The following is a 57,671-nucleotide window of genomic DNA, read 5'->3' as shown; positions in this document are numbered from 1 at the left end:
CCCAAAGGCAAAGATCACCGCGTTGGTGTGCAGCGGTCGCAGACGGCCATAACTGAGCCACTGGATGCCGAAGTTCAGTTCGGGCCAGGTGAGCTGGGCGGCGATGATGACGCCGACCAGCATACCGACCACGCCCCAGAGTATGGTGGCTAGCGAGAAAGCCCGCAGTACCCCGTACTCGTACACGGGCTGCCCCGCGTGTTGCTGATTTGCCATGAAAGGCTCCTTTTTATTGGTCTTACGCTAATTACAATTATCCGGGCTTAATGTTTGTCGCTGTCTTGATCGCCATCAATCTGCGGCAATATGTCGCGCCCCTCGGTCTCGTCTTCGAGTATCCGGTTGCCTTCCCGCTCCAGGTTGTCGAGCTGGCCGCTATGGATCGCCCAGCCGAACAGGCCAACGATCAGCAAGACCAGCAAGACCGACAGGGGAATCAGGAGATACAGACTTTCCATTCGGGCGGTTACTCAGTTGAAGCAGGTGAACGGCCAAGACGCAATGTGTTCAACACTACGACCAGCGAACTCAGGGCCATGCCGATACCCGCCAGCCAGGGCGGCAAGAGGCCGACCACCGCGAGCGGCACGCTGGCCAGGTTGTAGAGCAGGGCCCAGGCAAAGTTCTGGCGGATGATGGTCAGCGTGCGCCCTGCCAGTGCTTTCGCAACCACGATATCGCGCAGCCGGCCTGACAGCAGCACCGCATCGGCATGATTGCGAGCGAGATCCGCGCCCTGCCCCATCGCAAAGCTCACGTCCGCCTGCGCCAGTATGGGCGCGTCGTTAATGCCATCGCCCACCACCAGCACACGCCGGCCAGCGCCTTGCAGGGCCGCCAGATGCGCCAGCTTGGCTTCGGGGCTGGCGCCGCCGATCGCCTCATCCAGCTTCAAGGTAGCTGCCATCGCGCCGACACGTGCGGGTTCATCACCCGATAGCAACGCGGTGCGCAAACCGTCCGCCTGCAAGGCCGCCAATGCGGCCGGGGCATCCGCGCGCAGGGACTCGCTGATCTGCGCCCGCCAACGTACCTCCCCCACCGGGCCAAAAGCCAATCGGGCACGACCTGCAGCCAAGCCAGTCCCGGCATTGGCCACCCACTCGGGCCGGCCTAGCCGCCAGCGGCTGCCATCAACGCTGAGCGCCTCAAGCCCCAAGCCGGGGAACTCACGCACCTCACGCCAGCCGTCTTGCGTCGCCGGCAAAGCAGCCGCCTGCACCACGGCACGCGATACCGGATGCAGCGAATGGGCAGCCAGACTGCCTGCCTGCGCCAGCAAGGTCTGGCCCGCCGGCGTATCCGGGGCGGGCTCCGGCTGCTGCAGCTGCAAACCGGCTTCGGTGAGCGTGCCCGTCTTATCAAAGACCACGGTATCAATGCCGGCCAATGCCTCCAGTGCATCCAGTCGATGCAGCAACACACCGCGCCGGGCCAGATTGCCAGCAGCGGCCAGCAAGGCCGTCGGCGCCGCCAGGGACAGCGCGCAGGGGCAGGTCACGATCAGCACTGCCACCGCCACCGGCAAGGCCTTGGCCGGATCGATGAAGTACCAGCCCAGTGCCGCCAGCGCCGCGAGTGCCAGTACCGCCCACAGGAACGGGCCGGCAATGCGGTCGGCCATGCGCACCAGTGCCGGCCGCTGCGTCAGCGCGCTGCGCATCAGCCGCACAATGGCGTGGTAACGGGTCTGTTCGCCGGTCCGGTGCACGGTCATCAGCACCGGTGCGAGCAGGTTCAGGCTGCCGGCAATCAGCTCGCTGCCGGGCAACTTGCCAATGGCACGTGACTCGCCGGTCAGCAGGCTTTCATCGGCGGCGGTTTCACCCTCCAGCAGCACGCCATCGGCTGGAAAGGCCTGGCCCAGCGGCACACGTACCGTATCGCCCGCGAGTAATTGCGACGGTGCCACGCGCTCGAAGCGCCCCTCTGCCCCCCGTCGCTCGACCTGCTCGGGCAAGCGCTGGCTCGCTTGCTCGAGCGACTCGGCCACGCGGTGACGCGCGCGCATTTCGAGAAAGCGGCTGCCCAGCAGGAAGGCGACAAACATCGCCAGTGAATCGAAATACACCTCATGGCCAAACGGTCCGCTGGGGTCCAGTGCGGCACCGGTGCTGGCGATAAAGGTGACAATGATCCCGACCGTAACCGGTACATCCATGCCGATGGTGCGCTGCCGCAACTGACGCCAGGCCGCCTTGAAGAAAGGCCCGGCCGAGAACAGCACAACAGGCAGACACAGCACCCATTCGCCCCAGATCAGCAACTGGTAAAGATCGGCGCTCATTTCGCCGGGTTCGGCCACATAGCGCGGCGTCGCCAGCATCATGATCTGCATCATCAGGAAGCCGGCGACAAACCAGCGCCAGATGGCCTGTCTGCGCTCTTGCTGGCGCAGCGTACGAGCGGGTGCGGCGTGATCCGGCACAGCCCGATAGCCAGCGCGTGCTATCGCCGCCTGGAGCTGCGCCGTGCTGGCTGCAGCCGGCGACCAGCGCACGCTCAGGCGCTCACTCGCTGCCTGTACAGTGGCCTCGCGCACACCAGGCACACTGTTGGCCGCGCGTTCGATCAAGCCGGCGCAGGCAGCGCAGTACATGCCACTGATCAGGAACTGGGAGGTGACCGTACCGTCATCTTCCGACACCGAGCAGGCCGTCAGTTCCGGCAGTTCAGCGAGGTCAGGCGCCGCTTCAGTCATGGCGTTCGGGGAGATCACAGGCAGGAGCGTGGCAGCAGGCATGGCGCGCATTGTCGCCCGGGCTGACCCGGCACCGGCTGATCCACATCAAGTGGGGCAATACAGGCAGTCCGATCATGCCGCATCCGTACCGCGTGCGACCGGGCGGGCTGGATCGCTGCACCATTCGCTCCACGAACCGGGATAGAGCCTGGCACCCTGCAGGCCGGCCACCTCCAGTGCCAGCAGATTATGGCAAGCCGTCACCCCCGAGCCACATTGCTGGACCGACTCTGCCGGGCTGGCATCTGCCAGCAGCTGTAACCATTCTTCACGTAATTGTGCAGCAGGCTTGAAGCAGCCATCCGGCCCAAGGTTAGCCTGAAAAAAACGGTTGCGCGCACCGGGTATGTGCCCGGCCACCGGGTCCAGTGTCTCCCCTTCACCGGCAAAGCGGCCCGGTGCGCGCGCATCGACGACCACAAACGACGGATCGGCCAGATTTGCCAGTATGGTCTGGGCATCCACGGTCCAGCCCGCTTGCACCTTGGGCGCAAAGTGGACGGCGACTGGATCGGGATCGCGGGTCTCCAGCGCACCGCCGGCAGCCAGCCATGCTGCGACACCGCCATCGAGCACGCTCACCTTCTCATGGCCCAGCCACCGCAACAGCCACCATAATCGGGCAGCATACATGCCACCGTGCGCGTCATAGGCCACCACCTGTGTCTGGCGACGAATGCCCGTCTTGCCCAGCGTGGCCGCCAGAGTCAGCGGGTCCGGCAAGGGATGCCGCCCATTCAGGCCCGTCTTCGGGCCAGACAGATGCTCGTCCAGATGCAGAAACCGGGCACCGGGCAAATGACCCTCGGCATAGGCGCGACGGCCTGCGTCGGTATCAGTCAGATCGTGGCGACAATCCACCAGGACGAGATCGGGTGCGCCAATGCACAGCATCAGCGCGGAAGCAGAAATCAGCGAAGTCATGGACACAGCCGGGGAAGCTCTGGCCGCAAGTATAGAGTGCTGGCAAAGGCCGCTTTTTATATTGCGGCGCAACTAGGCCAAAACAGATCGCTGGCTACGCCCCGGCAAGGTTGCCAGCAACACGCCGGCAAGCGAAATCGCAAATGCCAGCCACTGCAGACGGGTGATCGGCTCGCCCAGCACCAGCACACCCACCAGCGCGGTCGATACCGGGAGCATCACCATGAACACGCCGGCCTGGCTGGCAGGCACCCCCTTGAGACCCGTCATCCACAGCCATACAGTCCACACACTGGCCGCCAGCGCATAGAAAATGAACAGCAACCAGATGCCCGCGCTCACCGCAGCAAAATCGAACTGCAGCGCGTAATACACACCCAGTGGCGTCATCAGTACAAAGCCCCAGAGGTTGATCAAGGCAGTAATCCGCCGCGGCCCCAGTGAACCGGTCAGCTTTTTGCCGATGATGGCGTAAGCCGCCTCGCACAATACCGCGCCAAAAACCAGCAGGTTGCCCAGCCAAGCCTGTGGATGTGCAGCCTCCGCGCCGGCATGCGTGGGCTTGGCGAGCCCCAGCAGCGCTATCCCCACCGCCGCACAGGCAATTGCCGCCCAGATGCGCAAGCCGATGCGCTCGCGCAGGATGAACCAGCTCATCAAGGCCACCACCGCCGGAATGGCTGCCATGATCACGCCGGCCGACACCGCCGTGGTCATGCTCACCCCGAACAGCATGCACACCGTAAAGAGGAAGTTGCCGAAGAACGATTCCAGAAACACCAGCCCCTTGGTCCGCGCACTCATCGGTGCCTCATCGACCGGCTTTTTCAACCAGTGCAGAATCGCCAAGCCACCCGCGCCAAAGCGCAGCCAGCCCAGCAGAAAGACCGGGAAGATCAGCGTGAGCGGTTTGGAGAGGGCGACATAGCTGCCAACGAGCGACATGCTCAAAGCTAGGCACGCATAGGCAAGCGGTCTTGCGATCATGCCCTGACCAGCAAACACACCGCCTGCGCCTCAATGCTCTCGCCCTGCCCCACCGGGCCGAGCTTTTCATAGGTCTTGGCCTTCACATTGACGCAGCTTGGCTCGATGCCGAGGTCGTCAGCAATATGCGCCACCATGGCCGGGATGTGCGGGGCCATCTTGGGGGCTTGCACCAAGATGGAAGCATCGACATTGCCCACACGCCAACCGGCTGCCGCCACACGGCGCACGGCTTCGCGCAGCAGCGCGCGGCTGTCGGCGCCTTTGAACTCGGGATCGGTATCGGGAAAGTGGCGGCCGATGTCGCCAAGGCCGGCGGCGCCAAGGATGGCGTCGGTGAGCGCGTGCAGAAGTGCGTCGGCGTCGGAATGGCCCAGCAAGCCTTTGTCGTGCGGGATATGTACCCCGCCGAGTATCAGCGGGCGGCCTTCGACGAGGCGGTGTACGTCCCAGCCTTGGCCGATACGGATAGGCAGATTGCTCATGCGGCGAGCTCCTGACGCGATTGAAGAAACAGCGCAGCCAGTGCGAGGTCTTCGGGGTAGGTCACTTTGATATTGCGCTCGTTGCCGGGCACCAGCCGCGGTGCGTGACCGAGGCGTTCGACGGCACTGGCTTCGTCGGTAATCGCGTCGCTGGCCGCTTGTGCGAGCGCGTCCGACAACAAGCCGTGGCGGAACATCTGCGGGGTTTGTGCGCGCCAGAGGGCGTCGCGGTTGACCGTGGCGGCGATGCGTTCACCGCTGGCAGCACGCTTGAGCGTATCGGCCACCGGCAAGGCGAGGATGCCGCCCACGGTGTCGTCGCGCAGCGTGGCGATCATGCGGCTCACATCGGGCGCGGCCAGACAGGGGCGTGCGGCGTCGTGTACCAGTACCCAGTCGCTGCGGCTGACTTGATCGGCGATGGCAGCGAGGCCGTTGCGGACGCTTTCGGCACGGCTAGCGCCACCGCAGCGGACTACCGTGAGTTTGGCTGCCACCGCCGGGTTGGGCGTGTAGGCATCGAACCACTCATCCTGCGGCGACAGCACCAGTACCAGACGGTCGATCTCTGGCACTGCCGCCAGCGCGGCCAGTGTGTGCATCAGCAAGGGCTGACCCAGCAAGGGCAGGTATTGCTTGGGGGTGGTGGAGCCCATTCGGCTGCCGGCACCGGCAGCGGGCAGCAGTGCAATGAAGCGGCTCATGCGGCCACTTCCTTGGGTTCCAAGGTGCGCCAGAGGCTGGTGCCCTTGACGGCTTTATCCAGCCCGTCCAGATACGCAGCATGCTCGGCCAGTTCGGCCTCGCTGGGGGCGAGGATTTTCAGCGGGCCACGCGCGCGGCGCGCGGCGGCGTGGGTATGCGCGGCATCCTGCTCGGCTGCGGAGGCAAAATCGATCAGCAGGCTGTCCTGCCCGCGCGTCATGGTCAGGTAGACCTCGGCGAGCAGTTCGCAGTCGATCAGCGCGCCGTGCAGGGTACGGCCGCTACGGTCGATTTCGAAGCGGTCACACAGTGCATCCAGGCTGTTGCGCTTGCCGGGGAACAGCTCCTTGGCATCCTTGAGCGTATCGATGATGCCGGTGACGTAATCGGTGATCTTGCCGCGCCCGAGCTTGCCCAGTTCCATATTGAGGAAGGCCACGTCGAACGGCGCATTGTGGATGATCAGCTCGCTGCCGCGCACGAAATCGAGGAACTCATCGACGATATCGGCGAACTTGGGTTTGTCGGCCAGGAAATCGGTGGTCAGCCCGTGCACATTGAGCGCGCCCTCTTCCGAATCACGCTCGGGGTTGATGTAGCGGTGCAGGTGCGCGTCGGGCGGCGAGAGCTTGCGGTTCACCATCTCGACCGCGGCGATTTCGAGGATGCGGTTGCCATCCTCGACGCGCAGGCCGGTGGTTTCGGTATCCAGAATGATTTGGCGCATGGCAGGACTCGGTGATGGGCTCAGGCTGCGTCGTCCAGACTGTCCAGCTCGGGGTTCGGATCGTAATGATAAAGCAGCAGATAGTCTTCCCAGCCCTCTTCACCCGTGCACATGGCCATGGAGCTGGCGCGCATGCGGTCGCCAAAAGCATTAGCGGGATAGAAAGCCGCCTGCAGGATCGGCCAGACCTTGGCGGCGTGATCGGTTTCGAACATCAGGTTGACCCAGGGGCCTTCATCATCACCGGTCTCCATCGCAAAGCTGGTAATCAGCGGCTTGTGCACCTTGAGGCTATCGCACACCGCCATGAGCTCGGCTTCGTCGTAATCGCTGGTGCGATCGGGCTGGATCTGGATGCACAGGGTGGTCATGTCGGGCTCTCCGGGCTGACTTGGGTAGCTAGGGTCTTGGGTACGGGGTGGCGGCGGAAGTGCCACCAGGCAATCAACAGTGCCAGCCCCTGCAGGGCCGCACAGGTATAGAAGGTGGCGCCCATGCGCCAGTCACCCGCCGGCAGGTGGCTGACACGGGCCAGAATGGCGGTGCCGATCAACGGGCCGAAAATGATGGCCAAGCCCTGGATGGCATTGAGCGAACCCTGGGTCAGCCCCTGCTCACGCGGATCGACCGCCTTGGATACGATCGCCTGCATGGCCGGGCCGGCGGCAAACGAGAACAGATTGGCGAAGATCACTACATACATCAGCCAGCCGATGGTTATGCTGCCGTAGGCCACATACGCCAGCGCGGCGGAGCCGATGCCCAGCAAGGCCAGCTTCTGCTCGCCAAAATGCTTGAGCAAGCGCCCCTGCAAACCACCCTGCACTACCGCACCGACCAGACCCACCACAAACAGCGCAATGCCGTTGTCGGTTGGCGTCCAGCCAAAACGGAAGGTGGTGTAGAGCACCCAGGTCGTCTGCAGGATGAACTGGCCGAGCAAAGTCAGCGCAAATACCGCCACCAGGCCGCCTATGCCTTGCAGGCGGCTCAGGTGCAGCAGGGCCGAAAGCGGGTTGGCGCGCTTGAGCGAGAACGGCGCACGACGCTCCTTGGGCAAGGATTCCGGCAGTACGAAGTAACCATATAGCCAATTGAGCATGGCCAAGCCTGCCGCCACAAAGAACGGCAGCCGCACATCCTGTCCGCCCAGCAAGCCGCCCAGCATGGGGCCGAAGATGAAGCCCAGTCCGAACGCCGCGCCCAGCATGCCGAAGGCTTTGCCGCGTTTGTCGGGTTCTGTGATGTCGGCCACATAGGCATTGGCCACCGAGAAGCTGGCGGCGGTGCTGCCGCTGATCAGGCGGATCAACAACAATGCCATCAGCGAGGTCGCCATCGCATGCACCAGCAGGCTGAACGCCAAGCCGAAAATCGACAACAACAGCACGGGTCGCCGACCAAAACGATCCGACAGGGCACCCAGCAAGGGCATGCACAGGAACTGCATGACGCCATACACGGCCGACAGGATGCCGAACCAGTGCGCCTGCTCGTCCGGGCTGCTGGTGAACTGGCCGACCAGAATCGGTAGCACCGGAATGATCAGGCCGATACCCAGGACATCCAGAAACACCGTCACCAGGATGAAGGTCAGGCTGGCTTGGCGGTTGCGGCTGAAGAACTGCTTGAGCACGATGTTCCTCGGTTGATGGCAGGTGCTGATGGAAGCAATGCAGGCGTAGGTTGCCAATAAGCGCAGCGCATTGCACCACACATCCCGGGCCTGTGCGGGCAAGGTGCAATGCGGCCGTCGGCCTTATTGCACCCTACGCGGTGTGACTGGGGGTATGGAAGGTCTGCACCACGCCGCCGCCATCTTCATCCTCCCATCGCCGCTCGGCAAAGTTACCGCCCGTGTACTCGCTGATCGCACGGCGCCAGAAGACCTGGGCGGCGGCGTTTTCATCGATCTGGCGGACTTCCCATTTGCCGGGGTAGCGGTCGAACACGGCACGCGCGGCAAGCTTGCCGATGCCGCGTTTGCGCATCCCGCGCAGGATGAAGAACTGCAGCACGTCGTGCACATCGCTGGCGCCGTCGAGCTGGCTTTTGTTATCGATGATGGCAAAGCCGGCGGGTTTGCCATCGACGCGGATGATCAGCGTGGCAAACACGTTGATGAAGTATTCGTCGAACTGTGCCTCGGTGAGGAAGTAGCCCGATTCCTTGAAGCTCAGCGTGGTGATTTCGCTGAAATCATGCGAGTACAGGAGCTCCATGCCGCGCAGCAGCGGGCGGTCGTTGCCGTTGTACGGGTGCAGGGTGATGGCTGGCGCACTCATCGGATGCTGTCCACGCCACGGTTGGCGAGCGCGTCGGCGCGTTCGTTGCCAGCGTGACCCGCGTGGCCTTTGACCCAAGCCCATTCAACCTGATGGCGGCCACGGGCGGCATCCAGACGCTGCCAGAGTTCAGCATTCTTGACCGGCTTCTTGTCGGCGGTTTTCCAGCCGTTGCGCTTCCAGCCGTGTATCCAGCTTTCAATGCCGTTCTTCACGTACTGCGAATCGAGCCAGACCTTGACCGCGCACGGACGCTTGAGCGTTTCGAGCGCCATGATCACGGCCATGAGTTCCATGCGGTTATTGGTGGTATCGGGCTCGCCGCCGAACAGCTCCTTCTCCTGGCCTTTGTAGACCAGCAAGGCACCCCAGCCACCGGGGCCGGGGTTGCCTTTGCAGGCGCCATCGGTGTAGGCGACGACGACGTCGCTATCGCTCACTTCTTCTTGCCCTTGGCGGCCTTGGCCACGCTGGGGGGAATCAGGCTGTAGCGGTATTCGTCGCTCGTGCTGCCCTTGAACTTCTGGGCATTGGGGATGGTGGCGGCACGCTTGAAACCGAGCGACTCAACCAGCCCAATCGATGCGGCATTGCGCGTATCGACAAACACTTCGTATTCCAGCGCCATGAACGGGCCTTCGAGGTGTTCGAGCAGCTTGGTCACGGCCTCTTTGGCGTAACCCTTGCGCTGGTGCTCGGCAAAGACGAACCAGGCAACGATGGCCTTGTTGTCTTCATCGACCGTGGCTTCAACGCGGCCGATGTAGGCACCGTCGGTCAGGCGTACAGCCCAGTTGAGCCACCATTCATCGCCGCTTGGCGAGCTGCGGCTTTCGAGGCGTTTGTAGCGTTCGCGCAGGGCTTCGACGCTGGCGGGCGGCTCTTGCGGGATGTACTGGTACAGCGAGGCATTGCTGAGGCCGGCGAACAGCGCATCGGCGTGGCTGGCCTTCAGCGGTTCAAGGGTCAGGCGCGCGGTGGTGAGAACGGCGTTGGCAGCGCTCATGAATGGGTTTCCTCCAAAGTTCGGCGGAGCATCATCAGCATGCCTGCTGTGGCGCCCCAAATGATCTTGCCCTGCCAATCCAGTGCATAAGTCACCATCCTGCGCTCGGGCAGGTTCAGGCTCTTTTCAATATAGCTGGCAGGGTTCAGCACAAAGCTGAGCGGTACTTCGAAGACCTCTTCCACCTCATCGGCCTGCAGGGCCAGCACGAAATCGGGCTGGACCAGCGCCACCACCGGCGTCACCTTGTAACGGGTAATCGTGGTGTAGTGCGATAGCCGCCCCACGGTCCGGACCAGCGTGGGGGCGATGCCGACTTCTTCTTCGGTTTCGCGCAGCGCGGCCTGCTCGGGGGTTTCATCGATTTCGGTACGACCACCGGGGAAACTGATCTGCCCGGCATGCTTGGCCAGGCCGGCATGACGCTTGGTCAACAAGATAGTGGGGGCATCCGGCCGCATGACAATGGGCACCAGCACGGCAGCGGGCGTGGTGTCGTCTTCGGTATGGATGTCACCACCGGCAGGTTGCCGGGCAGTATCGAGCCGATGCGCAAGCCAGTCGCGCAGGGCGTCGAAATCGGTGGGGAGGGTCAACATCCTGACTATTCTACCAAGCCATTGGCATATCGGCCTGTCCGGCAGACGATCGATAAGGGAAACTCCCTAGACGGTCGGCAGCCGGAAGTCCCTCGCATGAGCCAGCAAGCGGATGACCAGACCCACGGCAAACAGCGTCCACAAGGTGGCAGTGCCGCTATAACCCAGTGCGTGTGCGGCATACAGCAGACCAGCCATCAGGATGGCGACCGTGCCGTAGAAATCGCGGTCGAGAATGAACGGCACATCATTGACCAGCACATCGCGCAGCACGCCGCCACCTACCGCGGTGATGAAGCCCACGCAGAGCACACCGAACAGATTGAGACCAAAGTCGATGCCGACCTGCGCGCCGGCCAGGCTGAAGGCAATCAGCCCGATCGAATCAGCCAGCACGAATACGCGGTGCATGGCGGCGTTCCAATCTTTGTGCAGGCTCAACAGCCAGGCCACACCCAGGGTGGCGATGATGGTGCTGACGGGCGAGGCATCGCGGAATACCACGGGCACACGGTCGATCAGCACATCGCGGATCACGCCGCCGCCAATGGCGGTGAGGATGGCCACGATCAGCACGCCCAGCAGATCGAAGCGCTTTTTCACGCCGACCAGATAGCCCGATATCGAGAACGCAGCGGTGCCGACCAGGAACAGCCAGTCCATATCGAACAGCAGATCAATCAGCATGCTCATGCCGGGATACCCCAAGCCAGCACATGATTGAGGTGCGATTCGCCTTCGAGTTCGAACGCCGTCTCGCCGATGCGCTGGCAACCGATGCGCGCGTAGAACGCGAGCGCTTCCTCATTTCGGTGCCATGTGCTCAGCCAGCCTTGCGGCGACGCCACCGCCACGGCCTGCATCAGCGCGCGCCCCACGCCCTGCCCTTGCAGGCGGCGCAGCACATAGAGCGTTTCGAGCCGTCGGTTCAGTTCGGGCCGGATGGGGCTGGTTTCCATGTTCAGGCTGGCGTAGCCAAGCAGATGGCCATCACGCTCGGCAACCCATATCTGCCGGGCAGGATCGGCCAGTTCGCGCAGGTAGCGTTCGGCAGTAAAGGCGTCCCGCACATAGTCCGCCAATACGGCACGCATGCCTTCTCGGGCGTAGCTATCCACCCATACGGCTTGCGCCAGCGCAGCCAGCACCGGGGCATCTGCCTCGGTAGCGAAGCGGATGATCATGCGGCGTTCAGGCCGGGCTGCCAGCACACATCGGACTGGCCGACGGCCTTATTGGCGCTGCGGGCCAGCACGAACAGCAGATCGGAGAGACGATTCAGGTACTGTGGAGCCAGTGGCGCAACGGACTCGTTGACGGCCAGCGCCACGAGCGAGCGCTCAGCACGCCGGCACACCGTGCGTGCCACATGCAGGGCTGCGGAAGCCCGGCTACCACCGGGCAGGATGAATTCCTTGAGGGGTGAGAGATCGGCATTGAAGCTCACCACATCGGCCTCCAACCTGGCCAGGTGCACCTCGGCCAAGGCCACGCGGCCGGGAATGCAAACCTCGCCGCCCAGATCGAACAGGTCGTGCTGCACGCGGATCAGGCTCTGGCGTATCAGGTCCGGCAGGGGTTCGGCCAGCGCGACGCCAATCTGGCTGTTAAGTTCGTCGATTTCACCCATCACATGGATGCGATGGCTGGCCTTGGACACGCGGCTGCCATCGCCGAGGCCAGTGGTGCCATCGTCACCAGTACGGGTCACAATCTTGCTCAAGCGATTTGCCATTATTCGATCACCCGAACGCGATCCACGTAATACATGGTGTCGCCAAAACAGCTAGTGGGCACGCCAACGTGCTGCTTGTAGTACAAGGTGACCTTCTTGCCCAAAGAGGCATTGATGGCCTCGGCCACCTTGTCGTCATGCACGGTGAACACGAACTTCTCGGTCAACGTGCCGGGGATGTTGATCATGGCCAGCTCGCCCTCCCAGGTCTTGCAGACCCAACCCTTGTGCGCGAGTTTCTGCACATAGCCAGCGCGTTCGCCTTCGGAATAGCTCCAGCTGAGCACGAACCAGATATAGGCCGCGATCAGCAGCGCAATGAACAGCAGCGAGCCGAAGAACCATCGGCCCCAGCGTATGTTGGCGAACGGGTTTTGCATGCGGTTTCCGGGTTCAGATGGGTTCGGTGGATTTGATCAGCCAGTCGCGCGCAGCGCCTTCCACCAGCGGCAGCAGGCGCGCACGCACGGTGGCATGGTAATCGTTGAGCCAGTGGATTTCCGCGCTGTCCAGCAGTGCACGGTCGATGCAGCGGGTATCGATCGGGCACAGGGTCAGCGTCTCGAAGCCGAGGAATTCACCGAATTCACCCGCGCCAACCGAGACATTGAGCACCAGATTCTCGATCCGCACACCCCAACGACCGGGGCGATAAATGCCCGGCTCGTTCGAGGTGATCATGCCCGGCTCCATGGCCGTGTGTGCATCGGGCGGGCTGTGTGGCGAGATCGACTGCGGGCCTTCGTGCACGTTGAGGAAGTAACCCACGCCGTGGCCTGTGCCATGGCCGTAATCCACATTGGCCGCCCAGATCGGCGCACGGGCCAGGGCATCGAGCAGCGGGCTCTTGGTGCCACGCGGGAAACGCGCACGGCTCAGGTTGATCATGCCCTTGAGCACCAGGGTGAAATCACGCTGCTGGTCGGGGCTGACCTGGCCGATGGCCACAACGCGCGTGATATCGGTGGTACCGCCCAGATACTGGCCGCCCGAATCGATCAGCAGCAGGCCATCACCTTCAATCACGGCGTGGCTGTGTTCGGTAGCGCGGTAATGCGGCATAGCGCCGTTGCCGTTAAAGCCGGCAATCGTCGCAAAACTGGGGCTGACAAAGCCGGGGCGGCGGGCACGTGCGGCGGTGATCTGCTCATCGATGGTGACTTCGGTCACCGTTTCCTTGCCGAGTGCGCCTTCGAGCCAGCTGAAAAAGTCGCACAGCGCCGCGCCATCCTGCGCCATCGCCTCGCGCACATGCTGGGCTTCGTCGGCGGTTTTGATCGACTTGGCAAAGGTGCTGGGGTTGATCGCCTCGATCACCGTCACGCCAGCCGGCACCGCTTGGCGCAGGCCCAGCGTGATGCGGCGCGGGTCGATCAGTAAACGGGTACTGGCCGGCAGGGCGGCCAAGGCCGTCGCTGCCTGGGCGTAGGGGGCGAAGGTCACGCCATCGTCCGCCAGTCGTTGCGCCAGTGCGGCATCAACCTTGCCTTCGGCCACGAACAGGGTGGCGATGTTCTGCGCCAGCAAGGCATGGCCGACAAAGATCGGGTTGTAGTTCACATCCGCACCGCGCAGATTGAACAGCCAAGCAATGTCGTCGAGCGTGGAAATGAAGTGCGTGTCAGCACCGAGCTTCTGCATCTCGCCGCGCACCGCTGCCAGCTTGTCGGCGCGGCTGATCGTGGCGTAAGGCGGCAGGTGTTCGTAAATGGCCGCGGCAGGCAGGCCGGGACGGCCTTCCCAGACGGCCTCCAGCAGGTCGATATCGGTACGCAGCAAAATACCGCGTGCCACCAGGGCCGATTCCAGTGCACGCGCACCAGCGAGACCCAGCACCGCACCATCGGCACCCACCACCGCGCCCGAAGGCAGATTGGCAGCCAGCCAATCGATATGCGCAGGGCTGCTGGCCACGGCGATCTTCATCAGGGCGATGCCTGAACCCGCCAACTCGGCTTCTGCCTGCGTCCAGTAACGGCTATCCACCCACAAACCGGCAAAGTCGGCGGTTACGATCAGCGTGCCGACCGAACCATGAAAACCACTGAGCCAGCGCCGGCCCTGCCAACGCGAAGGCAGGTACTCCGACAGATGCGGATCGCTCGATGGCACCACATAGGCGCTCAGGCCTTGCGCCCGCATGGCGGTGCGCAGGCTGGCAATTCGGGCGACGACAGGGTTTTGCGTGGGGGCATTCATGATCGGAATCCTTGTGGCGCGTGGCGCGTCTTGTGGACATGGCCAAGCAGGCGGATGAAGCACGGGTGGTCTAGCTCGGTATTGTCGGTGAGGTATCGGGCGCGCAGCAAGCCGTTACATCAGTTCACCATTCAGCGCCCCTCGTAGGGTGCAATAAGCGTAGCGCATTGCACCCTAAGGTGCGGGGCATGCCCAGCCGCCACGGAAGTGCTGCTCCACCCTTGCCCACACCTGCTGCACGCCATCGCTCACCGGGGTTTGCAGGCCGTGGTCGGCATCGGGCTGCGCGAGTACGCAGCTGGGTGTAGGGCGCTGGGGCAAGCGTGCGCGGGTGTTGGCGTAGACATCGGCGGGTATCAATGCGTCCTGTTCGCCATAGGCCAGCAGCAGCGGGATCGTGCTGGCTTGCACCGTGTCGGTCAGCCGCATGGCAAAAAGTTGCCGCCAATAGGCCAGCGTTCTGCCTTCGATGATCTGGCTGTCAGGACGCTGGCTCGCGGCCGCCGTCCGCAAGCGTTGCCATGCCGCCGTCTGGCCCAAACGTACGGCCTGCCGCTCGCCGACCTCTGCCGGGTCCTGCGCGGCATTGCCCAGCATCACCCACAGCGCCGCACCGCCCAGACGCTGGCTCAGCGCGGGTACGAGTTCGGCACCTTCGGAGATGCCGATCAGTACCAAGGGTAAGTCGGAGGCTGCGGGCACTTGCTGGCGAATGGCGGATTCATAGGCCGCCAGATTGTTGAGTGGCGCATCACTGGCGATGAAGTCGGGCGAACAGGGATCGGGGGCAGGCCACTGTGCGGCATCCACACCCGGCTTATGCAGCACCCAGACTTCGCCATGCAGCAGACCGGCGAAGTAGCGTTCGGCAATCGGTGCCAGGCCGGCGCAGCCCGAACCCGGTAGCACGATGGCGCGGTAACGCAGCGGCGCAACCGTGGCACCGCGTTGCAGGAGTGCCATCTCGCCGTTGACCGTATCGATCCGCACCAAGGAAAAGGGCTGCGCGTTTGCGCAGCCCTGTGCAGCAGCCAACAGCAGCCAGATGGCTAGCTGGATGCCATGCTTCATTTGAGGATGATGACCTCTTCGCTCGCGGCCGGCTTGGCAGGCTTGGGTGTAGATGACTCCGGCTTGACCAGCGGGTTGTCGTTCACCAGACCCAGCTGATCCACCAACTGGTCGTAAGCGCTCGACGCAAGCGACAGCGAAGTCTCGCGTATGACCTTGCCGCGGTTCGGACGCACCACATCGCCACGGTTCGACAGCAGCTTGGTCTCGGCGCCGGCGCCTTGTGCCGAGAACGCGGCGGTAATCGCCAGCGTCTTGGTGTTGATCAGCGAAAAGTCGGCTACCAGATCCAGGCTGTAGGTGTAGGACGCGCTGGTCGTACCTTGCAGCGGCGAGAGTTCGTCGCGGAACTGGATGCTGGTCATCGTGCCGAACAGCACGTAATCAGCCCCCTTGAACTCGCCCTTGCGGATGCGATCCACAATGTCACGCACCTGCGGCTGCTTGACCGGCTTGCTGATCTTGCCGGTCTGCATCTGCTGGTACACCTGCTCGGCCTTGGTCGGCTGCGGCTGGCCCGAATCGAACGCACGGCTCTGGATCAGCTGAAAGCCCGTGCCCTTGAGCAGCGCGCCCTTCAGATCATTGGTAAAGCCATACAGCTCGCGCTGTTCCAGATAGCTGTACGTGCCGGCCACATACTGGGCCTCGCCCGAGCTGCTGGCGGCAAAACCGCCGGCATTGGCAGTCAGCGCGCTCTGGCTCTTGATCTTGGCGACGGCAAAGTACTCCGACACGGCCTCGGTGTAAGCCAGATCGGTCACGGCGATCTTCGGGCCCTTATTGGCAAAGGCCGATACGCTAAGACCGGCAATCGCCAGCAGCGACAGGAAAATGCGGGAAGTGGTTGTCATGTCCGCTCCTTAACGTTTGGAAGTCTTGCGGATTTCCTTCTCGTCCTGCCATTCGATCGTGCCCTCGGCTACGTCGAACATCTTCAGCGTGAACTTGTAGAACACGTCCTTGGTGTTGTTGTTCTGCTTGACGATGCTGGTCAGCTCGCCTTCGAGCTGGTACTTGGCGGCGGTCATCTGGCCAACTTTGGCGGTGCTGTTCTGCTTGTACAGGCCGCTCTGGTTCTGGCGTTGCAGCTCGTCCACGCCCGCCTGCATTTCCTGGATCGAACGGGTGAAACGCACCTTGCCCGACTTCACCAGCTGGGTCTGGATCGAGTTCATCACGTTGGTCGTGTCGATGTACTCGCTGGTCTTGTTCTTCACGGTCGAGATCGTCACCGTGGGGCGGCCCTGGAAAATGCCGGTTTCGAGCAGGCTGCCCACCATCTTCTCGGCGATCATCTGCAGATCGGTCGAGCCGAATTCATTGGTGACCAGTTCCACGGCCTTGGCATCGCCGTAGTTCACTTCGCGATCGAAGCGGACTACCGGCGAGGAGACGCGGGTGGTACAAGCGGTGATCGGGGCAGCGGCCACGATGATGCCGATGGCGAGGGCGAGATGTTTCTTGGTAATCATGGGTTTCATCCTTAAGTGCAGGTTCTTGCTGATACGGCAGTCCGTGCGCCGTATCACTCCATATTCATTTCGATGCGGAAGTCCGTCACCGACGAGTGCGCCGCCACGCCCTTGATGGTGGTCTGCTGCTTGCCCATCACATTGAGCTGGTTCCAGGCCGTATCGTCGCCTACCTGGCTGCCATTGGCATCGAGCCAGCGGAAGCGGTAGTACATACGTGTATCGAACTTGCTCTTGTTCTGCAGGTCCGCCTGCACCACCAGCACATCGTTCTTGCGGGAGATACGCATCTCGGCCACCTTGATGCTGCCGGCATCGCCACGCAGCATCAGCTTGGCGGCAATCGCCGGAGAGGTCTTGTCGTCATCGCCCGCATGGGCGGGCAGGCACAGGCCGGCAGCCAGCAGGGTTACGGTAAGCAGCTTTTTCATCGGATTTTCCTCGTCAAAACAGATCGATCGGTACCGGCATCAACTTGCGCTGGGCGCAGGCTTGCCGTCTTGCTTGCTGTCTTTCTTGGCCGGTTTGGCAGGCTTGGCGGCCTTGGTCTTCTTGCTGGTAGCCGCCGGCTTGGCTTCGGGCTTGGCCGGTGCAGCGATCTCGAACTGCGGCAGCGCGCCAAAGGTGCTGATCGGGCCTGGCACGACCATGTCTTCATAGAGACGCAGCGGCACCACGGCGTACTGGCCATCAATCTTGATCCGGTGGGTTTCGCGGCCATCGATCAGCAGCGGGTACTCACCGGGCGTGACCAGACCACGGGCCAGATACACGCGGCCGGGCAGCTGGCGCCACATGCGATCATCCGCCTGCTCGGTGGCGACCGAGACCACGGTGGCAATCAGGCCACCGATCAGGCCGGTGCGCTTTTCCACTTCTTTTTGCACCGCGTATTTGGTGACCGCGCGTGTCACGTTGCGCAGGATCATGCCGGGCATTTCTTCCTTGAGCTGGCGCCGCGCCATCACGTTCAGGTCCACCACGGGTTCGAGCTTGAAGCTCTGACCACCGAGGCTGACGCTACCCAGGAATGGCTCCACCGACGGCTGGATGACCGGGTAGGAAATGCTCACGGTGCGATAGCCCTGCCAGAAAATCGGCAGCGTGAACTGCTTGGATACCCGCGCAGGTGCCGTACCCGCCTCGATCATGAACAGCACATCCGTCTGACGTTGCTTGCGCTTGAGCATGAAGCTGCTGCGTGCATCCAGCCCGCGCAGGCCCTCCTCAAGGACCGCCGTGTCCGGGCGCAGTTCAATCGCCTTGCGGTAACCTGGTGCAGCCAGGCCCGATTCGCCCAGCACTTCATAGGTGAAGCCGGCTAGATAGTGGCTCAGCGCATTCTGGTAACCGTTCTTGAGCTTGAGCACTTCAGGGTCGTTCAGCGTCTCGACCGGGTAGCCATTGAGCTCGGTGTTCTGCGTCTGGGCGCCCTTCTCTTTGGCATCCTGCTCGGCCTTGACGGCTTCCTTGGCGCGCAGCTCGGCAATCACGGCTTCGCGCTCGTGGGTGCGTTTGATATCGACACGGGCGTTATCGAGGTCGTTGGCGGCAATCCGGTTCATGGCCAGACGCGTGCTCAGCCAGACTTTCTCGTAATCGTGGCCTTCATACGCCTTGAGACGCTCGCTGATCAGCGCCGCGCCGGCCATACCCAGCAGCTTGTCCGGGCTGGTCTTGGCTTTTTCTTCCCACTCGCTGACCTTGGCATCGGCCTTGAGCAGGGCCGCGGTGCTTTCGGGGATCTGCTGGTTCAAGCGCAACAGTTCGCCGCGCTCCAGGTTGTAGAGCAGCTCTTCCTTGTCGCTGCTTGAGGCATCCAGCTGTTGCAAGGCCGCCGGGATGCCCCCGGTCTTGCGAGCTTTGGCAATATCCTGGCTGCGGCTATCGTGGCTTTGCATCGACGCGCAACCGGTCATGAGGACAAGCAGCAGCAATCCGAAGCTACCGCGTACTGAAACGTTCATTGCATCTCCCTGTATAGCAACCAGACACTCACCCCTACCGGACGGTAGCGATGCGAGCACATGGATCAACAATGCAGGATAGGTGCCGGCAGCAACATCGTCTGCCCGTCTGTCGCGAGTCCGCGTGCTGATGATCTGGCCGGCTTTGTTGCCCGCCCAGTCAGCCCCGCGCATTCCTCCCTGTCAATGCTGCCATCGCCTCCCCGCCGGCCTGATCTGTTCTTGTCCGTTTGCCGTGCAGGGTTTCGCGGCAGCAGTCTAGCAAGCATGACAGTGGCATCCAAACAGCAGCGGCTTATATGTCAACAATTGCCAAAACTGGCCGCACAAATGAGCCAAGCCCAAAGGCACCGGGTAAGCGCCTTCGTGGTCCTTCAACAACAATGCCCGCATGAAGGCGGGCATTGTTGTGCGGAACGCGATGCGATCAGTTCAGCAAACGCTTGAGATAGTGACCAGTATGGCTGCGCGGATTGGCCGCCACATCCTCGGGCGTACCGGTAGCTATCACCTGCCCGCCACCTGCGCCGCCCTCTGGGCCCATGTCCACGATCCAGTCGGCCACCTTGATCACGTCCAGGTTGTGCTCGATCACCACCACGGTGTTGTCATGGTCAGCCAGGCGTTGCAGCACCTTGAGCAGCAGGTCGATATCATGGAAATGCAGGCCCGTAGTCGGTTCATCCAGGATGTACAGCGTGCGCCCGGTATCGCGCTTCGATAGCTCCAGCGCCAGCTTCACGCGCTGTGCTTCGCCACCCGACAGCGTGGTCGCGCTCTGGCCCAGGCGGATATAACTCAGGCCCACATCGATGAGCGTTTGCAACTTGCGGGCGATGACAGGCACGGCGTCAAAAAACTCGCGCGCGTGCTCCACCGTCATTTCCAGCACCTCGGTGATGTTCTTGCCCTTATAGAGCACTTCCAGGGTTTCACGGTTGTAGCGCTTGCCGTGACACACATCGCAAGGCACATACACATCGGGCAGGAAGTGCATTTCCACCTTGATCACGCCATCGCCCTGGCAGGCCTCGCAGCGGCCACCTTTGACGTTGAAACTGAAGCGCCCCGGCCCGTAGCCGCGCTCACGTGCCATGGGCACACCCGAGTACAGATCGCGGATGGGCGTGAACAAGCCGGTGTAGGTCGCCGGATTCGAACGCGGGGTGCGGCCGATCGGGGATTGATCGACATTGATGACCTTGTCGAACTGCTCCAGGCCAACAATCTCGTCGTGCGCGGCCGGCTCTTCATTGCTACCGTACAAGGCACGCGCAGCAGCGGTGTAGAGCGTGTCGTTGATCAGCGTGGACTTGCCCGAGCCCGAGACGCCGGTCACACAGACCAGCATGCCCAGCGGCAAGGCCAGATCCACACCCTTGAGGTTGTTGCCGGTGGCGCCCTTGAGCGTGAGCCAGCGATCCGGATCGGGCTGGCGGCGCTGCGCAGGCAACGCAATTTTGCGTTTGCCGGAGAGGAACTGGCCGGTTACTGAGTCAGGATGGGCCATGACTTCTTCGGGACGGCCCAGCGCCAGCACCTGGCCACCGTGTTCGCCCGCACCTGGCCCCATGTCCACCACAAAATCGGCCATGCGGATCGCGTCTTCATCGTGTTCGACCACGATCACCGAATTGCCCAGATCGCGCAGGCGCGTCAGCGTGCCCAACAGGCGGTCGTTATCGCGCTGATGCAGGCCGATCGATGGCTCATCGAGCACATACATCACGCCGGTGAGACCCGAGCCGATCTGGCTGGCCAGGCGGATACGCTGCGCTTCACCGCCGCTGAGCGTATCGGCCGAGCGGTCGAGGCTCAGGTAATCAAGGCCCACATTGACCAGGAAGCCGAGGCGGTCGGCGATTTCCTTGACGATCTTTTCAGCAATCTGGCCCTTGGCGCCCGAGAGCTGCAATTCGGCAAAGAACTTGCTGCTGTCGCGCAGGGCAAATTCGCTGAGCTGGTTGATGTTGTGATCCGCCACGCGCACATGGCGGGCCTCTAGCCGCAAGCGCGCACCGGCGCAGCTGGGGCAGGGCTGGTTGTTCTGGTACTTGAGCAGTTCTTCGCGCACGGAGATCGAATCCGTTTCGCGGTAGCGGCGCTCCAGATTGGGGATGATCCCTTCAAAGGTGTGCGCCCGCTCGAACTTGGTGCCGCGCTCGTTCAGGTACACAAAGCGGATTTCTTCCTTGCCCGAGCCATACAGCACCACCTGCTGAACCGACTCTTCCAGCTCGTCAAACGCGGTATCCACGCTGAAACCGTAGTGATCTGCCAGGCTGGCAAGAATCTGGAAATAGAACTGGTTGCGCTTGTCCCAACCCTTGATCGCCCCGGCCGCCAGGCTCAGGTGCGGGAAGGCAACAACGCGCTTGGGGTCAAAGAACTGGATCTGTCCCAGACCATCGCACTTGGGGCAGGCACCCATGGGGTTGTTGAACGAGAACAACCGCGGTTCAAGTTCGGGCAGGCTGTAGCTGCACACCGGGCAAGCAAACTTGGCCGAGAACCAATGCTCCTTGCCCGTATCCATTTCCACCGCAATCGCGCGACCATCGGCGTGACGCAAGGCGGTTTCGAATGACTCGGCGAGGCGCTGCTGCAGATCGGCACGCACCTTGAGGCGATCCACCACCACATCGATCGTGTGCTTCTTGTTCTTGTCGAGCTTGGGAATGGCGTCGATCTCGTAGACCTCGCCATCAATGCGCAAGCGCACAAAGCCCTGCGCGCGCAATTCGTCGATAAGGTCAACGTTCTCGCCCTTTTTGCCGACGATGACCGGCGCCAGCACCATCAGCTTGGTGTCTTCAGGAAGGGCCAGCACGTGGTCGACCATCTGGCTCACAGTCTGTGACTCAAGCGCCTGATTGTGATCGGGACAATATGGCGTACCCACGCGGGCAAACAAGAGGCGCAGGTAATCGTGAATTTCGGTCACCGTGCCCACGGTGGAGCGCGGGTTGTGGCTGGTGGCTTTCTGCTCAATGGAGATCGCCGGGCTCAGACCCTCGATCAAATCCACATCCGGCTTTTCCATCAACTGCAGGAACTGCCGCGCATAAGCCGACAGGCTCTCCACATAGCGGCGCTGCCCCTCGGCATACAGGGTGTCGAAGGCGAGCGAGGACTTGCCCGATCCGCTCAAGCCCGTAATCACCACCAGCTGGTGCCGCGGCAGATCCAGGCTGATGTTCTTGAGATTGTGCGTGCGCGCACCGCGGATGCGGATGACGTTATTCGGGTCAGCAGGGCGGTAGGACATGGACCGGGCTCAGACAACAAAAGGGCGACCCGCCAGTTTACCGGACTTCACCCGCCAGACGCAGTTGTCCGTGTGTCCAGCCACGAGGAAGATGCCAATGACTCCCGCCCAGACATTGGCGCAGCCCAACTGGGCCGCGCCCTGCGTAGAATGCGCCACAACCCTACCCATCATTGCGCGCCATCATGAAACTGCTTGCTTACCTATTGCTGGCCCTGGTGGCCGCCTCGGCTATCGCGGCCAAGCCGGCCTACACCAGTCGGCCCTTGTCGGAACTGGCGATTTACCCCGAACAGCAAGTGCTGGCCACCGTGGTCAGTGATCGGCAAGCCCGCCTTGCTGCCGAGGTGGGGGGACGGCTGGAAAGCCTGCCCGCCGAGATTGGAGCATCGTTCAAACGAGGTGCCGTGCTGGCCCGCCTGGATGCGCGCCAGTATCAGATCGAGTTCAAACGGGCGCAGGCCCAGCTAGCGCTCCTGCAGAGCCGGGTCAGACTCAGCCAGCTTCAGCTCGATCAGGCACGCGCCCTGAATCAACAGGCTTTCATCAGTGCGGATGCCTTGCGGCAGCGGGAAACCGAACGTGCGGTGCTGGATGCCGAGTTGCGCATGGCCGAGCAAGGCGTCGCCAGTGCCAAGCTGGCTCTCGACAACACCATCTTGCCCGCCCCCTTTGATGGCGTGGTACGCGAACGACTGGTCTCGGTGGGCGATACCGTAGCGCCAGGGCAGGCCATGCTCGAGTTCAGCGCAGCGAGCCATCGACAGATTCGCGCGCGGCTTGCCGCTGCGGAGCGCGGCAGCGTGGCCGGTGCCGGCAAGCTGGCGTTTGTGAGCAGCAACGGCCGCGTCCCGGTCAAACTGCTGCGCGTGTCACCGGTGCTGGACGCGACGGCCCAGACCAGCGACGCCATTTTCGAGGCGGCAAGTGCCTTGCCTGCGGGCCAGGCAGGCAGCCTGCGCTGGCACAGCAGCCGCCCCACACTCCCGGCGGCCTATCTGCAACAGCGGGGCAAGCAACTGGGCATCTTCGTACTGGAGGGCGGCAAGCCCGTCTTCAAGCCTGTGCCAGGCGCCCTGGCCGGACGGCCGGTTGAACTGGACTGGCCGCTGAGCACCGTGATCATCGATCAAGGTCGCCATGGCTTGGGCGTGGAGGCGGCACGTACCGGAAAACAACCATGAGTCTGGCCCGCAAGCTGATTGATAACCACCCGCTCGCCAACATCACGTTTGCCGTGGTGTTGCTGCTGGGGTTGATGGCCTACCTGAACATGCCGCGGGCACAGGACCCGGAAATCAACTTCAACTGGGTGAGCGTGATCACCACCCTGCCCGGCGCCTCCGCGGAGGATATCGAGCGCGAGGTGACCTCGCCGCTGGAAGACGCCATCAAGCAGATCAAGGACGTGAAGTTCGTCCAGTCGAATAGCCGCGAGAATGTCTCCAGCCTGCTGATCCGCTTCAATGAGCTGAGCGAGCGGGAGTTCGACAAGCGCCTGGCCGACCTGCGCCGCGAAATCCAGAACAAGGCCAGCACCGAACTACCGCAGGATGCGAACGACCCGGGCATTTATGAAATCACCACCTCGAACGGCTTCCCCACTGCCATTGTGGCCTTGTATGGGCCGGCCGGGGGCGAGCAACTGCGCAAGCTGGGCGTGCGTATCAAGGGCGATATCGAACGTATCAAGGGCGTGGACAAGATCATCACCGCGGGCTTTGCCGATCCGCAGCTGCAGGTGGAATTCGATCCCGCGGCGCTTGCAGCGCGCGGCATGGCCCCACAGCAGGTCTCCGATGCCGTGGCGGCCTGGTATCGCAATACCTTGGCGGGGCGCGTGCGCGTCATGGATCGGGAGTGGCTGCTGCGCATGGAGGGTAAATCCACGGTGCCTGTCGACGTGGCGGATATTCCCGTACAGCTCGGCCAGCAGACCTTGCGCGTAGGCGATCTTGCCGATGTGTCACGCGGCACCGAGCGCGTTGGTCAGCTGGTCTCGTATAACGGCCAACCAGCGCTGATGCTGTCGGTCACCAAGCAGGCCAAGACCAATACGCTCGATCTCGTCGAGCGGATCAATGATTTCATTGCCACCCAGAACGGCCTGCTGGCCTCCCAAGGCGCCCAGCTTGTGCTGCTGGACGATCAGACGATTCCCACCCGCGAAGCCATTGGCATCATGGAATCGAACGCCTTGTACGGGTGGATACTGGTCATGGCCGTCTGCTGGGTCTTCCTCGGCACCCGTATTTCGGTGCTGGTAGGCTTGGGCATTCCCTTTGCCTTGGCGGGCACTTTTGCGATTGTGGCGGCCATGGGGTCGACCCTGAACCTCACCATCCTGCTGGGTGTAGTGATCGCGCTGGGCATGCTGGTAGACGACGCCGTCGTGATCGTCGAATCCATCTATTACCGGCTGCAACGCGGTGAGGCGCCGCAAACCGCCGTCTTCGAAGGGGTCAGGGAGGTGGCTTGGCCGGTGGCCAGCTCCGTACTGACCACCTGCGCGGCCTTTCTGCCCCTGATGCTGTTGCCCGGCATCCTTGGCAAGTTCATGTTCTGGGTGCCGTTTGTGGTCACGGTGGCCCTGCTGGTCTCGCTGATCGAGGCCTACTGGATGATCCCGGTGCATGTGCTGGCCATGAAGATCAATCTGCACGAGAAGAAATCGCGCACCCAGATCTGGCGCGAGCGCTTTACCCACGCGCTGCGGCTCCGGTATGCCCAATGGCTGCTTAAGGTCATGCGCTGGCCCAAACTGTCTGCCGGGATCACCTTCGGCTCGGTACTGCTGGCCGCAGTGCTGGTCGCCACCGGCCTCGTCAAGCAGCAGTTCTTCGCCTTTGACCCATTACGGATCTACTACATCAACGTGGATCTGCCACCGGGCAGCACGCTGGAAGCGACCCTCTCGGCCGGTGAGCGGGCGGCGGCAGTGGCGCGTCAGCACCTTAAAGAAGGGGAGATGCGTTCGGTGAGTACCACGGCAGGGATCAAGTTCACGGAGACCGAGCCGCTGTATGGCGACCAGTACGGTCAGGTCATCGTGAGCCTGCAGGCGCGCCAAGGTGATATGCGAACCACCCCGGAGGTGATCGCGGCCATGCGGGCCGATATCGAGAATCTTAACGCGGAGGCGCGCTACAGCTTTCTGGAGCTGTCGGGCGGGCCACCCACGGCCAAAGCGATCAGCGTGAAGATTCGCGGTGACGACTATGCCGAACTGCGCGCCGCTACCGACCGCATGCTGGCGGCTGTGAAGCGGATTCCAGGCACCAAGAATGTCACCGACGACGATGTGGCGGGTCGCTCGGAGCTACGGCTCACACTGAACCGCGCGGCCATCGAGCAAGCTGGCCTTAGTCCGGCTTATGTCGCCCGTGCGCTGCGCCTGTTTGGCGAGGGCGAGATACTCAGCAGCACCCGCGATGATGGCGAAAAGGTGGATGTGGTCGTGCGCGCCCGCCCTGCCGAACTCAGCAAGATCGAGGATGTGCTCAGCTATCGCCTGCCCTTGCCGCAGGGCGGTATGGTGCCGCTGGCGACGCTGGTGGATACCGAAACCAAACTCTCCAAGGGCTTTATCCGCCATCACCAGCTACGCCGCGCCATTACGCTGGAGGGCGATCTGGACAAGGAGATCACCGATACCGTCGCGGCCAATGATCAGCTCAAGGCCGCCTGGGCAGGGATGCAGGCGGACTTCCCGAATGTCAGCCTGGATTTCTCGGGCGAGCTGGACGACATCGAAGAAAGTCTGGGCGCCATGAAAATGCTGTTCGCGCTTGGCATCGGCCTGATCTATCTGATTCTGGCAGCCCAGTTCCGCAGCTACTGGCAACCGCTGCTGATCCTGGTAACGGTCCCGCTGGCCTTTTCCGGCGTGATCTTCGGGCTGTTCATCTCCGGCAACCCGGTGAGTCTGTACACGCTCTACGGGGTGATCGCGCTGGCAGGGATCGCCGTGAACTCGGCCATCGTGCTGATCGATGCCGCCAACGAGCGTCGTCTGGCAGGCATGAGCGTGCTTCACGCCACCGTCTATGCGGCACGGCGGCGCGTGGTGCCCATCCTGATCACCAGCACCACCACGATTGCCGGCTTGTTCTCGCTGGCCGTCGGACTGGGGGGGCAATCCCTGCTCTGGGGGCCGGTGGCGTCGGCCATCGTATGGGGTCTGGGTTTCTCGACCTTGTTGACCCTTTTTGCCATTCCCCTGCTGTACAAACTGGTCATGAGCCGGCACCAGCGGGGCCGTGATCCGTCAGTGCTGTAAGCGGCGCAATAAAGGTGATTTACCGGGGTCCGCAAGCGGCCCCGGCCAGGCGAGCACGGGCATTGCGTCCGGATTTGCTAGAATCCGCCCTTTCGCCTTACCCGCCCAGACCGAATGTCCCCACTGGAAACACGCGCCTCACTTGGACTCGCCGGTCTTTATGCCCTGCGCATGCTGGGCATGTTCCTTGTCCTGCCGGTGTTTGCGCTGTATGCCGCGCAGATGCCGGGTGGTGACAACCACACGCTGGTTGGCATTGCCATGGGCATCTACGGCCTGACCCAAGCCCTGCTACAGTTGCCGCTGGGCATGCTGTCTGACCATGTCGGCCGCAAGCCGGTCATCTATGCCGGCCTGTTATTGCTGATCGTAGGCAGCCTGGTCGCCGCCTTTGCCGACACCCTGATGGGCGTGGCGATTGGCCGGGCTCTGCAAGGGGCTGGCGCGATCTCGGCCGCCATCACAGCCCTGCTCGCCGACCTGACGCGAGAGGAGAACCGCACCAAGGCGATGGCCATCGTTGGTGGCTCCATCGGCATGTCCTTCGCCATCTCGCTGGTTGCCGCCCCCTTGCTGGCCGCCTCGGTAGGTTTGTCGGGCATCTTCCTGATTACCGCCCTGCTCGCCGCCGCCGCCATGGCCGGCGTGTGGCTGATCATTCCCGATCCCTCGCAAAGCCGCTTCCACTCCGATGCCGAGGCCAATCCCAAGCGGTTGGGCAGCGTGCTCCGTGATCCACAGCTGCTGCGCCTGAACTATGGCGTGTTTGCCCTGCATGCCGCGCAGATGGCCTTGTTCGTGACCCTGCCGCTAGCCTTGGTCCAGACCGCTGGATTGCAGGCCAACCAGCACTGGCAGGTCTATCTGCCGGTCATGGCTATCGGCTTCGTGCTCATGGTGCCTGCCGTGATCATCGGCGAGACCCGCAACCGGCTCAAACAGGTCTTTCTGGCTGCAATTGCATTGATGCTGCTGGCGCAGCTGGGCATGGCCATCAAGCTCGATACCCTGTTCAGCATCGCCGCCTGGCTCACCGTGTACTTCATTGCCTTCAACATCCTTGAAGCCACCCAGCCCAGCCTGATCAGTAAACTCGCCCCGGTGGATGCCAAGGGCACGGCCATGGGGGTGTACAACACCACTCAGGCGCTGGGCTTTGCCGTCGGCTCAGCCGTAGGTGCCTGGCTTTACCATCAGGGCGGCGCCTTGCCGGTTCACCTGTTCAGCGCCGCCCTGGTGGCCGTGTGGCTGCTGCTGACCTTCGGGCTGAAACCGCCCCTGCCGGTTCGCACCATGATGTACCACATCGACACCCTGCCGCCGCAAGGTGGGCCTGCGCTGGCTCGCGAGCTCTCGCAGCTGGCCGGTGTGAAAGAAGCCGTCGTGATTGCGGAAGAAGGCGTGGCCTATCTCAAAGTGTTGCGCGAAGGCTGGGATGAGGCCGGCGCGCTGGCCTTGCTGCATCCCGCACCCGCAGCGCCGCCGGCGGCTGATCAAGGCTAACGATGCGGTGCCGCAACGGGACTGCCATGCTGATCACACCCAGGCACGCCAGCCGCGCGGCATCGCCGGTTTGCATCACCGCATGACGGCGACACCCACACGAAGGGCCGCACTTGGTTACACTGCTGGCCTGAACCGATAGGTGGCCGCAACCACCCAGCCGGACAATCACTGAAATACTGATCTGGCGTAGTACTACCCTTTATCCGCTACGCCATCCCTACCTAAGACGGAGAAACTTGCATGGCATCGCTCAACAAAGTCCTGCTGATCGGCAACCTGGGCCGTGATCCGGAAATCCGCTACCTGCCCAGCGGCGAAGCCGTGGCCAACTTCAGCATTGCCACCACCGACAAGTGGAAAGACAAGCAAGGCCAGATGCAGGAAAAAACCGAGTGGCACAACATCTCCATGTTCGGCCGTCTCGCCGAGATCGCAGGCCAATACCTCAAGAAGGGTAGTGCCGTGTATGTGGAAGGCCGCCTGCAGACGCGCAAATGGCAAGACAAGGCCACAGGTGCAGATCGCTACACCACCGAAATCATCGCCAACGAAATGAAGATGCTGGGCGGTCGTGCCGGTGCTGGCGGTGGCGGTGCCGAATTCGACCAGTCGCCGGCCTACGAGAATGCCGCGCCCGCACCCGCGCGCAACAATGCCGGTGGTGGTGGCAATCAAGGCGGTGGCCGTCCCGCACCGCAAAAGCCGCAGAGCTTTGATGACTTCGAAGACGATATTCCGTTCTGAGCCTGGCGGTATGAGCACCTAGCGAGCGCCCCAGACAGCCCCATCATCGATGGGGCTGTTTTGTTTTGGGGATCAGCGGTGAAGGCTACTTACCATTTGCAGCCCTTATCACGCACGGTGTCGTAGATCAGTGGCAGCGCGGCCAGCAGGCCCATGCCAGCATGGGCCGTGCGGCAATCCGGACGGGCGCTTTTGTCGATAGCACGCGCCAGCGGGGTCTCCATCTCGCCGGGTGTGCGACGCAGACCCGGCGGTAAATCCTGGCTAGCAACCCCGGATGGCTGACGGGCCAACTGGCGCGCCTGTGCTCTCAGGGACTCCGTATCCAGACCGGGGGCCAGCACCTCGGCGGATTCGGACGGCGCAGGGGTCGGCATGCTCGCCGGTGCCGTCAGCGGTACCGCCAGCACACGTACCCGCCTGGGGGTTACCGCTTGCGACCCGGGGCTGGCTGAAGCCAGTGATGGCGGGGCGGCCGCGACAATACGCACGACCAGCCGGGTCAGCGGGACGGGGGGCGCCGGGTCGGCAGCGCGCTGCGGATGGGCGCGGATATCCGGCCAGACCAGCAGGAGCAGCCCGTGCAACAACAGGGAAAATACGCCGGCCAACCAGCCGGCCCGAGGTGTATGCGGCAAGGCGCATCCTGAGAAGTGGAGATCGAAAGCTGCGACCGTACAAGCCGTCGGGGGTTCCACCGGGTGTTATGATCCGCGTCCAGAATATCGGACGGAATCACCCATGTTTCATACCACGGCGGCGTCACGCCAACCTGATTACGACGAACTTGATCGTCAGCTTGCCGGCCTGTTCGAGGGCGAGCGCAACTTCATTGCCAATGCCGCCCAGTTTTCTGCCTTTGTGGCCCAGACACTGGCCGATCTGAACTGGGCGGGATTTTATCTGGCCCATGGTGAGGAGCTGGTACTCGGCCCCTTCCAAGGCAAGGTCGCGTGCGTGCGGATTCCCTTCGGCCGGGGCGTGTGTGGTACCACCGCCGTGCGCCGCGAAACCGTGGTCGTGGCCGATGTCCATGCGTTTCCCGGCCATATTGCCTGCGATGCCGCCTCGCGATCGGAGATTGTCCTGCCCGTCATCGTGGATGGCCGCTTGATCGGCGTTTTCGATATCGATAGCCCCGAACCGGACCGCTTCAGCGAACAGGATCGCATCGGGCTGGAAAAGCTGCTCGCCCGGTTCATTGCCAGCACCGACTGCTGAACATCCAGGCACCAAGAAAAAACCCCGCTGATCCGGCGGGGTTTTTTCTTGGTCATCATCATCAGGACTCAGCTTTCGCGGCGGATGGCGAGCTTACTGCCCGCCCGCAGTGCGGTCTTGCGTCCCAGCTTGTTCCACTTCTGCAGTTGCGCAACGGTAACGTCATGCTTGCGGGCAATGGCATCCAGGGTATCGCCGCGGCGAATCACATACTGCACCGGCTTGCTGGCCGACGATGCCTTCGCCATCCGCGACGGACCGGCCGCAGGCTCACCCTGCTGCAGCACCAGCATCCGCCCGACTGGCACGCGGTTGGTCTTGAGCTTGTTGGCACGCTTGATGGCCTCGGCAGAGGTGCCGAAACGGCGTGCAATGGAGAACAGGGTATCGCCACGGCGCACCTTGTAGCGGGCCGGCGTCGCTTGCGCCCCGCCGTCGTCGTTACCGATCACCTTGCTGGCCGAAGCGATCAGGCTGGCCAGATCCTGCCGTGGGGCCTGATCCTCACCGTCACGTATCGGCACCAGTATCGTCTGGCCGCTGGCACGGGTCGCATTACCCAGCTTGTTCACGCTGCGCAGCTCGCTGAGGGCGATATCGTACTTGCGCGCCAGCACATCCAGCGCCTCGCCTCGCTTGGTGACATAGGGCTGCCAAGACAGCAGCGGCTTGTCGTACTGTTGCAGGTTCTGCTGGAAGGTATCCACCTTGTCCACCGGCAACAACAGCTTGCGATCGCCCTTGTGGGCAAATACCGGACGAATCAGCCCGGGGTTCAGATGCAGCACTTCCTCTACCGTAATGCCGGCAAGCTCGGCCACCACGTCCAGGTCCATATGCCGTCCCGTGCTGACCGGCTGGAAGTAGGGTCGATCAGGCACCACGGGAATCGAGAGGCCGAACGCTGCCGGGTTGGCGATGATATTGCGCACCGCGAGCAACTTGGGCACATAGGCTTCGGTTTCGCGCGGCTTCTTTATGGTGTCGAAATCGTCTTCCAGACCGCGTTTGCGGGTCTTGGCCAAAGCGCGACCCACGCCGCCCTCGCCCCAGTTGTAGGCCGCCAGCGCCAGTTGCCAGTCACCGAACAGGTTGTACAGATCCTGCAGGTAATCGAGCGCGGCATAGGTGGCGGCCATCACATCCTGACGGCCGTCGTACCACCAGGTCCGCTCCAGGCCATAGCGCTGGCCGGTGGATGGGATGAACTGCCAAAGGCCCGAGGCGGCGGCATGCGATTGCGCACGCGGCACGAAGGCGCTTTCCACAATCGGCAGCAGGGCGATTTCGGTCGGCATGCCGCGCTTTTCGACTTCGTTGACAATGAAGTACAGATAACGGCGGCTGCGCTCCACCACGCGCTGCATATACAGCGGATTGCTGGCATAAAAGCGTTCTTGCGCACGCACGGCAGCCGAATCGACCTCTTCCATGCGGAAACCCTTGCGCACCCGCACCCACAGATCGGCCGATTCGGCAGGCGTATCGATCACCGCCGCGTCAAGGCTGTCGGTCTGGGTGGGAACGGCCAGCATGGATTGCTCGGCAGGCACCGTGGTTTCAGGCGCCGCCGGCAGCGGCTCGCTCAAGGCGGCGATCGTGTCCGCATGGGCGCGCGACAGCGTCAGCAATGCAAAGAGCCCGCAAGACAGGGCAAGACGGAAAGACAGATTTTGCATGGGCTACACAGGGGTGAGGTGGCGGGTCGCCAACACAGGGGCGAGCCGGCCAGTCCGGGGAATGGGGCGGATGGTAGGGTCACGCACCCCCAGCGTCAACCGGAAATCCCTTAGGAAACAATCATCAAACCGTGCAATGCGCGGGCCAGACTCCCATCACACGGTGCGATGTACCGATTATCGGCTCACGCCTTGAACTGGTCTTTCCAGCGCCTGATCGCCGCAAAAACCGCCACGGGGCTGTCATCTTCCGCCCCCTGCCGCGCAGCTTGTGTTTTGACCACCGGCGCCGCCCAGCGGAGGAAGGGATTACAGGCCAGCTCCTCGGCCAGCGTGGTGGGCAAAGTGGCCTCCCCCCGCTGACGGCGGCCCAAGTCGCGCTGATGGCGGGCCTGCAAGGTCGCATTATCCGGTTCGACGGCCAGTGCAAAGCGCTGGTTCGACAGCGTGTATTCATGGGTACAGTACACCTGCGTCTGCGCCGGCAGGGCCGCCAGCCGGGCAAGCGAGGTCTGCATCTGCTGCGGGGTACCCTCGAACAGACGACCACAGCCACAGGCGAACAACGTGTCACCACAGAACAGGATCGCCAGGGAGGCATCGTAATAGGCAAGGTGATCCAGGGTGTGGCCTGGTACCGCCAGGACTTCAAAGCAGCAGGCCGGCGCAGCCAGCTCAACCCGATCCCCGTCGCCCCGCGGCACCGACACCCCGTCGATACCGGGCGGGCCATACACCGGACACGACCAGATCGCCTGCAGATCCGCCACGCCACCAATATGATCACGGTGATGATGGGTGATCAGGATCGCCGTGAGCGTCAAGCCGTGCGCCGCGAGGACGGACTTCACCGGGGCGGCATCACCGGGGTCCACCACGAGCGCATGGATGCCGTCGTGCATCAGCCAGACGTAGTTGTCGTCGAGTATCGGAACAGGCAGGATGGTCACTATGCAGACTCCGAATCAAGATGCCGGCAACCCGGTCGATCCCGGTATGGCCGCCAAGGGCTTCGCGGGCTGGTTGAACAGTCCGCTGGGCGAGTACCTGATCGCGCGCGAACACGCTTTTTTTGATCAAGCCGTGGCCGATGTATTTGGCTACTACGCAGTGCAGATCGAACTATGCGGACACGATCTGCTGGCCAGCAACCGCATGCCCACCCGCCTCAAGGTCGGCGCCTCGGCTAGCTGCGCCCTGCAGTGCGACCCGGCTGCGTTGCCCTTTCCGGCTGCGAGCATCGATCTGCTGCTGCTACCGCACACGCTGGATTTTCACGCCGATCCGCATGCTGTACTCCGCGAGGCAGAACGCGTACTCGTGCCCGAGGGCCGGCTGCTGCTATCGGGTTTCAATCCTTGGAGCGTCTGGGGCGCATGCCGCCTGGCCAAGCGCCGGCAAGGCTATCCTTGGCGCGGCAACTTCCTGAGTCCGAACCGTATCCGGGACTGGATGGCCCTGCTGGGTTTCGAGGCCGGCCAGAGCAAGCTCGATTGCCATGCCCTGCCCTTTGAACATAGCCACTGGCGGGAGCGCCTCAGACTGGTGGAAACCGCCAGTGCTCGCTGGCTGCCGATTGCCGGTGGCGTGTATTGCCTGGAAGGCATCAAGCGGGTACGCGGCATGCGCCTGTTGTCCCCCGCCTGGAAACAGCACAAGCAAGTGAGGCGACCGGTCGCTGTTGCCCTGCCCGACCGGCAGGACGCCCATGAACCCGAATAAGCGGATGACCTAATCGAGCTTGCGTGCCTTGCGCCAGGCACCCACCGCAGGAATCACATCGGCCAGCTGGCCGAGATGGTCGATGCCTTCGGGCAAGCGTTTGAAGTTGTGCGAACCCGCCCCGCCCAGCCAGATCGATACCCCTGCCGGCAAGCGCTGGCGCAGCTGTGCCAGCAAGTCGGACGCCTCACGCTGCGGATAGGTTGACGACAAGGACATCGCCAGCACATCGCAACCCAGCTCACAACAAGCCGCGACAATATCGTCCAGCGGCAATGACAGCCCCAGCGACCAGGTCTGGCAGCCCTGCATGCGCAGCATGGCCTCCACCATCAGCAAGCCCAGCCCGTGCTGTTCACCGGCAGGCGTGGTCAGTAGCACCTTGGGTGGATTCAGCGGCTGGCTCAACGTGAACATGGCCATGCGCACGGTCTGCGACACCTGTTCCACGTAGCAGTGCTCCTGCCACACGCCGATTTCGCCCGCAAACCAGGCCTCACCCACGCGTACATTGGCACGGGGCATGAACTCGCTGACGAAATCGCGCAAGCCGCGCACGACCAGCTCACCTTGCAGATAGCGCTGAAGCTCACCGAGATCACGACGGGACAGACAATCGATCAGCGGATCGACATCCGTATTCGGCGTCTTGGGTTCCTGGGTCTGGGCCATGCGCTCCAGCAGCGCCATCAGCTCTGCCGTCTCGCTGCCCACGATCTTGCTGGGGCGCATGCCCCGGTCCAGCAAGCGGCGCAGCAGGCGCAGCTTGTCTACCTGCTCAGGCGTGTAGACACGGTCGCCCTGGGCATCACGGGCGGGCTGGGGAAAGCCGTAGCGACGCTCCCAGATGCGCAGCAACTCCTTGGTCAGCCCGGTTTCGCGTTCTACCGCACTGATGTTCAGGCCCAGAGGCAGATCGGTTTGCATGGTGAAGAGGGTTGGACTGTGAATACGAATCATCATAAAGCAAATTAGCCAAGCCTGATGAGGTTTGACTGCCGGACTGGCAGCAAGCCCACACCCCCGCTACAATGCAGCCGATTCCAGCGGCCGAGACCCGCCGGATACAGGGAAACTGGGAGTTGACAATGAACAACAAACAAATTGCATCCGCGCTGTGTCTGGCGCTTGCGCTGGGCCTGGGCGGTGTTGCCCAAGCGGCCACCGGCAACGCACAAGCAGGTGCCAAGAAGAATTCGATGTGCCTGGGCTGCCACGGTATTCCCGGCTACAAGACCGCCTACCCGACGGTGTACAACGTACCCAAGATCGGTGGCCAGCATGCCGACTACATCGCCGCTGCGCTGCAAGGCTACAAGACGGGTTCGCGCAAGCACCCGACCATGACCGCCATCGCCGCGCAATTGTCCGAACAGGACATCGCCGATCTGGCCGCCTACTACGCTGGCAAGCAATAAGGAGCACGACGAATGAACGCATTTCGCATCGCTTTCGCCGCGCTGATCCTCGCAGGCGCTTCCGCCCAGGCTGCCGATCTGGCTGCCGGCAAGGCCAAGTCCGAACAACTGTGTGCCAGCTGCCACAATGTGGATGGCAACAGCACCAACCCGCAATACCCGATTCTGGCCGGTCAGCATGCTGACTTCCTGCGCCACTCGCTCAATGCCTACAAGACCGGCGAGCGCAAGAATGCCATCATGGCCGGCATGGCCCAGCCGCTGTCCAAGGCCGATATCGAGAATCTGGCTGCCTGGTTTGCCTCGCAACCCAGCAAGCTCAACATGAAGCGCTGAACGCGTTTTTTGTTGCGATACTGAACGGGTCGGCCTTGCCGGCCCGTTTTGCATTCTGCTTACCGGATACCGCCCATGACCGGCCACCCTGCCCCACACCTGCGCACCGACCGGCTTGTCATCCGCCTCGGGGGCCTTGCCGATGCGACGGCCATCGCCGCTTACTACCGCAGCAACCGCGCCGTCCTTGCGCCACTGGAACCGCGTCGTCCCGAGTCTTTCTATACCGAGGCCTACTGGCAGGCACGTGTGCTGGCCAATCGGCGTCAGTTTGAAGAAGGCCGCAGCGTCTGCCTGTTCCTCTACCCCATTGATTTGGATGTGGTGATTGGCGTCATCAATTTCACCGCCATCGTGGGCTACCCGGCTTACAGCGCCCTGCTCGGCTACTCGCTGGATCAGCGCTACTGGGGAGGCGGACTCATGACCGAAGCCTTGGGTGTCGCGCTGGACTGGGTGTGGACGCATCACCATCTCCACCGCATCAGCGCCAACCATCTACCCGACAACGAACGCAGTGCCCGTGTACTGGCCAAGCTGGGATTCGTGCGTGAGGGCTACGCGCCTGACTACCTGCTGATCGACGGCGCGTGGCGCGACCATGTGCTGACGGCGCTGACCCGGCGGGACTGGCAGGCTGACGAAATCCATGCCGCATTGATCGGGCACAGGCCGGCGGCCTGAGGGCAACGATTGGGGCGGCAAACCGACTTGCGCACGACGCAAAGCCGGTTCATTCTATGCATTAGGGAATAATGATAAAGCGTCATGCAATGGCGCACGCTATGCAATCCGGAGGAAGGCATGCTGGACTCGCTCTCGCAGTTCTTCATCAGCCAGGGTTTCATTCCCCATGGCTACTGTTTTGCCTGGTCACCACCGCTGCTGTGGACTTACGTCACGGCCAATGCACTGATCGGGCTGGCCTATTTCAGCATACCTGCCGCCCTGGTCGTCCTGACGCGACGACGACCGGACATGCGCTACAACCGCATGGCCTTCCTGTTTGCCGCTTTCATCCTCGCCTGTGGCACCACGCATTTCCTCGACATCCTGGCGGTCTGGCAGCCGATATTCTGGCTGGACGCCTGGGCGCGAGTCGGCACCGCCGCCATATCGGTCATCACCGCCATCGTGCTCTGGCGCAGCATCCCGCAGTTGCTGGCCCTGCCCAGCCTTGCGCAAATCAACGAGACCAACCAGCAACTCTCCGAAGAGATCGCCGCACGGCAGGCCCAGGAAGACGCCTTGCGCGCCAGCGAGGAGCAGCTGCGCAGCCTCTACGCCACACTGGAAACCAAGGTGGCGGAACGCACCGCCGAGCTGGCCGAGCGTACCCGCGAACTGGCTGAGGCGAACGGTCGGATGCAGGCCGAGGTCGTGGGCCGACAGCGCATGCAAAGCGAACTGCAAGTGGTGAACCGGCAGCTGGAGGAAGCCCTGCGGCAGCAGGCCCTGCGTTCCTCCGAGATTGCCCAGCTCAACAAGCTGGGTGAACTGATGCAAAGCTGTCTGTCGGTACGCGAACTGAGCGAGGTGCTGTGCAATTTCTCGGCCGGTTATCTGGAAGCACCGGCCGGCGGCCTCTACCTCACCGATCCCGATAGCGGTGAAATCAATCTGGAACATAGCTGGGGGGATCTGCCCGAGCGCGAGGCCCATTTCCCCGCCGTGCACTGCTGGGGTTTGCGCCGCGGTCACCTGCACCCGGCTGATGACCTGCAACGCAGCCTGCGTTGTCAGCATGTCAGTGAAGACACCGATTACGTCTGCCTGCCACTGACCGGCAATGGCGAATCACTAGGCCTGCTGCACCTGCGCCAGCCGCGCAGCATGCATGAACCCGCCTATCTCGACGGCGTTGCCAATCGGGCGGCGCTGGCATTGATCAGCCTGAAAACACGCGATGCGCTATTCGACAAAGCCACGCACGACCCCTTGACCGGCTTGTATAACCGCCGCTATCTGGATGAACTGTTCGAAGAAACCGAGCGCCGTGCCAAGCGTCACCAACGCTCGATCGGCGTGATGATGATCGACATCGATCACTTCAAGGCCATCAACGACCAGCACGGTCACGATGCCGGCGATATGGTGCTGCGTGCTTTTGCCGAGCTATTGCGGCGCTTCCAGCGGCAGGAGGACATTGCCGGCCGTTACGGTGGCGAAGAATTTGTCCTGCTGCTTCACGGTGCCAATCTGGCCGCCACACGCCAGCGCGCCGAGCAGCTGCGGCAAAGCGTCGAGCAGTTCAGCATCCGCTATCGGGACCAATCCCTCAAGATCACCATCTCACTGGGGATTGCGGCCTTCCCGGCCCACGGGGAGCGGGTGCACGGCGTCCTGAATATGGCAGACCAGGCGCTGTACATGGCCAAACACGGTGGCCGCAACCGGGTGGCCGCAGCCGACGAGCTGGGCACCAGCACCCAGTCTGGCTAGGGATCAGGCGGTCGCCAGATACTGATACAGCGCCAGATAGCGCCCGGCAGGCCCGGACCAGCCAAAGTGCAGGTTCATCGCATGGCGCCTGACGGCGCGCCAACGCGCAGGCGTGGCATGGAGGGTATAGGCGCGGCGCACAGCGGCATCGAAATCGGCTTGTTCGAAACGCTCGAACACAAAGCCGCTTGCCGTTTCGTCGGCCAGATTCTCGATGCTGCAATCCACCACCGTATCCGCCAGCCCGCCTGTCCGCCTTACCAGGGGCAGCGCCCCATAGCGCATGCCGTACATCTGGGTGAGCCCGCAGGGCTCGAAGCGGGATGGGATCAGCACCACCTCGCAGCCGGCGAAGATACGGTGCGACAGCACCTCATCAAAGCCGGTACACAAAGCCACCCGTCCGGGGTACTGCGCGGCAAGCGCCAGGAAGCCAGCCTCCAGCGTGGGTTCGCCATTGCCCAGCACCACCAGCTGTCCACCTTGCTGGAGCAACTTGTCAGCGCCACCAAGAACCAGCGTCAGCCCTTTTTGCTCGGTGAGGCGGCTGACCACGCCGAACAGCAGCGCATCGGCATCAACCGTCAGCCCCAGGCTCTCCTGCAGGGCCGCCTTGCAACGGGCTTTGCCTGCTGGATGTGCCGCATCGAAATGCGCCGGCAGACAGGGGTCGTGCGCTGGGTCCCACTGGGTTTCGTCCACACCATTGAGAATGCCGGAAAGCACGGCCTCGCGTTTACGCAGCAGACCATCCAGTCCGCAACCATGCTCGGCGTGGAGAATTTCGCGCGCATAGCTGGGGCTGACCGTGGTGATGCGATCACAATAGGCCAGCCCGGCCTTGATCAGCGAGATCTGGCCATAGAACTCCAGCCCCTCCAGATGGAAGCTGGCTGGCGGCAAGCCCAGCGCGGCAAACTCGCTGGCCGGGAACACCCCCTGATAAGCGAGGTTGTGTATGGTGAAGACACTGCCTGCTGCACGTTTTCCCTTGATCGGGGTATGGGCCAGATAGGCCGGCGCGAGGCCGGCGTGCCAGTCGTGCGCATGCACGATGGCGGGCTGCCATGGCCCCAGTTCCCCCTGCGCCATCTGGGCCGCCACCCAGCCTAGCCAGGCAAAACGGCGGGCGTTGTCGGCATAGGGCTGGCCAGCGGCATCGGCATAAGGGTTACCGCTACGATCGAAAGCTTCGGGCACATCGATCACATAGACCGGCGTACCGTCAGGCAAGGTACTGGCCAGCAACTTGCCGCCCGCACTGCCAAAACGTGGCAACAATGCGGCCACGGACTGTGCATCGGGCAGTCCCTGACGGATGGCCGGAAAACCCGGCAGCAGGATGCGTGCATCGGCGCCCAGCAGCCGCTGTGCATGCGGCAAGGCACCCACCACGTCGGCCAGCCCGCCGGTCTTGAGAAGCGGGTGGCATTCGGCCGCCACATGGAGCACGCGCAGGCTGGATTGGCTCACGATCAATCCTGCAAAGCGGCGAGCATGTCGCGCGTGATCAGTACTACGCCGCCTTCGCTGCGATGGTAGCGTTTGGCATCTTCATCCGGGTTCTCGCCCACCACCATGCCGGCTGGCACCTTACAGCCGCGGTCCACCACCACCTTGGTCAGGCGAGCGCCCTCGCCGATCTCGCAATCGGGCAGCAACACCGCCTGGTCAATCAGGCAGTGCGGGTACACGCGCACCTTGTTGAACAGCACCGAGTTGGTGACCTGCGCCACCGAAACGATACAGCCGCCCGAGACCAGCGTATTGAACACACGGTGCTCACCGCCCGCGTCCTGCACGAACTTGGCCGGTGGCAGCTGTTCCTGATAGGTCCACACGGGCCAGTTGCGGTCGTACAGGTCCAGCTCGGGGGTGATCGAGGCGAGGTCCAGATTGGCCGCCCAATAGGCATCGATGGTGCCCACATCGCGCCAGTAAGCTTGCGCATGCGGGTAGCTCGCCACACACGAGATGCTGAACGGATGCGCAATCGCCTTGCCGGCTTTGACGGCCGTGGGGATCAGGTTCTTGCCGAAATCGTGTTCGCTGGCCGGATCAAGTATGTCCTCCTCCAGCAGCTCGTAGAGGTAGTCGGCATCGAATACATAAATACCCATGCTGGCCAGCGCAGTATCCGGCTTGTCGGGCATGGCCGGCGGCTTGGGTGGCTTTTCAACGAACTCGACGATCTTGCGCTGCTTGTCCACGGCCATCACGCCAAAGGCGCTGGCCTCGGCCAGCGGGACTTCGATGCAGGCTACCGTTACGCCACCCTTCACACCGATGGCGGCCATCGATTGCACATGATCGAGCAGCATGCGTGCGTAATCCATCTTGTAGATATGGTCACCCGCGAGGATCACGATGTATTCAGGCCGGTAGCCACGCACGATGTCGAGGTTCTGGTACACCGCATCGGCCGTACCGCGATACCAGCTTTCTTCATCCACGCGCTGCTGCGCGGGCAGCAGATCGATGAACTCGCCCATCTCGGAGCGGAACATGGCCCAGCCGCGTTGCAGATGGCGTAACAGCGAGTGCGATTTGTACTGCGTGACGACGCCGATACGACGGATGCCCGAGTTAAGGCAGTTCGACAACGCAAAATCCACGATACGGAACTTGCCGCCAAAGTAAACCGCTGGCTTGGCACGCCGATCCGTCAGCTGCTTGAGCCGCGAGCCGCGACCACCGGCAAGCACCAGCGCAATGCTGCGGCGGGGCAGCTGGCGCGCCATGATCAAATCATCCATCGTGCCTCTCCTCTTCTTGCCTTGTGCCTCAGCCTAGCCTGCGAGCGCGGCGGAGGGAATGTTCAGGTGACTACATCGGCCGCTGTACGACCGCTGATCGCGGCGATACCGGCCAGCTCACCGGCCACGGCAACCAAAGGTGCCAAGGCTTGCTGGGTGGCCAGGCCATGCTGTGCCGGATCGGCCAGATAGCGCTCCAGATAAACACGCAGAGTTGCACCCTCGGTGCCCGTGCCCGATAGCCGGAAAACCGCGCGCGCACCACCTTCAAACAGCACGCGCACGCCTTGGCGCTGGCTCACGCTACCGTCCATCGGGTCGGTATAGGCAAAATCATCGGCAGCCTGCACACGCAAGTCACCCAGTTGCTGGCCCGGCAAGGTGGCAATCTGGCCGCGCAGGCGCGCCAACATGGCGTCGCCGTGTTCCAGTGACAGACCTTCGTAATCGTGGCGCGAATACGCATGGCGACCAAAGCGTGCCCAGTGCGCGGTGACGATATCAGCCACGCTCTGGCGCTTGGCAGCCAGCAGGTTCAGCCAAGCCAGAGCGGCCCAGATACCGTCCTTCTCGCGCACATGGGCGGCACCGGTGCCGTAGCTTTCTTCACCGCACAGGGCAATGCGGCCAGCATCGAGCAGGTTGCCGAAGTACTTCCAGCCCGTGGGCGTCTCGTACCAATCAAACCCCTCGGTACGGGCAACTGCATCCACCGCCTGTGATGTCGGCATCGACCTCGCCACCCCGGGCAAACCATCGCGAAACTGGGGCAGCAGGCGCGCGTTGGCGGCGAGGATGGCCAAACTGTCGGAAGGGGTTACCACGCAATGGCGGCCCAGCACCATATTGCGGTCGGCATCGCCATCAAACGCAGCCGCAAAATCGGGGGCGTCGTCGCGCAGCATCTGCGCGATCATTTCGGGGCAAGAGGCCGGGTTCGGATCGGGGTGGCCGCCGGCAAAATCGGGCTGCGGTGCGGCATTGCGCACGCTGCCCAGTGGTGCACCCAGCAAGTCTTCGAACAGATGCACGGCGTAGGGACCGCCTACGGCATGCAGAGCATCCAACCTAACGCGGTGACCGCTGCGCAGCCAATCGCGGATCGCGTCGAAGTCGAACAACTGCTGCATCAAGGTTGCGTAGTCGGCGACCGGATCGACCACTTCGATCTGCGTGGATTCGATATGGTGGCTACCCAGCTGGCTCAGGTCGATATCCGCCGCATCGCTGATCGCATACTCGTGCAATGCGCAGGCAGCGCGGTACATGGCGTCGGTCAATGCCTCCGGTGCGGGGCCACCATTGGCCGCATTGAACTTGATGCCGAAATCGCCATCAGGCCCGCCGGGGTTGTGTGACGCCGACAGGATGATGCCACCCGCTGCGCCATGCAGACGGATCAGGTGCGATGCCGCAGGCGTGGACAGCAAACCATGACGCGCGACGATAACGCGCGCCACGCCATTGGCAGCCGCCATGCGCAGGATGGTTTGCAGCGCCACTTCGTTATGGAAGCGGCCATCGCCGCCCAGCACCAGCGTATTGCCCTGCAAGGCCGGCACCGCCGCAAAGATGGCCTGGACGAAGTTCTCCAGATAATGCGGCTGGCAGAACATGCCTACGCGTTTGCGCAGGCCGGAGGTACCCGGCTTCTGGTCGGTAAACGGCGTGGTGGGAATGATCAGGCGGGACATGCGTCGTCTCGTAAAACGGTAAGAACAGAACCGCAGCTTAGCCGCTTGCCGGCAAGGCGCGTAGCGATCTTGTTGCTTTGCAGCAAGTTGCGACAGGAAATCACCAGGTCACCCGCGCTTCCTGATCCAGCCGCAGCAGCCACACCGAGTTGGCCTCCACCGGGACCTGATGCTGGAACAATGCCTCGCCCGCCGTCGGGTCAGCGGTATCCAGAAGGCGCAACCAGCGCCCCGGGCGCAGCGTGAACAGCGTGGTACTGGCTTCGGCATTGATTAGCAGTGCGCAACGCTCGGATGCGCCCTCGGGGCCCAACTCGACCAGCAGGCTGAACTGATCGCGGCCATCCCATTCGCCCGGCGTCATCGGCTTGCCTTCGGCATTTCGCCACAGCACATCGGGCCGCTCGTAGCCGCCGTGGGCCTCGGCACTGAACCAGCGTGCGTAGCGCAAGGCGGGGTGGTCACGGCGCAGGCGCAGCAACTGGCTCACAAAAGCGATCTGCTCGGCATCGGCCGCTGCCCAATCCAGCCAGGTGATCGGACCGTCCTGGCAATACGGATTGTTGTTGCCTTGCTGCGTGTGATTCATCTCATCGCCAGCCAACAGCATGGGCGTGCCCTGGCTGAACACCAGCGTGGCCAGCAGGGCGCGACGCAAACGACCGCGTATCTGCAAGATGGCGGGATCGTCCGTGGGGCCTTCGGCGCCACCATTCCAGCTGTGGTTATTGTCGTTGCCATCGCGGTTGTCTTCACCGTTGGCTTCGTTGTGTTTGTGGCTGTAGGCAGTCAGATCATGCAGATTGAAGCCGTCGTGCGCGGTGAGGAAATTGATGCTGGCCCAAGGCTGGCGACCACGACGTTCGAACAGGTCGGAACTGGCTGCGAGCCGGCGCGCAAATTCGCCGCGTGTCACCGCGTGATGCAACCAGAAACGGCGCATGCAATCGCGGTAATGATCGTTCCATTCAGCCCAGCCGGGCGGGAAGCCGCCCACGCGGTAGCCATCGGGGCCGATATCCCAGGGTTCGGCGATCAGCTTGAGGCGGTTCAGTACCGGGTCGGCCTGCACGGCAGCCAGAAAACTGGACCAGGGTTCGAAACCGCCGTTCATGCTGCGGGCCAGCGTGGTGGCCAGGTCAAACCGGAAGCCATCGACATGGCATTCCTCGGCCCAGAAACGCAGGCTGTCGAGCACCAGTTGCAGGCAACGCGGCTCGCCGAGGTTCAGCGTATTGCCGCAGCCGGTCCAGTTCTCGCAATGCCCGTCGGGCGCGAGCCGGTAGTAGCTGCGGTTATCGAGTCCGCGCAGATTGAAGCTCGGGCCACCCACGCCCCCTTCAGCCGTATGGTTGAACACCACATCGAGCAGCACCTCGATCCCCGCCGCATGCAGTGCACGCACCATGGTACGGAATTCGCCCAGGGCATCGTCGCTGGCGGCGTAGCGTTCCTCCACCGCCATCAGCGCCACCGGGTTGTAGCCCCAGTAGTTGACGCGACCCCGGCTGATCAAATGGCCTTCGTCAGCACAGGCAGCCACGGGCAGCAACTCGACACTGGTCACGCCCAGCGCTAGCAGGTGTGCAATGCTGGCTGGGTGGGCGAGGCCGGCATAGGTACCACGCAGGCTTTCCGGTATCGCCGGGTTCAACTGGCTGTAGCCCTTGACGTGCATCTCATAGATGACCGTCTTTTCCCAGGGCACAAGCGGGCGATGGTCGTTCTGCCAGTCAAACGCAAAGCTGCCGTAAACGGGGCTATCGACCACCGATTTGATCGCGATGGCCGCATTGTCGCGCGCATCGGGGCCAGCCGGGTTGCCCGGCTGGTGATCGCAATACAGCTCGCTACCGTCGTAGCGGCCATGTACGCGCTTGGCGTAAGGGTCGAGCAAGAGCTTGGCGGGGTTGTAGCGATGGCCGCGCTGTGGCGCCCACAGACCGTGGACGCGGTAGCCATAGATCAGGCCCGGCTCGGCCTCGGGCAGATAGCCATGCCAGACGCCAGCATGGTTGCCGGGTAGCGCCAGGCGAGCCAGTTCGCGATGGCCGCTGGTATCGAACAGGCACAGCTCCACTTTGTCGGCATTGAGCGCATAGACGGCAAAGTTGACGCCGCCACCATCCCAGTGGCTGCCCAGCCGGAATGGATCGCCCCGCCGTAGTCCCAGTGCCAATGCCATGCTTAGCCACCCTCATGCACAAAGAACTGCGTTGCCAGCGGCCCAAGCGTCAGGCTCAGCGACTGGGCACGGCCATGCCAGCCGGCCGTGCTGGTCTGCGCCTCGGTTTGACCCACATTGCTGCCGCCATAGCGGCTTGAGTCGGTATTGAGCACCTCGCGCCAGCGACCGGCCAGCGGCACGCCGACGCGGTAGGCGCTGTGGACCTGCGGGGTGAAGTTGCACACCACGAGCACGCAACCGCCTTGGCCGTCGTAGCGCAAAAAGCTGAGTACCGAATTGTCGGCATCGTCGTGGCATACCCAATCAAACCCGGCCGATTCGCAATCGAGCCGATGCAGGGCCGGCGTGTTGCGGTACAGCGCGTTCAGATCGCCCACCAGCCGTTGCAGGCCGGCGTGGCGCTCGTGTTCGAGCAGTTGCCAATCAAGGCTCGCATCGTGGTTCCACTCGGCACACTGGCCGAACTCGCCACCCATGAACAGCAGCTTCTTGCCCGGATGCGCCCACATGAAGCCGTAGTAGGCACGCAGATTCGCAAAGCGCTGCCAGTCGTCGCCGGGCATCTTGTTCAGCAGTGATCCCTTGCCGTGGACGACTTCATCGTGCGAGAGCGGCAGCACATAGTTCTCGCCAAACGCATAGCTAAGGCCGAAGTGCAGCTGGTGGTGGTGATGACAGCGGTGCACGGGGTCGCGGCGGATGTAGTCGAGTGTGTCGTGCATCCAGCCCATGTTCCACTTGTAGTGGAAACCCAAGCCGCCCATCTCGGGGGGCCGGCTCACCTGCGGGAAGGCGGTGGATTCCTCCGCCAGTGTTGCGGTGCCGGGCGCTTCCACTCCGACCCAGTGGTTGGTCTGGCGCAGGAAAGCAATCGCCTCCAGATTCTCGCGCCCGCCATGGGCATTGGGCACCCATTCACCCTCGGGACGGCTGTAGTCGCGGTACAGCATCGAGGCCACGGCATCGACGCGCAATCCGTCCACCCCATACTGCTGTAGCCAGAACAAGGCATTGGCCGACAGGTAGTTGGCCACTTCACGGCGGCCGTAGTTGTAGATCAGCGTGTGCCAATCGCGGTGGAAGCCTTCACGCGGGTCGGCATGCTCGTACAGATGCGTGCCATCGAAACTGGCGAGACCGTGAGCATCGGTAGGGAAATGGCCGGGCACCCAGTCGAGCAGCACGCCGATACCTGCCGCATGGGCCACCGTCACAAAGTCCGCAAAGTCGGCCGGGGTGCCAAACCTTGAAGTAGGAGCGTACAGGCCCGTGGGCTGGTAGCCCCAGGAGCCATCAAACGGGTGTTCGGTGACCGGCAGCAGCTCGATATGGGTAAAGCCCATCGCCGCCACATAGGGAATCAGCTGGTCTGCCAGTTCGCGGTAGGTAAGCCAGCCCCCATCGGCATGACGCCGCCACGAACCCGGATGGACCTCGTAGATGCTGATCGCCGCATCGCGCTGGTTGTTGGCACGTGGGCCCGCCGGTGGGGAGGGTAGCGGGCTGACAATGGAAGCCGTAGCCGGTCGCATTTCGGCGGCAAAGGCAACGGGGTCGGCCTTGTGCTGACGCTGACCGTCCCAATCCAGCATCTCGTACTTGTAGCGCGCGCCGGCTTCCACGCCGGGCAGGAACAGCTCCCACACACCACACTCGCGCCGCAGGCGCATGGTGTGGCGACGACCATCCCAGTGGTTGAAGTCGCCCACCACGGCCACACGCTTGGCATTGGGTGCCCACACGGCAAAGCGCACACCAGCGACACCATCAATGGTCAGACAATGGGCACCCAGTGTGCGCCAGAGCTGGCGATGACTGCCTTCACCGAGCAGCCAGCGCTCCTCATCCGTAAGCAAGGGGGCATGGCAATAGGGATCATCCAATCGATATGCCTTGCCCGACCAGACCGCCTGCAACTGATACACCGGCATCTGCGACGTAGCGGGCAGGCTGGCCTCAAAGAAGCCCCGGGCATCAAGACACTGCGCCGTAGCCAGTTCGTGGCCCTGGCGAGTCAACACGACCAGCGATTCCGCGCCGGGTAGCCAGGCACGCACCCTGAGCTGATCACCGACACGATGCGGGCCCAGCACGGCAAATGCATCGGCGTGTTCGCCGCGACAGATGGCTTCGATTTCCCAGTGATCCAGACTGCCCGTCATGCCCTGCCCTTTTTGCGCTCGACTTTCATGCTAGTCGGCTTGCGCCATGTAGGCACGGTACACAGGACAACATCACCCGGATTCAGGCATCGCTGTGGCACCACAGCGACGTGTGATTGGTGCCCGGCACTTTGGGCTCGACCGGGCCAGAGCCACACCCCGGCTTTGCAGCCCAGAGGAAAGTGGCGCGATGGTACGGGCCGATTGTTGCAAAGATTTTTCGCCACAGCACTGCATAAACCGGCTGACTTGCCGATAGATAGGGCAGGCGGCGTCATTGCCCGCCACCCCGCAGCAGCGACAGGCGCAACCCGCCTATAGCGGGAGCAAGAAACGAAGGGCCGGTTTTGCCGGCCCTTCGTCCATTCTGTCTTGCTGCCCGCCTGACTCAGGTGCGGAAGCGTCCGACCAGCTCACCCAGGCTGCGTGACAAGGCCTCCAGCTCGGCCACCGAATGGGCCATATCAGCCACGGCATGGCTGTTGGTCTGCGCCATCGTACTGATGCGCTCCACGTTCTGGGCAATGTCGGTACTCGCAGCAGCCTGTTCGCGAGTGGAATCGGCGATCACCGACACATCACCCACCAGCCGGGCAGTTTCCCCCTGTACGGCGCCGATCGCGCTGCTGGCCTTGTGGGAGATTTCCACGCCGCTGGCAATCTGCTCACGCGTGGCACTCATATTGCCGCCAGCCGTGTGGATTTCGCGCTGGATCTCGACCACGATGCGACCGATCTCCACCGTGGCATCGGCCGTGCGTGCCGCCAGTTTGCGTACCTCGTCCGCCACCACAGCAAAGCCGCGGCCCTGCTCGCCTGCCCGCGCCGCCTCGATGGCCGCATTGAGTGCAAGCAGGTTGGTCTGATCGGCAATGTCCTTGATGACATTGACGATGGTATCGACCTTGGTCGATTGCTGACCGAGGTTCTGCATGGTGGTGGCGAGGGCATCGACCGTGCGGTTGACCTTGTCTATCTCTACCGCCACCTCTTCCACCAGCGCCTCACCCTCGGCCGTTGCCTTGCCGGTCTGTTTGGCACTGGCTTCAAAATCGCGCGCGGTTTCGGCAATGTGCTGGATGCTGACGGTGACTTCCTCCACGCTGGCCGCCGTCGCCGTGGCCGCCTCGGCCTGCTCGCTGGACGAGCGCTCCACGATATTGGCGCTGGCCGACAGACGCGCCGCGGCATGCCCCACGGACTGACTCTGTTCACGTACCTGCACGAACATGTCGCGCAAGCGGCCCATGAAGTGATTGAAGGATTCGGAGGTGCGACCGATCTCGTCGCGCGCCACCACATCAAGGCGGCGAGTCAGATCGCCCTCGCCCGTGGCCAGTGTTTCCATGGCCTTGGCCAAACGTTCCAGCGGGCGGGTCAGCACCGTGAGCAGGACACCGATCATGACCACGATCAGCACTGCCGCAATCAGGCCCACAAACAAGGCTTCATTACGGGCGGAAACGGCATCGGCCACAATGGTGGCCTTTGGAATGGACACACCCAGACCCCAGTTCTGGCCACTGTTCCCCATCACGATCGGGCGCCAGACGTGGAGTTCGCCATTGCGCTCGAACTGGACTTCCTTGCCCGCCTGGATCTGCTGCATGAAATCGGCCGGGTAGCCCGACTTCTCGATAGGCTTGCCGAGCAACTTGTCATCCCGATTCACGACATAGAGACCACCGTTGGACACCAAGGTCAGGTAGCCCACACCGAAAGGCTTGTACTTGCTGAAGGTGCTTTGCAGGTTTCCCAGGGGCAGATCCACCGCGGATATCCCGGCAAACTTGCCATTGGCATCCTTCATCGCCACGGCCAGCGAGGACATCAGCACCGGCTTGCCCTGTACCTCGTAGGGATAGGGCTCGGTCACGGTATCGCGGCCGCGCTGCTTGGGGGTGTAGTAGAAGTCGCCCCAGCCCGGTTCCTCGTAAGGCGGCTTATAGCCCGCCGGGTTGTCCTTGAACTCCATCGCCTTTTTCAGGTTGGCATCATCCAGCATCTTGTCGATGGCGATCTTGCCCTCGGACTGGGTGACATAAGGCATGTAACGGCCGGTCGGGTCATACTGAGGGAACTGGCTGGCATAGTCGGCATCCTTGCCATCCAGCGCATCGGGCTCCCATATCATCCACAATCCCGAGGCGTCGGGAAAACCGCCGAGTAGCTTGACGATCATCTTGTCGAGCACTTGCCGCTCCGGCACTTGCCCGGCCCCCTGCATACCCTGTACCGCCTCGGCCAGATGGCGTGGCAAAGCATAGCCCACCGCGAACTGATCGCTGACCTGACGCGCATAGGCGTCAGCCTGCTCGTCCGCCCTTGCCAGGCCAACCGCTTCGGCGTCTTTGTAAACGCCCGCCGCGATCACCCAGATCATCACGCCAAAGCCAATGGCAATCGCCACGGCGGAGGCCACCAGCACCTTGGTCCGGAGCTGCCAGTTTGCAAACAGGGTATTCATATCCGCTAGTCCTTTGAATTGCATGATGGCCCACAAGGGAGCCTTGCCGGGCTGAGCCCGGTCAGTGTTTGTGTTTGTTTCATCTAAGTTATCGGACAGCGCCGGGACAAAAAAAAGGCCGCACTGATGTGCAGCCCTTTTATATATATTCTCATCGATCGCGATTCAGCGTGCCGTACCCGCTCTCAACGGCGCCGGACCTCCGGCGGATCGAGCGGAAATTCGGTGCAGCCGAGCTGGCGAGAAATATCGCGGCTGGCGTCGCGCAGCATGGCCACCAGTTCAGGTTCACGTGCTTCGTCGTAGCGGAAGGTCGGGAATGACACACTCATGCCGGCCACGACTTGATTCTGCATGCCGAAAATTGGCATGGCTGCACAGCGGATATGGTCGTCGAACTCTTCCCTGTCCTGACCGAAACCCTGGGCCAGGGTGCGCTCAAGTTCGGCATCAAAGTCGGCACGCGTGGTGATGGTCTTGTCTCGGAAGCGCTTGAAATCGCAGCCTGCCAGCACTCGATCACGATGGGCCGCGCTTTCCCAGGCCATCAGCACCTTGCCGATGCCGGTGCAATGGATCGGCGCGCGCCGACCCACGCGTGAATACATGCCCAGCGTGTGGTGCGAATCCACCTTGTGGATGTAGATGATCTCGCTATCGATCAGCATGCCCAGATGCACCGTCTCGCCGGTGGCATCGGACAGCCGCTGCATGTGTGGTTTGGCAATTTCGACGATATCGGGATATTGCAGCGCCTTGGCGCCCAGCTCGAACATGCGCATGGTCAGGCCATAGCGTTCGGTATCGGGCTCCTGGCGCACATAACCCAGCGTCTTCATGGTCTGCAAAAACCGGTACAACGTGGCCTTGGGCATGGCCAGACGCACCGAGAGGTCGGACAGGCCCGATTCATTGCGTTCGGACAAGGCCTGCAGAATCGCAAACACTTTGAGTACGGCGGCGACCGATTCGGGTTGTTTGCTGTCGATATCATCAAGCATGGCGTGTTCTATTTTCTTTGGTCTGCTGTTTCATTAATTATTATCGGCCGGCGCGACCGATCACTCAAGCAGTCCTGCTCCCGCGCCGGCGCGAACCAACTTGGCCACATCCGGCGCGGCATCCAGCCCCTGCCCCCAAGGCGGCGCCGACATCACCGCGTGCAATGGCCGAGCGACCAGACCCGGCGCCAGCGGCTTGCCGTTGAACAACGACTCCCTGTCCCCCAGTGCGCCATCTCCGAGCAGCTTCCACACACGGCTCGCCGAGGCGCCAGCGTGCGTCTCCCAAATATTGCGCTCGCTGATGATCTGCGCCTCACGGCCCACACCGATCGAGTAGTGCCAAGCATAGGGCCCGTTATCACGCGGTTCGTAAAGATTGTTGTACAGGTGCACCGCGCCATAACGTACGCGTGGGGCACGTTCCTTCACGTTGTCCCAGCGGTTGTGGTGATAACTGACCTTGAGCAGCCCGCGATCGAGTTCCTGCTTGTCGCTGCTGCCCACCAGCGAGGTCTTCTCGTGGTTGCGGAAGTGGTTCCACGAGATCGTCACATGATTCGATTGCTGGATCACATCGAGCAGACCGTCGTAATGCTGCATGGGCCGACCCAGGCGCAGTGGCCGTAGCGGCGCATCGCCGGGCGCGCTCGATAGCGTGCAGTGGTCGATCCACACATGGCGCGAGGTGCGCACCGACACGCTGTCGTATTCCGAATTCCATTCGCCGATGCCATCGGCCGGGTCCCAGGCAGGAAAGTGATCAAACGCGTCGCTGATGGCCAGATTGCGGAGGATGACGTTATCGACCTTCTGCACCAGCACCATGCCGCGCGTGAGGCCGGCATCCTTGCCCACGCCGATCAGCGTGGTGTTCGAGGGAATGCGCACGGTGACGAAATCGGACTGGCGCTTGGCCGAGCGTTTGCGTGCCTCTTCCAATGGACCGGCGGGTTTGTTGACGCCCCACACGCCGGGGGCGTAGGCGCGGTCGAACGCGGTTTCGTCGTAGTCGGGGTCACGGAAATCGGCGGCGCTCAGCACGCGGCCGCTGTCGTCCGCGCTCAGGTTGATCAGACCATGCACGCGCACGATGCGCGGGCGCGGATGTGGCGCCAGCGCTGCCAGCAGCTCGGTGCGCGTGCGGACATCGTGCACATCGGCGGGCAGTGCATCGGCACCGCCACGCATGCCGCCATCGGCCGCAGCCCAACCATCACGCAGACCCAGTACTTCGCGGGCGAGATCGCGCTGGCCGGCGGGTACCAGCGCAGGCAAGCGCACATTGGCGTATTCAGCAAAGCGGTTGGCTTGCGGCCCCTCGGCGCTGAACGGCCGGCGCGATGTGGACGTACCCCAACCACCGATGTGTGGGCCCAGCACGCTATCGCGCACCAGCACCTGACCATTGGGCGACACACCCGCCTGCCACGCGCCCTTGGCCACACCATGATCCCAGGCACGGCCCAGTGAAATGCTACCCACCGTCACGCCCGGTTCGGCAAAGAATCGCGTCTGGCTGACCAGCATGCCCAGTGAGCGATCAGGTGCGGTGCTCGGTGCAAAAACATGCCCCCCGTGGCCGGGCTTGCGGCGGCCGCCGCGGCTGACGATCTGCGATTGTTCGATGACCAGCGTGGCGTCACCAAAGATGAAGTCCACATCGCCGGCGATCAGGCTGTTGCGCACATGCACGCGGCCTGCCGGGGCACTCTTGGGATGGCGCACATACAAGGTGTCCTGATGGCCCAAGAGACGTACGTTATCGAGTTGGATGCGGTCACCTTCGGTCATCAGCGCCACGGCTTGCGCGCCGCCCGATTCGCCCACGCCGGCGGGGTAACCTTCGCCGTTGCGCACGGCATCCATTGCATCGTTGGTAATCGTCAGGTGGGCGAGCTGCACGTCATCGGAAAACACCGCAAAGCTGGCGCTGCCAGCCGTGCCCCAGATCGTCGCCGGCAGATCGGGCAGGCACGGGTTGGCGGGTTCTCCAGTCTGCTTGGCCAGCGCGTTGTAGCGGCCTTCAACGATGGTCACCGCAGCGGCATCCGCCGGATCGCCATATAACGTCACCGGTGCCTTGTCTTTCAGGCACAGCAGCTCGCGGTAGTTGCCCGCTTTGAGCTGGATATAGCTGCGCTTGGTCGTGCTGCCCTTGGCCGGCAGCGCGGCAATCGCGGCGGCCAGCGTGCGGTGCGTACCGCTACCGTCGGCGGCGACGATGAAATCGGCTTGCCACGCACGAGTATCGGCCAGCGCTTCGGGCTGCCAGGGCTGGCCGCCCTGGGCCAGATAGTCGGCGACGCGATGGCGGGCAGCACTGGCTACATCAAGCTGAGGCAAGACCACAGGCTCGGCGGCAGTCACCAGCGTGGCCAGCAAGGCCAGGCTCATCGCGCGCAGGCTGTTCATGCCGGTCTATCCACCAGATACAGCCCCGGCTCGCCGTCGCCATCGGCGCTGAACAGCACTTGGCGATCATCGGGGGTGAACGAAGGGTGCGGGTGAGTGACCTGGCGGCTACCCTTGTACACGCCCCAGCTGCTGTCGTGACGCGCGAGCTTGCTGGCGGTGCCGGCTTTCACGTCGAACACATACAAGTAAGGGTCGGTCTCGATCTCGTGGCCCGAGGCATCGGCCACATCGGCCGGCGAGCCGCAGCCGTCGCCGATCAGCAGACTGCCGTCGTGGTTACTCATCAGGTGCGAGCACGGCGGCATCTGCATCAGTGGCGCGTCTTGCAGGGTGACCGGGTCGAGCGCGCGTATCCAGCGCTCGGTTTCGCCCTTCAGGTAGGACACGTAGATCATCTTCGAGCCATCGGGCACCCAGAACTCGTGGGTGCAGCTCTCGCCCTGCGCGTGCTCCTTGCCGCAGCGGCGGTTGCGGCCGTCTTCGTCGATGAACCACATGCGCGCATCGACCAGATCGTGCGGGCCTTCGAGGCAGTAGGCGACGGTGTTGTCGTCGAACGGGCGGTACTGTGGATGCCCCAGCCAGCCGCGCTGCTCCAGGATCACATCGCGTGCGCCGGTTTGCAGATCGATTCGGATCAAGCGGCACAGCGGCTTGCGGTGATACATCTCGGCGAACTTGCGCCAGTCGCTGAGCGGGAACCAGTCGTCGCGGTGGATTTCGATGCCGACCATCTTGGTGCAGGCGCTGTTGGCCACCCAGGTGCCGTAGCCGACCCATTCGTCGGGCACGGTGTAGACGACCTCTTCGCTCAGATCGCCGAGCGCCAAGCGGATCAGCCGGCGATCACCCCGCACAAAGTACAGGTAGGCATCGTCGGGGCTCAGAAAACCGCCAAAGCTGTTCTCGCGCGCCTGATCGGTCAGCTGGGTAGCGGTCTGGGTTTCCAGATCGAGCCAGTGGTAGTTCCAGTTGGGGCTGGCTTCGGGGCCGAACTCGCCGGCGAACAGCAGCTTGCTGCCGTCGTTGCTGAAGCACTTCTGATAGAAATAGGTGCGATGGCAGGTCACATCGCGCGGCGTCAGCCGGGTGACTTTGGCGCCGGTGTCAGGATCGTGGCTGACAGCGAACTGGAACTGGCGGACGGTGGCTTTGCTCATGATGGTTTCCGGGTGATTACTTGATACGGTGCAGCAGCGCATTGCCGTCATCGACCAGCCGCTTGGCGGCTTCTTCGTCGCTGGCTTTGCCATAGGCCACGGTCTCGAACACTTCGCGCATGAATTTCTGCATGCGCGCATGCTCGAATAGCGGCGAGGGCATGGGCACTCGGCCGGCCTGGCGTTGGGCGCGGATCTGCGCGTTGGCACGCAACTCCAGCTCGGGCAGCACCTTGTCGGCCTCCAGCACCGCACGCTGGCTGGCAACGGCGGGAATGCCGCGGGTCTTGCCCATGATCCGGCCGGCTTCCGGGTCGGTGAGCAGGAAGTCCATCAGGCGCACGGCCATCTCGGGGTGCTTGCTGTGGCGGCTGACGGCATACATGATGGTCGGCCGACCGAACATGCCGCTGGTGACAGCACCGGGCAGGGTCGGAAAATCACCGAGCACCAGCTTCTGGTCTTTATCCAGCGTGCTTTCGCGCAGGCCGATCAGCGAATCCCAGGTGTAGTTGCCGGCCCAGTTGCCCACTACCCAGTCGGGCTGCTGCTCGGTCGGCTTTTCGGCACCGCCGAGGCTGGCACGCAAGGGCAAGGGCGTGGCCACGTGTTCGCCAATCAGGCGCTTGTACGTACGCACCCATTCCAGCGCAGCCGCCTCGCTCATCGCCACGCGCGGCTGCGCTGGATCGATATAGGGCGTGCCGTACTTCTGGTGCACATAGGCTTGCGACAGCAGGATCATGTCGTACAGCTCGCCATCAAGCGGATAGGCGTTCTCACCCTTGAGCTTGCGGAAGGCCTCGCCGGTGGCGAACAGCTCGTCCCAGGTCTTGGGCAAGGGCAGGCCAAGACGCTTGTAAGCCGACTCGTTCCACAGCATCACCCGCGCGGTGTACGAGGCGGTCAGCGCGTTGAGCTTGCCGTTGACGCGGCCCATGTCCACATCGGCCGGGTCGAACTGCTTGAGCTTGATCAGGTGTGCGTAGTCGTCCAGGTTGGCAAAGCCGGTGCCGCGCTTGGAGAACATGGCCATCCAGGCCCAGTTGATCTGCATGAGGTCGGGTTCGGCGCGGCCAGCGATCTGGGTGGTGGTGCGCTCCAGATAACCGGTAAAGCCCATGTACTCGGCCTTGACCTTGACGCCGGGATTGCGCTCTTCAAACAAGGCAATCGCCTTGAGCGTGGCTTGATGGCGCGCTGCACCGCCCCACCAGGCAAAGCGCAGCACGGTGATGTTGTCGTCGCCACCCGTGCGCGGCAGCGACCAAGTCAGCACGGAGCCGGTCAGTACCACGGCCATGACCAGCGTCAGAAACAGGCGCGGGTAGCCCAGCAGGCGGGAGAACCAGGAATCGATATTCATCTCACACCAGCAGGTTGGCGCCGGTTTCGGCATCGAACAGATGGCAACATGCCAGCTGCAAGTGGAAGGTATGCGCGTCGCCGCGATCCAGACTGGCCAGCCCGTTGAGCTGATCGGCCGGGACGCGTGCGCTTAGCGGCAGGCCGCCGAGGTCGAAGTGAACGAACACCTCGCTGCCCATATGCTCCATGAAGCGGTACTGGGTCTGCACCTCGAAGGTATCGCCCTGCTGGCGTGGCTGCGCCGAGATGTGTTCCGGGCGCAGGCCGAAGCGCACCGGGCCACGGCGGCCGCCGAGCTTGGCCGCCTTGTCGGCCGGCAGCGGCAATTGCACGCCGCCGATCACGATCTTGTCTCCGTCGAGCACGGCGGGGTGGATGTTCATTTCGGGCGAGCCGATAAAGCTGGCCACAAAGGCATTGGCCGGGCGGTCGTAGAGCGCGGTGGGGGTATCGACCTGCTGGATCACGCCATCCTTGAGCACGCAGATGCGCTGGCCCATGGTCATGGCTTCGACCTGATCGTGGGTCACGTAGATCACCGTGGCCGGGCGGCCCGATTCGCGCAGCGTGCGGTGCAGCTCGGTCAGGCGTACGCGCATGGCGGCGCGCAGCTTGGCGTCCAGATTGGATAGCGGCTCGTCGAACAGGAAGACCTCGGGCTTCTTGACGATGGCACGGCCCACCGCCACCCGCTGCGCCTGGCCACCCGAGAGCTGCTTGGGGTAGCGATCGAGCAGGTGTTCCATCTCCAGCAGACGCGCCGCTTCCTGCACACGCTGGGCGACTTCGTCCTTGGACGTGCCGGCCAGCTTGAGGCCGAAGGCGAGGTTGTCGAATACCTTCATATGCGGATACAGCGCATAGTTCTGGAACACCATGGCAATACCGCGATCCTTGGGCGGCAGGCCATTGACCACACGATCACCGATGCGCAGCTCGCCGCCAGTGATCGATTCGAGACCGGCCACCATGCGCAGGAGCGTGGATTTGGCGCAGCCCGAGGGGCCGACGAACACCATGAACTCGCCATCATGGATATCGAGATCGACACCATGCACGGCCTTGAACCCGTTAGGGTAAACCTTCTCGACTTGCTTGAGGCTGACTTGCGCCACGACTGTCTCCGTATTCTTGTGCTTGATGCTTGGGTACTTAGCCCCTCCCCCACCGGGAGAGGGGTTGGGGTGAGGGAGCGGCGCTCATTCATAGCGCCAAGGGTTGCTCCACCGGCGCTCCCTCACCCTGCCCTCCCCCAGCGGGGGAGGGTTCCAAATCAAAACCGTCTAACCCTTCACGCCACTGCCCGCCGCACCCTCAATGAAGTAGCGCTGCGCTGCAAAGAACACCGCCACCGAAGGAATCAACGCCACCACCGAGATCGCGATCACATTGGCCCACTCGACCTGTTCAGTCGCGGTGATGCTCATCTTCAAAGCCAGCGATACCGGGTATTTCTCGACCGAGGCCAGGTAGATCAGCGGGCCCATGAAGTCGTTCATGGTCCAGATGAACTGGAACACCAGCACCGAGATGATCGCGGGCTTGAGCAGCGGGACGATGATGTGCCACAGCAGTTGCAGCGCGTTGCAGCCATCAATCTGCGCCGCCTCCTCCATATCGCGCGGGATGCCACGCAGGAACTGCACGAGCATGAAGACGAAGAAAGTATCGGTGGCAAACGCAGACGGCAGGATCAGCGGCAGATAGCTGTCGAGCATGTCGAACTCGCGGAACATCAGGTACTGCGGCAGGCGCAGCACGATCAGCGGCAGCATCATCGTGCCGATCATGATGCTGAACAGCAGCTTCTTGCCCCAGAACTCGAAGCGCGCAAACGCGTAGGCCACGATCACGCACGACACCACCGTGACCAGCATGCGCGGCAACGTGATCAGGAAGGAATTGAGGAAGTACGTCGCAAACGTGTACTCGGTACTCGTCTTCCAACCCTTGGCATAGGCGCCAAAATCAAAGCGCGATGGCCAGAAGCCCAGCTCGGTATAGATCTCGCTATTGGTCTTGAAGGTGGCGCCCACCAGCCAGACCAGCGGGTAGAGCATGACCAGCGCGACGAGGCCCAGCGCCAGATAGCGCAGCCATTGCTGACGTTGTTCTTTGGTGACGCTCATTTGCGCGTCTCCTTCTCGCCCGAGTAGAACACCCAGTACTTCGAACTCCAGAACGAGATCGCCGTCAGCAGGCCCACCAGGGCAAACAGCACCCAAGACAGTGCGGCACCGTAGCCAAGGTTGAAGTAGCGGAAGCTCTGGTCATAGATGTACAGCGCCAGCACATAGGTCGAATGCAGCGGGCCGCCTTCGGTGATCATGTACGGGCCGTTGAATTCCTGGAACGCATGGACCAACTGCATGATTACGTTGAAGAAGATCACCGGCGTGATCAGCGGCACCGTGATGCGGAAGAACTGCTGGGTCTTGGAAGCCCCATCGCACTCGGCCGCTTCGTACAGCGATACCGGCACGTTCTGCAGGGCAGCGAGGAAGATCACCATGGCCGAGCCGAACTGCCAGGTGAACAGCAGGATGATGGTCCAGATCGAGTAATGCTCATCGGCCAGCCAGGGAATCGGCTCCATGCCGAACTGCGCGAGGATCAGGTTGACCAGACCGTTCTTGGCGAAGATGAAGCGCCACAAAACGGCTACCGCAATCGAGCCGCCCAGAATGGACGGCAGATAGAAAGCCGCCCGGAAGAAATTGATGCCGCGCAGCTTGTAATTGAGCACATGCGCAATGAACAGCGCAAAACCCACGCGCATGGGCACGGCGATCAGCGCGAACATCAGCGTCACGCCCAGCGATTGGCGGAACAGCGGATCGTGCAGCGCCAGCTCGCGATAGTTGTCCAGCCCGTTGAAGACGGGTGGATCGATCAGGTCATACTGGGTAAAGCTCAGCGCAAAGCTCATCACGA

52 protein-coding genes (2 of these 52 running past the window's edge) are annotated in these 57,671 nt (G+C 62.8%); 10 read left to right on the top strand and 42 right to left on the bottom strand.

Features of this window, described 5'->3' with window-relative positions:
• The 25 genes from ccoN to uvrA form a co-directional block, all read right to left on the bottom strand.
• Positions 1-216: the 5' end (the start) of a cytochrome-c oxidase, cbb3-type subunit I gene (gene ccoN / locus O9X62_RS11190; RefSeq protein ID WP_269532942.1), read on the bottom strand. Its footprint begins 1,227 nt before the window's first position; only the first 216 of its 1,443 coding nucleotides appear in the window; its start codon is at positions 214-216; the stop codon falls past the left edge of the window.
• 47 nt (positions 217-263) lie between these two features.
• The gene (ccoS, locus tag O9X62_RS11185; protein ID WP_269532941.1) at positions 264-458 is read right to left on the bottom strand and encodes a cbb3-type cytochrome oxidase assembly protein CcoS; all 195 of its coding nucleotides are present in this window, start codon (positions 456-458) and stop codon (positions 264-266) included.
• An 8-nt stretch (positions 459-466) separates the two neighbouring features.
• Positions 467-2,743 carry a cation-translocating P-type ATPase gene (locus tag O9X62_RS11180; RefSeq protein WP_269532940.1) on the bottom strand — a complete coding sequence of 759 codons (2,277 nt, stop codon included), beginning with the start codon at positions 2,741-2,743 and terminating at the stop codon, positions 467-469.
• A 72-nt stretch (positions 2,744-2,815) separates the two neighbouring features.
• Positions 2,816-3,667 (bottom strand): sulfurtransferase, encoded by an 852-nt coding sequence (locus tag O9X62_RS11175; protein WP_269532939.1) that lies wholly within the window; start codon positions 3,665-3,667, stop codon positions 2,816-2,818.
• Positions 3,668-3,739: 72 nt separating this feature from the next.
• The gene (locus O9X62_RS11170) at positions 3,740-4,654 is read right to left on the bottom strand and encodes a DMT family transporter (RefSeq protein WP_269532938.1); all 915 of its coding nucleotides are present in this window, start codon (positions 4,652-4,654) and stop codon (positions 3,740-3,742) included.
• Positions 4,651-5,139, bottom strand: coding sequence for a 2-C-methyl-D-erythritol 2,4-cyclodiphosphate synthase (gene ispF, locus O9X62_RS11165; RefSeq protein ID WP_269532937.1), 489 nt, complete (start codon positions 5,137-5,139; stop codon positions 4,651-4,653). Before ispF ends, O9X62_RS11170 begins: the two co-directional genes overlap by 4 nt.
• On the bottom strand, positions 5,136-5,843 hold the full coding sequence (ispD, locus tag O9X62_RS11160; protein ID WP_269532936.1) for a 2-C-methyl-D-erythritol 4-phosphate cytidylyltransferase: 708 nt from the start codon (positions 5,841-5,843) through the stop codon (positions 5,136-5,138). The genes ispF and ispD overlap by 4 nt, the downstream gene beginning before the upstream one ends.
• A complete protein-coding gene (dnaQ, locus tag O9X62_RS11155; RefSeq protein WP_269532935.1) occupies positions 5,840-6,571 on the bottom strand; it encodes a DNA polymerase III subunit epsilon in 732 nt (243 codons plus the stop codon). Before dnaQ ends, ispD begins: the two co-directional genes overlap by 4 nt.
• A 20-nt stretch (positions 6,572-6,591) precedes the next feature.
• A complete protein-coding gene (locus tag O9X62_RS11150) occupies positions 6,592-6,942 on the bottom strand; it encodes a hypothetical protein (RefSeq protein WP_269532934.1) in 351 nt (116 codons plus the stop codon).
• Complete coding sequence (locus O9X62_RS11145) at positions 6,939-8,207, bottom strand: TCR/Tet family MFS transporter (RefSeq protein ID WP_269532933.1); 1,269 nt, start codon at positions 8,205-8,207, stop codon at positions 6,939-6,941. The genes O9X62_RS11150 and O9X62_RS11145 overlap by 4 nt, the downstream gene beginning before the upstream one ends.
• A gap of 133 nt (positions 8,208-8,340) precedes the next feature.
• Positions 8,341-8,856 (bottom strand): GNAT family N-acetyltransferase, encoded by a 516-nt coding sequence (locus tag O9X62_RS11140; RefSeq protein ID WP_269532932.1) that lies wholly within the window; start codon positions 8,854-8,856, stop codon positions 8,341-8,343.
• Positions 8,853-9,296, bottom strand: coding sequence for a ribonuclease HI (gene rnhA, locus O9X62_RS11135; RefSeq protein WP_269532931.1), 444 nt, complete (start codon positions 9,294-9,296; stop codon positions 8,853-8,855). The genes O9X62_RS11140 and rnhA overlap by 4 nt, the downstream gene beginning before the upstream one ends.
• Entirely contained in the window at positions 9,293-9,862 is a 570-nt protein-coding gene (locus O9X62_RS11130; protein WP_269532930.1) for a GNAT family N-acetyltransferase, read from the bottom strand. Before O9X62_RS11130 ends, rnhA begins: the two co-directional genes overlap by 4 nt.
• On the bottom strand, positions 9,859-10,461 hold the full coding sequence (locus O9X62_RS11125) for a CoA pyrophosphatase (protein ID WP_269532929.1): 603 nt from the start codon (positions 10,459-10,461) through the stop codon (positions 9,859-9,861). The genes O9X62_RS11130 and O9X62_RS11125 overlap by 4 nt, the downstream gene beginning before the upstream one ends.
• A 66-nt stretch (positions 10,462-10,527) precedes the next feature.
• Positions 10,528-11,154 carry a trimeric intracellular cation channel family protein gene (locus tag O9X62_RS11120; protein WP_269532928.1) on the bottom strand — a complete coding sequence of 209 codons (627 nt, stop codon included), beginning with the start codon at positions 11,152-11,154 and terminating at the stop codon, positions 10,528-10,530.
• Entirely contained in the window at positions 11,151-11,645 is a 495-nt protein-coding gene (locus O9X62_RS11115; protein ID WP_269532927.1) for a GNAT family N-acetyltransferase, read from the bottom strand. The genes O9X62_RS11120 and O9X62_RS11115 overlap by 4 nt, the downstream gene beginning before the upstream one ends.
• Positions 11,642-12,184 carry a cob(I)yrinic acid a,c-diamide adenosyltransferase gene (locus O9X62_RS11110; protein WP_374708393.1) on the bottom strand — a complete coding sequence of 181 codons (543 nt, stop codon included), beginning with the start codon at positions 12,182-12,184 and terminating at the stop codon, positions 11,642-11,644. Before O9X62_RS11110 ends, O9X62_RS11115 begins: the two co-directional genes overlap by 4 nt.
• An 11-nt stretch (positions 12,185-12,195) precedes the next feature.
• Positions 12,196-12,576, bottom strand: coding sequence for a hypothetical protein (locus O9X62_RS11105; RefSeq protein WP_269532925.1), 381 nt, complete (start codon positions 12,574-12,576; stop codon positions 12,196-12,198).
• 13 nt (positions 12,577-12,589) lie between these two features.
• Positions 12,590-14,395, bottom strand: a complete 1,806-nt coding sequence (locus tag O9X62_RS11100; protein ID WP_269532924.1) for an aminopeptidase P family protein — start codon at positions 14,393-14,395, stop codon at positions 12,590-12,592.
• 174 nt (positions 14,396-14,569) lie between these two features.
• Complete coding sequence (locus O9X62_RS11095; protein WP_269532923.1) at positions 14,570-15,466, bottom strand: alpha/beta hydrolase; 897 nt, start codon at positions 15,464-15,466, stop codon at positions 14,570-14,572.
• Positions 15,463-16,320: a hypothetical protein gene (locus tag O9X62_RS11090; RefSeq protein ID WP_269532922.1), complete on the bottom strand. Its 858-nt coding sequence runs from the start codon at positions 16,318-16,320 to the stop codon at positions 15,463-15,465. The genes O9X62_RS11095 and O9X62_RS11090 overlap by 4 nt, the downstream gene beginning before the upstream one ends.
• A gap of 9 nt (positions 16,321-16,329) precedes the next feature.
• Complete coding sequence (gene lpoB, locus O9X62_RS11085; RefSeq protein WP_269532921.1) at positions 16,330-16,941, bottom strand: penicillin-binding protein activator LpoB; 612 nt, start codon at positions 16,939-16,941, stop codon at positions 16,330-16,332.
• Between the two features lie 53 nt (positions 16,942-16,994).
• Positions 16,995-17,372: a YcfL family protein gene (locus O9X62_RS11080; protein WP_269532920.1), complete on the bottom strand. Its 378-nt coding sequence runs from the start codon at positions 17,370-17,372 to the stop codon at positions 16,995-16,997.
• Positions 17,373-17,411: 39 nt separating this feature from the next.
• Positions 17,412-18,908, bottom strand: coding sequence for a COG3014 family protein (locus tag O9X62_RS11075; protein ID WP_269532919.1), 1,497 nt, complete (start codon positions 18,906-18,908; stop codon positions 17,412-17,414).
• 427 nt (positions 18,909-19,335) lie between these two features.
• On the bottom strand, positions 19,336-22,176 hold the full coding sequence (uvrA, locus tag O9X62_RS11070) for an excinuclease ABC subunit UvrA (RefSeq protein ID WP_269532918.1): 2,841 nt from the start codon (positions 22,174-22,176) through the stop codon (positions 19,336-19,338).
• Between the two features lie 185 nt (positions 22,177-22,361).
• Between uvrA and O9X62_RS11065 the strand changes: the two genes are divergently transcribed.
• The 4 genes from O9X62_RS11065 to O9X62_RS11050 all read left to right on the top strand — a co-directional run bounded on the left by O9X62_RS11065 (position 22,362) and on the right by O9X62_RS11050 (position 28,705).
• Positions 22,362-23,360, top strand: a complete 999-nt coding sequence (locus O9X62_RS11065) for an efflux RND transporter periplasmic adaptor subunit (RefSeq protein ID WP_269532917.1) — start codon at positions 22,362-22,364, stop codon at positions 23,358-23,360.
• Entirely contained in the window at positions 23,357-26,455 is a 3,099-nt protein-coding gene (locus O9X62_RS11060; protein WP_269532916.1) for an efflux RND transporter permease subunit, read from the top strand. Before O9X62_RS11065 ends, O9X62_RS11060 begins: the two co-directional genes overlap by 4 nt.
• A gap of 114 nt (positions 26,456-26,569) precedes the next feature.
• Positions 26,570-27,958, top strand: coding sequence for an MFS transporter (locus tag O9X62_RS11055; protein ID WP_269532915.1), 1,389 nt, complete (start codon positions 26,570-26,572; stop codon positions 27,956-27,958).
• 243 nt (positions 27,959-28,201) lie between these two features.
• Entirely contained in the window at positions 28,202-28,705 is a 504-nt protein-coding gene (locus O9X62_RS11050) for a single-stranded DNA-binding protein (protein ID WP_269532914.1), read from the top strand.
• An 89-nt stretch (positions 28,706-28,794) separates the two neighbouring features.
• Here O9X62_RS11050 and O9X62_RS11045 read toward each other — a convergent pair whose 3' ends face one another.
• Positions 28,795-29,343 (bottom strand): hypothetical protein, encoded by a 549-nt coding sequence (locus O9X62_RS11045; RefSeq protein WP_269532913.1) that lies wholly within the window; start codon positions 29,341-29,343, stop codon positions 28,795-28,797.
• A gap of 103 nt (positions 29,344-29,446) precedes the next feature.
• Between O9X62_RS11045 and O9X62_RS11040 the strand changes: the two genes are divergently transcribed.
• Positions 29,447-29,926 (top strand): GAF domain-containing protein, encoded by a 480-nt coding sequence (locus O9X62_RS11040; RefSeq protein WP_269532912.1) that lies wholly within the window; start codon positions 29,447-29,449, stop codon positions 29,924-29,926.
• Positions 29,927-29,994: 68 nt separating this feature from the next.
• Here the strand turns inward: O9X62_RS11040 and O9X62_RS11035 are convergent, their stop codons facing one another.
• The gene (locus O9X62_RS11035; protein ID WP_269532911.1) at positions 29,995-31,605 is read right to left on the bottom strand and encodes a LysM peptidoglycan-binding domain-containing protein; all 1,611 of its coding nucleotides are present in this window, start codon (positions 31,603-31,605) and stop codon (positions 29,995-29,997) included.
• Positions 31,606-31,790: 185 nt separating this feature from the next.
• Entirely contained in the window at positions 31,791-32,555 is a 765-nt protein-coding gene (gene gloB, locus O9X62_RS11030; protein WP_269532910.1) for a hydroxyacylglutathione hydrolase, read from the bottom strand.
• A 1-nt stretch (position 32,556) separates the two neighbouring features.
• Between gloB and O9X62_RS11025 the strand changes: the two genes are divergently transcribed.
• Positions 32,557-33,327, top strand: a complete 771-nt coding sequence (locus O9X62_RS11025; protein ID WP_269532909.1) for a methyltransferase domain-containing protein — start codon at positions 32,557-32,559, stop codon at positions 33,325-33,327.
• Positions 33,328-33,336: 9 nt separating this feature from the next.
• On the opposite strand, the gene O9X62_RS11020 is transcribed toward O9X62_RS11025, so the two are convergent.
• Positions 33,337-34,254: a MerR family transcriptional regulator gene (locus O9X62_RS11020; protein ID WP_269532908.1), complete on the bottom strand. Its 918-nt coding sequence runs from the start codon at positions 34,252-34,254 to the stop codon at positions 33,337-33,339.
• A 161-nt stretch (positions 34,255-34,415) separates the two neighbouring features.
• Here O9X62_RS11020 and O9X62_RS11015 point away from each other — a divergent pair, with 161 nt between their 5' ends.
• The 4 genes from O9X62_RS11015 (at position 34,416) to O9X62_RS11000 (ending at position 37,523) form a co-directional block, all read left to right on the top strand.
• Positions 34,416-34,745 carry a cytochrome c gene (locus O9X62_RS11015; protein WP_269532907.1) on the top strand — a complete coding sequence of 110 codons (330 nt, stop codon included), beginning with the start codon at positions 34,416-34,418 and terminating at the stop codon, positions 34,743-34,745.
• A 12-nt stretch (positions 34,746-34,757) separates the two neighbouring features.
• Positions 34,758-35,081 (top strand): cytochrome c, encoded by a 324-nt coding sequence (locus O9X62_RS11010; RefSeq protein WP_269532906.1) that lies wholly within the window; start codon positions 34,758-34,760, stop codon positions 35,079-35,081.
• Between the two features lie 75 nt (positions 35,082-35,156).
• Complete coding sequence (locus O9X62_RS11005; RefSeq protein ID WP_269532905.1) at positions 35,157-35,765, top strand: GNAT family N-acetyltransferase; 609 nt, start codon at positions 35,157-35,159, stop codon at positions 35,763-35,765.
• Between the two features lie 84 nt (positions 35,766-35,849).
• Positions 35,850-37,523, top strand: coding sequence for a diguanylate cyclase (locus O9X62_RS11000; protein ID WP_269532904.1), 1,674 nt, complete (start codon positions 35,850-35,852; stop codon positions 37,521-37,523).
• 3 nt (positions 37,524-37,526) lie between these two features.
• On the opposite strand, the gene glgA is transcribed toward O9X62_RS11000, so the two are convergent.
• From glgA to O9X62_RS10935, 13 genes are all read right to left on the bottom strand, one after another.
• Positions 37,527-38,996, bottom strand: coding sequence for a glycogen synthase GlgA (glgA, locus tag O9X62_RS10995; protein ID WP_269532903.1), 1,470 nt, complete (start codon positions 38,994-38,996; stop codon positions 37,527-37,529).
• Between the two features lie 2 nt (positions 38,997-38,998).
• A complete protein-coding gene (gene glgC / locus O9X62_RS10990) occupies positions 38,999-40,279 on the bottom strand; it encodes a glucose-1-phosphate adenylyltransferase (RefSeq protein WP_269532902.1) in 1,281 nt (426 codons plus the stop codon).
• Positions 40,280-40,341: 62 nt separating this feature from the next.
• Complete coding sequence (locus O9X62_RS10985; RefSeq protein ID WP_269532901.1) at positions 40,342-41,973, bottom strand: alpha-D-glucose phosphate-specific phosphoglucomutase; 1,632 nt, start codon at positions 41,971-41,973, stop codon at positions 40,342-40,344.
• A gap of 100 nt (positions 41,974-42,073) precedes the next feature.
• Positions 42,074-44,158 (bottom strand): glycogen debranching protein GlgX, encoded by a 2,085-nt coding sequence (glgX, locus tag O9X62_RS10980; protein ID WP_269532900.1) that lies wholly within the window; start codon positions 44,156-44,158, stop codon positions 42,074-42,076.
• A 2-nt stretch (positions 44,159-44,160) separates the two neighbouring features.
• Entirely contained in the window at positions 44,161-46,323 is a 2,163-nt protein-coding gene (gene glgB, locus O9X62_RS10975; protein ID WP_269532899.1) for a 1,4-alpha-glucan branching protein GlgB, read from the bottom strand.
• 388 nt (positions 46,324-46,711) lie between these two features.
• Positions 46,712-48,790 carry a methyl-accepting chemotaxis protein gene (locus tag O9X62_RS10970; RefSeq protein WP_269532898.1) on the bottom strand — a complete coding sequence of 693 codons (2,079 nt, stop codon included), beginning with the start codon at positions 48,788-48,790 and terminating at the stop codon, positions 46,712-46,714.
• Positions 48,791-48,975: 185 nt separating this feature from the next.
• Positions 48,976-49,791: a DNA-binding transcriptional regulator KdgR gene (gene kdgR / locus O9X62_RS10965; RefSeq protein WP_269532897.1), complete on the bottom strand. Its 816-nt coding sequence runs from the start codon at positions 49,789-49,791 to the stop codon at positions 48,976-48,978.
• 60 nt (positions 49,792-49,851) lie between these two features.
• Positions 49,852-52,206 carry a pectinesterase family protein gene (locus tag O9X62_RS10960; protein WP_269532896.1) on the bottom strand — a complete coding sequence of 785 codons (2,355 nt, stop codon included), beginning with the start codon at positions 52,204-52,206 and terminating at the stop codon, positions 49,852-49,854.
• On the bottom strand, positions 52,203-53,369 hold the full coding sequence (locus tag O9X62_RS10955) for an oligogalacturonate lyase family protein (protein WP_269532895.1): 1,167 nt from the start codon (positions 53,367-53,369) through the stop codon (positions 52,203-52,205). The genes O9X62_RS10960 and O9X62_RS10955 overlap by 4 nt, the downstream gene beginning before the upstream one ends.
• A 16-nt stretch (positions 53,370-53,385) precedes the next feature.
• The gene (locus O9X62_RS10950) at positions 53,386-54,735 is read right to left on the bottom strand and encodes an ABC transporter substrate-binding protein (RefSeq protein ID WP_269532894.1); all 1,350 of its coding nucleotides are present in this window, start codon (positions 54,733-54,735) and stop codon (positions 53,386-53,388) included.
• A 1-nt stretch (position 54,736) separates the two neighbouring features.
• The gene (locus tag O9X62_RS10945; RefSeq protein ID WP_269532893.1) at positions 54,737-55,852 is read right to left on the bottom strand and encodes an ABC transporter ATP-binding protein; all 1,116 of its coding nucleotides are present in this window, start codon (positions 55,850-55,852) and stop codon (positions 54,737-54,739) included.
• A gap of 168 nt (positions 55,853-56,020) precedes the next feature.
• Entirely contained in the window at positions 56,021-56,866 is an 846-nt protein-coding gene (locus O9X62_RS10940; RefSeq protein ID WP_269532892.1) for a carbohydrate ABC transporter permease, read from the bottom strand.
• Positions 56,863-57,671, bottom strand: the 3' portion of a protein-coding gene (locus O9X62_RS10935) for a carbohydrate ABC transporter permease (protein ID WP_269532891.1). The gene runs 79 nt beyond the window's last position; the window shows 809 of its 888 coding nt (coding positions 80-888); its start codon lies beyond the right edge, outside the window; it ends in the stop codon at positions 56,863-56,865. Before O9X62_RS10935 ends, O9X62_RS10940 begins: the two co-directional genes overlap by 4 nt.

The sequence above is a fragment of the Chitinimonas sp. BJYL2 genome (genome assembly GCF_027257935.1).
GTDB lineage: Bacteria > Pseudomonadota > Gammaproteobacteria > Burkholderiales > Chitinimonadaceae > Chitinimonas.
The sequence above is the reverse complement of the archived record's forward strand: the minus strand, read 5'-3'. Positions and strand labels throughout refer to the sequence as shown.

Coding starts and splice junctions, on each gene's coding strand:
- ispF (WP_269532937.1), bottom strand. CDS start 5,139: ATGAGCAATCTGCCTATCCGTATCGGCCAAGGCTGGGACGTACACCGC.
- lpoB (WP_269532921.1), bottom strand. CDS start 16,941: ATGATTACCAAGAAACATCTCGCCCTCGCCATCGGCATCATCGTGGCC.
- O9X62_RS10960 (WP_269532896.1), bottom strand. CDS start 52,206: ATGAACAGCCTGCGCGCGATGAGCCTGGCCTTGCTGGCCACGCTGGTG.
- O9X62_RS11010 (WP_269532906.1), top strand. CDS start 34,758: ATGAACGCATTTCGCATCGCTTTCGCCGCGCTGATCCTCGCAGGCGCT.
- O9X62_RS10950 (WP_269532894.1), bottom strand. CDS start 54,735: ATGAATATCGATTCCTGGTTCTCCCGCCTGCTGGGCTACCCGCGCCTG.
- O9X62_RS11035 (WP_269532911.1), bottom strand. CDS start 31,605: ATGCAAAATCTGTCTTTCCGTCTTGCCCTGTCTTGCGGGCTCTTTGCA.
- O9X62_RS11130 (WP_269532930.1), bottom strand. CDS start 9,862: ATGAGCGCTGCCAACGCCGTTCTCACCACCGCGCGCCTGACCCTTGAA.
- dnaQ (WP_269532935.1), bottom strand. CDS start 6,571: ATGCGCCAAATCATTCTGGATACCGAAACCACCGGCCTGCGCGTCGAG.
- O9X62_RS11100 (WP_269532924.1), bottom strand. CDS start 14,395: ATGAATGCCCCCACGCAAAACCCTGTCGTCGCCCGAATTGCCAGCCTG.
- ispD (WP_269532936.1), bottom strand. CDS start 5,843: ATGAGCCGCTTCATTGCACTGCTGCCCGCTGCCGGTGCCGGCAGCCGA.
- O9X62_RS11140 (WP_269532932.1), bottom strand. CDS start 8,856: ATGAGTGCGCCAGCCATCACCCTGCACCCGTACAACGGCAACGACCGC.
- O9X62_RS11065 (WP_269532917.1), top strand. CDS start 22,362: ATGAAACTGCTTGCTTACCTATTGCTGGCCCTGGTGGCCGCCTCGGCT.
- O9X62_RS11025 (WP_269532909.1), top strand. CDS start 32,557: ATGCAGACTCCGAATCAAGATGCCGGCAACCCGGTCGATCCCGGTATG.
- O9X62_RS11015 (WP_269532907.1), top strand. CDS start 34,416: ATGAACAACAAACAAATTGCATCCGCGCTGTGTCTGGCGCTTGCGCTG.
- O9X62_RS11125 (WP_269532929.1), bottom strand. CDS start 10,461: ATGTTGACCCTCCCCACCGATTTCGACGCCCTGCGCGACTGGCTTGCG.
- O9X62_RS11050 (WP_269532914.1), top strand. CDS start 28,202: ATGGCATCGCTCAACAAAGTCCTGCTGATCGGCAACCTGGGCCGTGAT.
- O9X62_RS11175 (WP_269532939.1), bottom strand. CDS start 3,667: ATGACTTCGCTGATTTCTGCTTCCGCGCTGATGCTGTGCATTGGCGCA.
- uvrA (WP_269532918.1), bottom strand. CDS start 22,176: ATGTCCTACCGCCCTGCTGACCCGAATAACGTCATCCGCATCCGCGGT.
- O9X62_RS11055 (WP_269532915.1), top strand. CDS start 26,570: ATGTCCCCACTGGAAACACGCGCCTCACTTGGACTCGCCGGTCTTTAT.
- O9X62_RS11150 (WP_269532934.1), bottom strand. CDS start 6,942: ATGACCACCCTGTGCATCCAGATCCAGCCCGATCGCACCAGCGATTAC.
- O9X62_RS11020 (WP_269532908.1), bottom strand. CDS start 34,254: ATGCAAACCGATCTGCCTCTGGGCCTGAACATCAGTGCGGTAGAACGC.
- kdgR (WP_269532897.1), bottom strand. CDS start 49,791: ATGCTTGATGATATCGACAGCAAACAACCCGAATCGGTCGCCGCCGTA.
- O9X62_RS11170 (WP_269532938.1), bottom strand. CDS start 4,654: ATGATCGCAAGACCGCTTGCCTATGCGTGCCTAGCTTTGAGCATGTCG.
- O9X62_RS11105 (WP_269532925.1), bottom strand. CDS start 12,576: ATGCAAAACCCGTTCGCCAACATACGCTGGGGCCGATGGTTCTTCGGC.
- ccoS (WP_269532941.1), bottom strand. CDS start 458: ATGGAAAGTCTGTATCTCCTGATTCCCCTGTCGGTCTTGCTGGTCTTG.
- O9X62_RS10970 (WP_269532898.1), bottom strand. CDS start 48,790: ATGAATACCCTGTTTGCAAACTGGCAGCTCCGGACCAAGGTGCTGGTG.
- O9X62_RS11095 (WP_269532923.1), bottom strand. CDS start 15,466: ATGAAGCATGGCATCCAGCTAGCCATCTGGCTGCTGTTGGCTGCTGCA.
- O9X62_RS11040 (WP_269532912.1), top strand. CDS start 29,447: ATGTTTCATACCACGGCGGCGTCACGCCAACCTGATTACGACGAACTT.
- O9X62_RS11080 (WP_269532920.1), bottom strand. CDS start 17,372: ATGAAAAAGCTGCTTACCGTAACCCTGCTGGCTGCCGGCCTGTGCCTG.
- glgB (WP_269532899.1), bottom strand. CDS start 46,323: ATGACGGGCAGTCTGGATCACTGGGAAATCGAAGCCATCTGTCGCGGC.
- O9X62_RS11180 (WP_269532940.1), bottom strand. CDS start 2,743: ATGCCTGCTGCCACGCTCCTGCCTGTGATCTCCCCGAACGCCATGACT.
- O9X62_RS11090 (WP_269532922.1), bottom strand. CDS start 16,320: ATGACAACCACTTCCCGCATTTTCCTGTCGCTGCTGGCGATTGCCGGT.
- O9X62_RS11005 (WP_269532905.1), top strand. CDS start 35,157: ATGACCGGCCACCCTGCCCCACACCTGCGCACCGACCGGCTTGTCATC.
- O9X62_RS11120 (WP_269532928.1), bottom strand. CDS start 11,154: ATGAGCATGCTGATTGATCTGCTGTTCGATATGGACTGGCTGTTCCTG.
- O9X62_RS11075 (WP_269532919.1), bottom strand. CDS start 18,908: ATGAACGTTTCAGTACGCGGTAGCTTCGGATTGCTGCTGCTTGTCCTC.
- glgC (WP_269532902.1), bottom strand. CDS start 40,279: ATGGATGATTTGATCATGGCGCGCCAGCTGCCCCGCCGCAGCATTGCG.
- glgX (WP_269532900.1), bottom strand. CDS start 44,158: ATGGCATTGGCACTGGGACTACGGCGGGGCGATCCATTCCGGCTGGGC.
- O9X62_RS10940 (WP_269532892.1), bottom strand. CDS start 56,866: ATGAGCGTCACCAAAGAACAACGTCAGCAATGGCTGCGCTATCTGGCG.
- O9X62_RS11060 (WP_269532916.1), top strand. CDS start 23,357: ATGAGTCTGGCCCGCAAGCTGATTGATAACCACCCGCTCGCCAACATC.
- O9X62_RS11000 (WP_269532904.1), top strand. CDS start 35,850: ATGCAATGGCGCACGCTATGCAATCCGGAGGAAGGCATGCTGGACTCG.
- O9X62_RS10955 (WP_269532895.1), bottom strand. CDS start 53,369: ATGAGCAAAGCCACCGTCCGCCAGTTCCAGTTCGCTGTCAGCCACGAT.
- O9X62_RS10985 (WP_269532901.1), bottom strand. CDS start 41,973: ATGTCCCGCCTGATCATTCCCACCACGCCGTTTACCGACCAGAAGCCG.
- O9X62_RS11115 (WP_269532927.1), bottom strand. CDS start 11,645: ATGATCATCCGCTTCGCTACCGAGGCAGATGCCCCGGTGCTGGCTGCG.